Raw genomic sequence first — 50719 nt, 5'->3', positions numbered from 1 at the left:
AAGGGGGAATGTCGCGGTGATAAGTTTAGGTTTAGGGATGTGGGGCGCATAAATACCTCCTTTGAGAAGGTACAAGTATAGATAATTATACTTGATTGAGGGTGTGTGCCACCATGATAGGGGAAGACCCATATGCAACCAGTTTTTTTGTGTGCGTGCTCACAAGAAATCAATAAGATCGGCGCGTGAAAGGCACTGCACAGGTTATACACTATTACACATTGCAAGCGGGGAAGGGGGAGCACATGGCTATTGAGTGGATCGTTGCCTATCTGGCGTTGGGCGGCGTTGTCGGGTTCGTGGCGGGGCTGTTAGGGATTGGCGGCGGCGGCATCATGGTGCCGATTTTAACGGCACTGTTTGCTGCACAGGGTGTGCAAGGTGAGCATCTGGTGCATTTGGCTCTGGGCACCTCAATGGCAGTGATTGTCATTACCGCGATCTCCAGTTTGTGCACCCATCACCAGCATCAGGCGGTGCTATGGCCCGTGATGCTGCGTATTACGCCAGCGATCCTTATCAGCACCTTCGCCGCCACCTGGTTGGTGACGCTGCTGCCTACGCGGGCACTGGCCATCTTCTTTTCCTGTTTTATGGCCTATGTTTCATTGCAGATGGTGCTCAACATCAAACCCAAAGCGCAGCGCCAACTGCCGGGAGTGGCTGGGGTATCGCTGGCGGGTTTGATTATCGGCGGTATTTCTGCACTGGTGGCGATTGGCGGGGGATCACTCACCGTGCCGTTTCTGACCTGGTGTAATGTACGAATTCAGCAGGCGATAGGCACGTCGGCGGCTGTGGGGCTGCCTATCGCGCTGGCGGGGGCGCTGGGTTATATGATTAACGGCTGGTCTACGGCGGGGATGCCTGCCTACACGTTGGGCTATGTCTCAGTGCCTGCCGTGCTGCTGATTTCGGCAGTGAGCTTCTTTACCGCGCCGTTTTGGTGCGCGTTTGGCGCATCGTTTGCCGGTTGCTACCTTGAAAAAGATCTTTGCCGCACTGCTGCTGGTGCTGAGCCTGAAAATGTTGCAAACGGTGTTCACCGCGTGAGCCGATGGGCGCGGCCCGTCATGGGCCGCGCCGTGCTAAACTGGCCTCAACATCAATAAAGTGCCGCTGAAGTGAAGTTGTTGCAGCATTCTGGCTGTATATCTTGCACTCAGAGGGTATACTGGCGCATTACGTATAAATCCACATGTATCGCGTGAATCTGACATGCAAAAGTTTGATACCAAGACCTTCCAGGGCCTGATCCTGACGTTGCAGGATTACTGGGCTCGCCAAGGCTGCACCATTGTCCAACCTGTGGATATGGAAGTCGGCGCTGGCACCTCTCATCCGATGACCTGTCTGCGCGCGCTGGGGCCAGAGCCTATTGCCGCTGCCTATGTGCAGCCGTCGCGTCGTCCTACCGACGGTCGTTACGGGGAAAACCCGAACCGCCTGCAACACTATTATCAGTTTCAGGTCATCATCAAGCCGTCACCAGACAATATTCAGGAACTGTATCTCGGTTCGCTGAAAGCTCTGGGGCTGGACCCGACCATTCATGATATTCGTTTCGTGGAAGATAACTGGGAGAACCCGACGCTGGGTGCCTGGGGGCTAGGCTGGGAAGTGTGGTTGAACGGTATGGAAGTCACGCAGTTTACTTACTTCCAGCAGGTGGGGGGGCTTGAGTGCAAGCCGGTGACCGGCGAGATCACTTATGGTCTGGAACGTCTGGCAATGTACATTCAGGGTGTGGACAGCGTCTATGACCTGGTGTGGAGCGATGGCCCGCTGGGTAAAACCACCTACGGCGACGTGTTCCACCAAAACGAGGTGGAACAATCCACCTATAACTTCGAATACGCCGACGTCGATTTCCTGTTTACCTGCTTCGAGCAGTACGAGAAAGAAGCGCAACAGCTGCTGGCGCTGGAAAAACCGCTGCCGCTGCCTGCCTACGAGCGCATTCTGAAAGCGGCGCACAGCTTTAACCTGCTGGACGCGCGTAAAGCCATTTCCGTTACCGAACGTCAGCGCTATATCCTGCGCATTCGCACGCTGACCAAAGCGGTGGTCGAAGCCTACTACACTTCCCGTGAAGCGCTGGGCTTCCCGATGTGTAACAAGAAAGAGAGCTAACAGCGATGACTGACAAGACTTTTCTGGTGGAAATCGGCACGGAAGAGCTGCCGCCAAAGGCGCTGCGTTCTCTGGCGGAGTCCTTTGCCGCCAACTTCACCGCTGAACTGGATAATGCCGGACTGACACACGGTGACGTGAGCTGGTTTGCCGCACCACGTCGTTTGGCGTTGAAAGTGGCGCAACTGAGCGCCGCACAACCTGATCGTGAAGTCGAAAAACGTGGTCCGGCCATTGCTCAGGCGTATGACGCTGAGGGCAAACCGACCAAAGCGGCTGAAGGCTGGGCGCTCGGCTGCGGTATCACTGTCGATCAGGCAGAACGTTTGACGACCGACAAAGGCGAGTGGCTGCTGTATCGCGCCCTGGTAAAAGGTGGCAGCGCTCAGGGGCTGTTGACGGATATGGTCGCAAACGCGCTGGCGAAACTGCCGATCCCGAAACTGATGTACTGGGGCGACAAAGAGACCCAGTTTGTGCGTCCGGTGCATACGGTAACGATGCTGCTGGGTGATGAACTGATCTCCGGTCAGGTACTGGGCATTGAATCTGCTCGTACCGTGCGCGGCCATCGCTTTATGGGCGAACCCGAATTCACCATCGATAACGCTGACCAATACCCGAGCATCCTGCTGGAGCGCGGCAAGGTTATCGCCGATTATGAAGCGCGTAAGGCGTTGATCAAAGCCGATGCGCAAGCGGCTGCGCGTCAGATTGGTGGTAATGCCGATCTGAGCGAAAGCCTGCTGGAAGAAGTGACCTCACTGGTGGAATGGCCGGTGGTGCTGACCGCGCGCTTTGAAGAGAAATTCCTGGCAGTGCCTGCCGAAGCGCTGGTTTACACCATGAAGGGCGACCAGAAGTATTTCCCGGTGTATGACAACGCCGGAAAGCTGCTGCCGAATTTCACCTTTGTTGCCAACATTGAATCCAAAGATCCGCAACAGATTATTTCGGGTAATGAGAAAGTGGTGCGCCCGCGTCTGGCGGATGCCGAATTCTTCTTCAACACCGACCGTAAAAAACGTCTGGAAGATCATCTGCCGCGTCTGCAAACCGTGTTGTTCCAACAGCAGTTGGGTACGCTGCGCGACAAGACCGATCGCATTCAGGCCTTGGCGGGCTGGGTGGCGGAGAAAATCGGTGCCGACGTTGCTCGCGCGAAACGTGCCGGTTTGCTCTCCAAGTGTGACCTGATGACCAACATGGTGTTCGAATTTACCGACACCCAGGGCGTAATGGGGATGCACTACGCGCGCCACGACGGCGAAGCCGAAGACGTTGCCGTTGCCCTGAACGAACAGTATCAGCCGCGTTTTGCCGGGGATGCACTGCCTGCGTCAGGCGTTGCCTGTGCATTAGCGATTGCCGACAAGATGGACACGCTGGCGGGAATTTTCGGTATCGGTCAACACCCGAAAGGGGATAAAGACCCGTTCGCTCTGCGCCGCGCTGCGTTGGGTGTGCTGCGTATTATCGTTGAGAAACAGTTGCCGCTCGATCTGCAAACTCTGACGGAAGAAGCGGTACGCCTGTATGGCGACAAGCTGAACAACGCGAACGTGGTCGATGACGTGATCGAATTCATGCTGGGTCGTTTCCGCGCCTGGTATCAGGAAGAAGGTCATAGCGTGGACACCATTCAGGCGGTATTGGCCCGTCGCCCGACCCGTCCGGCAGATTTCGATGCCCGCGTGAAAGCGGTGAGTCACTTCCGTTCGCTGGATGCCGCCACTGCGCTGGCCGCGGCCAACAAGCGCGTGTCCAACATCCTGGCGAAATCCACCGATACGCTGAACGCCAACATTGATGCTGCTCTGCTCAAAGAGAAAGAGGAAATTCAACTGGCCACCTACGTAACCGCGCTGGAAAGCAAACTGGCACCCTGGTTCGCTGAAGGGCGCTACCAGGAAGCGTTGGCGGAACTGGCCGAACTGCGTGAGCCGGTTGATAACTTCTTCGATAAGGTGATGGTTAACGCGGAAGATGAAAGCGTGCGCCTGAACCGCCTGACGCTGCTCAACCAACTGCGTAACCTCTTCCTGAAAGTGGCGGATATTTCCGTATTGCAGTAAGTGAACAGCGCGACGCGTAGCATCTAAAAAAATAAGGGCCGTTCATGCAGGAACGGCCCTTTTTTCTACCGGTGTCTTGCTACCGTTCTTCCTTTTCAAACGCCGTTTGCAGTGCCATCACCAGCGTATCGCAACCCGCTTTATCGATGGTTAACGGTGGCGCCAACACCAGTTTCGGTCCGACTGGGCGTACCACCGCGCCGGCATCGCGTGCCGCTTCTGCAATACGGAATGCCAGCCCGTTATCCGGCGCTAACGAGCGCTTGCTCGCTTTGTCCTCTACCAGATCCAGCGCCAGCATCAGCCCTTTGCCCCGCACGTTGCCCACGGAGCGGAAGCGTGACTCAAACGGCAGCAGTTGACCCAGCAAGTATTCCCCCTGATGTGCGGCATTGGCTGGCAGATTCTCCCGCTCAACAATATCCAACACTGCCAACCCGGCGGCACAGGCTAACGGGTGGCCGCCGTAGGTAAAGCCGGTCATCAGTAACCCACGCGCATCGCGGTTGTCCAGATAGGCCGCTTCGATACGCTGATTCAGCACGGTAGCCGACAGCGGCACATATCCGGCAGTGAGCGCTTTGGCAAACACCATGATGTCTGGTTTTACGCCCCAACTGCGTGAACCAAACATCGCCCCGCTGCGGCCAAATCCGGTGACTACTTCGTCGGCGATCAACAGTACGCCGTATTTATCACAGATCTCGCGCACCAGCGGCCAGAAGTTAGCGGGTGGCACAATCACGCCGCCTGCGCCCTGCACGGGTTCAGCGATGAAGGCAGCGACCGTATCCGGTCCGTAATAAAGAATTTCGCGCTCTAACTGCTCAGCCACCCGTTTGCCTAACGTGTCGGGATCGTCGCAGTTCCACGGGTTGCGATACTGCCAGGGCGATTCGATCTGCGTGCAGCCTTCCAGCATTGGGCCATAGTTAAGACGATAAATCGGCAGGCCAGACACCGAGGTGCCACCCATGTGTACGCCGTGATAGGCATTCTTCAGAGAGATAAAGCGCGTGCGTTGCGGCTTGCCTTGCAAAATCCAGTACTGGCGCGCCACCTTGAGGGCGGTTTCCACACCGTCCGAGCCGCCCATGCCGTACAGCACCCGCCTCATATCTTTTTGCTGTGTCATCTTAATGAGGCGATTAGACAGCGCTTCTGCCATCGGGTGGCTGACGCCGTCAAACAGTTGGTAATAAGCCAGTTTATCCATCTGTGTGGCGATGGCGGCTTTCACTTCCGGGCGATTGTGGCCCACGTTTACGCACCACAGCCCGGCGAAGCCATCGAGCATTTTGCGCCCTTTATCATCCCAGATGTAGAGACCGTCGCCTTTTACAATGCGCAGCGGTTCGCGTTCGGCCCAGTCATTCGGGTGTACCATCGGGTGCCAAAAACGGTAATCAGTATGGTTATAGGGTGTTGTCATTGTGAACTCCATGAAATCAGATGACGGTGAGCCGTTGCCGCCGGAGCGGCAACGGACGAATCCGCGTGGCGTTACAGGGTTTCAACCATTTGGCCGATGCGTGAATAGCGCTCGGGACTCAATCGACGCAGGAAGTCCGCACTCATAAACCCGGCAAACGCCACCATCAGCACCAGATAGGGCAGCGATGACACCACCGGCGAGGAGGAGCCGCTCAGTACGTCGAGGTTATTGACCACCAGCGCTAACGTTGCCAGCGTGCCGAAGGCGGAGAGGGCCGGAGCGATAAGGCGGCTCCAGCGTGACACCGGCAGCGAAGGATTCCGCTGGAAGTAGGCGAGAACGGCGAGCGAGACGCTGAATTGCAGCACCAGAATCGACATGCTGCCCAAGGCAGACGCCCAGGAGAACACGTTCGCCATCGGGTCTAACTGCGCCAGGGCGAGCAACGCGGTGGCGCACAGCATAAACGCGCCTTGCACCAGACTGGCAATATAGGGCGTCTGGTGCGTGCGGTGGGTTTTTGCCATTTTCGACCACAGCAAACCGTCACGGATAATGGCAAACAGATAGCGAGACAGCGTGTTATGGAACGCCTGCGTTGCGGCAAACAGGCTGGTGATCAGCAAGACCGACATCACCTGTATAGCCCATGGGCCAAACACCTATTCGGTGACGGTAAACACAAACATCCCTGGATCGTTGGCGGCGAGATCGGCAACGTGAGCAGCCCTCGCATATTGCACAAATGCCCAGCCTGAGAGGGAGAAAAAGCTGGTGATCAGCACCACGGCGAGCAGCGTGGCGCGTGGGATTATCTTGGCCGGTTGCCGACACTCTTCCGAGTAGATCACGGTCGTTTCAAAGCCGACGAAAGAGCAAATGGCGAAGATCATCGCAATGCCCACATCGCCATGAAACACGGTGGAAGGGGTAAATGCGCTGATATCAAAGGCAATAGGCTGGGTAACAATGGCGGCGTCAACCAGCACCACAATGCCGACTTCCATCAGCATCAATACGCCAAGCACTTTGCCGCCCAGCTCGATTTTGGCAATGCCGAGCGCGACGACCGCCGCTTGCATCAGCAGTGAGAACAGCCACCAGGGTGCTGCAATACCGGTGTGCATCTGCACGAACTGCGCGAAGAAGAAGCCAAACATGGCCGTGACGGCAAGCTGAATGGCGGTGTAGGCCAACAGTGCGATGCCGAGCCCGGCGATGCCACTATGGGTGCCCAGCCCTTGTGCGATATAGGCGTAGAAAGCGCCAGCGTTTACCACATAACGGCTCATGGCGATAAAGCCAAAGCTGAAAATAAGCAGCAATGCGCCCGCCAGGACATAAACACAGGGAACGCCTGCGCCGTTGCCTGCCATAAAGGCGACGGGCAAGCCCCCGACGACGCCAGTTAAGGGCGATGCGGCGGCAATAACAAAAAAGATGATCGACCAAAGGCCAAGGCTGCCTTTTTGGAGTTGGTTCCCCTGCGGCAATGCCGTCTGGGGCAGCGCGTGCGCTGATGAAGAGTGCTGTGCCATGTTCCGTTCCCCTACGTGATGGTTCATGGTCAGTCTATGAAGGGCTCTGGCGTGTGCGTTATCGAAATCTGGCAAACTTGAATGTGACGAATAGTCATCATTTTCAGATCAAATGATGAACCGCACGCCGCGTGTGAGAGGGCAGTTCAGCAAACAGGCGTTTGTAGTCGGCGGTAAATTGCGACAGGTGCCAGAAGCCCCACTTGGAGGCAATTTCGCTGATCTGTGCGTACTCTCCTTCCATCACCAGCATGCGTTTCACCCCATTGAGCCGCATGTTTTTCAGGAATATGGCCGGGCTTTGGCCCGTGACGGTTTCAAAACAGTTTTGTAGGGTGCGACGCGACGCGAGGTGTGGGTCAGTTGGTACAGCTCATCCATGGTCAGTGGCCGATCGCGATGGGCGATCAGCGCGTCCTGTGCTTTGGTGACGACACGCTGCGCCTTTTGCAGAGAAGGACGCACGCTGATGGTCTGCGTGCCCACAGCTGTGAAAAAGACAAAGGCAAGCTCGCGGATATCGCTGAGAAATTTCAGCCGCGCCTGCCGTTGCGCAAATTGCAGCGGGTGTTCCATCACGCTGTGCAGCATGGCCAAGATGTGTTCGCGCAGCCGGTTGGCAAGGAGATCGTGATGAATGGCGTAGACCCGCTGCGGCAGTTCATCGGTGATATCCGATAACAGCGCCAAAGGAATGCTCAGTACCAATAGCGAAGAGGTTTCCGGCGTTTGCAGCATCAACTCGCCGCCGTCGTAGGACCAGGTGATGTCCTGCTGTGTCAGGCTGTTTCCCATCCAGCGCGCCTCTCCCGATAGCACATTAAACACCCCGAGGCAGAGCGTGCCCGTTCGGCCCTGGCCGCGTTGAAACACCGACTGTGACAGTTGCTCCTGGTAGAACTGTACGCCGTCCAGCTAGGCCTCTTTCAAACTACCTTCAAACCGCCCGTGAGAGATCTGGTCATAGCGTAATGAACAGTCGGTCAGCAGTTGACTGTGTTGTGCCAGTTCCTGAATGCGCGATGCGCAACGAAAACCGTTTTGCTCACCAAGATGAAGTACGGGTGTCATCTTCTGTCTTTCCTGCGTCGTGCTGGGATATACCCACTGAGCAAGAATCACGCCAGCGTAATAGCAAAAAATGGCAGATTTTATCTCTGCGTTTCGGGTCTGTGAGTGATGTTTTTGCTACATATAGCCGTAAAACAGAGGGAAATAGAGTGATTCCTGCTATGGGCGCGTTTTACGCTGTGGCGTTGCACCGTTATGGGGGCGTTGCTCAATGTTGCAGCAGCGCGCTGTTATCCGGCCATTGCACCCTGAGTATCCCGGTGGCGTGGCAGAAAAACGAGGGTATCGCGCTGATTCGACTATGCTTAGGGATAAGGCAGAGCAATGTGGTCCGCTTCTTCACCGGATAAGACGTGCGATAAGGAGTATGGCATGACGATAACAACGGGGTGGCGCTCGCGCTGGCTATTGCCTGTGCTGGCTTTGGGTATGGTGTTCCAACTGACGGCCTGCGGTGATAGCGAAGCGGATCAGCGCAAGGCGTTTATGACGCTATTGCAAAGCGTGCCATCGCAACCGGGTAGCGTGCCACCTGCACTCAGTGACTATCAGAAAAAACAGTTAGGACCTTTTGCCAACGATTACGCCATCTTAACCACCTTTTCCCAGCAGTTGCGTCAAAGCATGGCGGTGAGCCTCAAACCGTTATTGGAGCACGTTTCTCAGATTCGTGTGCCGCAGGATTATTTGACGCAACGTGACGGCGTGCGTAGCGTCGTCGGCGCGATAAACCTGCTGGGGCAGCAGGTGCAGGCGGCAAAAACCCAGGCAGATTCAGCTCGGCGTAATCTGAGCCAGCCGCAAGAGGTGCAAGTGCTGTATGAGCGCGTTTACTCGCAGGTAGTGTCCAACCGGTGGTAGCATTGGGGAACGTGGTGCCGACCGCCGCCACCTTGGCACAGCAGTTGGCGCAGGTGGGTGACTTCCTTCAGGCTCAGGGCAAGCAGGTTACTTTTGTGGGAAATCAGGTGCAGTTTGAAACGGCACAGCAGGCGGCGCGTTACAACGCGCTGATTACGCCTCTGGCAACACAGCAGCGCGATTTGATGAACGGATTACCACCACTTTTACCGTTGTTGAAACCATCGCTATAGGGCAATAACGCGAGGTGGTGATGACATTTAGTGATATTAGTCACATAATCAAAACAAAATCACGGTATTGTGATGTGATTAACGTCACATTGTGCTGCCGTTGATGATGCGTCGAATTAACCGCATTCGGTGATTTTATGTGAACTCAGTCACTAAAATGTAGCAGTGATGTGGGGATTATGTGTGATGTTTGTCACATATGGCCGTGAGGTTGCGGTATCAAACCGACGTGCTAGAGTCCGCACGATCTCTACCGACGGAAGGCAGTCACACCGTCTCACGATAATGACCACACGCGCTTGCGATCGCGCGTTTGAATAGGTGTGTGTTTTTATGCTCACAGCAGATACAAAGGTCAAAGTTCAGAATTTTGGCCGCTTCCTGAGCAACATGGTAATGCCTAATATCGGGGCGTTTATCGCTTGGGGCCTGATTACTGCCTTGTTTATTCCAACTGGCTGGCTGCCGAATGCTACGCTCGCCAAGCTGGTGGGACCGATGATCACCTATCTGCTGCCGCTGCTTATCGGTTACACCGGCGGCCGCTTGGTGGCGGGCGATCGCGGTGGCGTGGTCGGTGCTATCACCACGATGGGGGTGATCGTCGGTGTCGATATGCCGATGTTCCTCGGTGCGATGATCGTCGGCCCGTTGGGCGGATGGGCCATCAAACGTTTTGACCGCGCTGTTGATGGTAAAATCAAAAGCGGTTTTGAAATGCTGGTCAACAACTTCTCGGCTGGTATTATCGGCATGTTGTTGGCTATAATGGTGTTTTTGGTTATTGGTCCGCTCGTAGAAGGGTTATCGAAAATCCTGGCGGCGGGCGTAAACCTGATGGTGCAGACCAACCTGCTGCCGTTGGCCTCCATTTTTGTCGAACCGGCCAAAATTCTGTTCCTGAATAACCCAATTAACCACGGTATCTTCTCGCCGCTGGGTATCCAACAGGCGACGGAAACCGGTAAGTCTATTTTCTTCCTGATTGAAGCCAACCCTGGCCCGGGCATGGGTGTGCTGATGGCCTACATGTTCTTTGGCCGTGGTAATGCGAAATAGTCCGCACCGGGCCCTGCCATCATCCACTTCCTGGGCGGTATCCACGAAATCTATTTCCCGTATGTTCTGATGAACCCGCGTCTGCTGATTGCGGTGATTCTCGGCAGCATGACCGGCGTGTTCACGCTGAACTTGCTGGGCGGTGGTCTGGTTTCTCCGGCTTCTCTGGGCTCTATTCTGGACGTGTTGGCAATGACGCCAAAAGGGGCTTATTTTGCCAATATCGTGGCGATTGCTGCTGCGTTTGCCGTCTCCTTTGTGCTGTCAGCGATTCTGCTGAAAAGCACCAAGATAAAGGAGGGTGACGATCTCGATGAAGCCACACGCCGTGTGCAAGAGATGAAAGCAGCCTCCAAGGGGGGGTCAGTGCCCAGTGGCATCAGCCGCGATCTGAGCACCGTGCGCAAAATCATTGTGGCCTGTGATGCTGGCATGGGTTCCAGTGCTATGGGGGCTGGCGTATTGCGCAAGAAAGTGCAGGATGCCGGGCTTACGCAAATTTCTGTGACCAATAGCGCCATCAACAGCTTGCCTGAGGATGTCGATCTAGTGATTACGCATCGTGATTTGACCGAACGCGCCCTGCGCCACAAGCACAGCATATTTCGCTGACCAACTTCCTCGACAGCCAGTTGTACAGCGATCTGGTGAGTCGTCTGGCCGCCGCTCAGCCTGCGGGTGGCAGCGTTGCCGCCGCACCGGTTGTTGAGCCGCAAGCCGCCACCTTGTTCCAACTGGGCGCTGCTAAAGTATTCCTGAACTTGCAGGCGAGCGATAAAGAGCAGGCGATTCGCTTTGCCGGTGAGCAACTGGTGAAAGGTGGCTACGTTGAGCCGGAATATGTGGATGCGATGTTGGTGCGTGAAAAATTGACCTCGACGTATCTGGGCGAATCCATCGCTGTGCCGCATGGCACCATTGAAGCCAAAGATCGCGTGCTGAAAACCGGCATCGTCTTCTGCCAATATCCGCAGGGGGTTCGCTTTGGTGATGATGAGGATGACGTCGCAAAATTGGTGATCGGTATCGCGGCGCGTAATAACGAACATATTGCGGTGATCACCCGCCTGACCAATGCGCTGGACGATGACACCGTGATTGCCCGTTTGGCGCAGACCCAGGATGTGCAGGAAGTGCTAGACCTGCTCTCCGAGAAAAAGAGTGCCTGATGCATCGGCAGCGCCGCCTTCGGGAGGCCTCTTTTTTTGCCATTGTTTTTAAAGGTTAACGCATGATGAAAGCTTTACATTTTGGTGCCGGAAATATCGGACGCGGGTTTATCGGAAAACTGCTGGCAGACGCCAATATCGAACTCACCTTTGCAGATGTGAACCAGCCGTTGCTGGATGCCATCAACAACCGTAAGCAGTATCAGGTGAAAGTGGTCGGCGAGCAGGCACAGTTGGAAACGGTCAGCAACGTCAGTGCGGTGCACAGCGCAAGCCCGGAAGCAGTGGCGTTGCTTGCCGAGGCCGATGTGGTGACGACGGCGGTAGGGCCGCAAATTCTGGAAAAAATTGCGGGTGCCATTGCTCAGGGTTTGGTGAAGCGCCATGCGCAAAGCAACACGCAATTAAAGCAACACGTGTGGAAGCATCTGCCGGAGAACGAGCAGGCATGGGTCAACGAGCACTTGGGTTTTGTTGATTCGGCGGTAGACCGCATTGTTCCACCGGTGGAAGCGAGCCAGGACGACCCTTTGGTCGTGACGGTAGAAACTTTCAGTGAATGGATTGTCGACCAAACCCAATTCGTCGGGCCTTTACCGCAGATCGCAGGCATGGAATTAACCGACAATCTGATGGCATTCGTTGAACGTAAGCTGTTTACACTCAAGACTGGCCATGCAGTTACCGCGTATCTTGGCCAGCAGGCTCATCATCAGACGATCCGCGATGCCATTCTGGATACCGAGGTGCGCGCTGTAGTGCGTGGGGCGATGGAAGAGAGCGGAGCCGTGCTGATTAAGCGTTACGGCTTTGATGCCGAGAAGCATGCTGCCTACATCAACAAGATTTTAAGCCGCTTCGAAAATTCGAAAACCCTTATCTGCATGACGATGTTGAGCGGGTTGGGCGTCAGCAGCTGCGTAAACTTAGCGCAGGCGATCGCCTGATCAAACCGCTGCTGGGCACGCTGGAGTATCAATTGCCCAATGACAACCTGATTATCGGTATCGCTGCGGTTATGCATTACCGCAGCGAGCAGGACCCGCAGGCGCAGGAACTGGCGGCGTTGTTGAATAACCTGGGGCCGCAGGCTGCGTTGGCGCAAATTTCTGGTCTGGATGTGCAGAGTAAGGTTGTGGAGCAAGCATTGAGTGTGTATAACGCCATGCAATAATTCGCGCCGTTCGGCAGGGACGTTATGATGGAAGAAACTCAAGCCTTTGAGAATCGCGTGCTGGAATCCCTCAATGCGGCGAAAACCGTGCGCAGCTTTATGCTGAAAGCGGTTGAGCGGTTGAGCTGTTGGTTGAAGCCGTGAGTATTCTCATGCTGCAAATCTTTCGTAAAGACGATTATGCGGTGAAATACGCGGTAGAGCCGTTAATGACTGGCAGTGGTCCGTTAGGGAATCTCTCGGTGCGTTTAAAGCTGATTTATGATCTGAGTATGATCAGCCGTAAAGAGTATGAAGATGCCGAGTTGGTGATGGCGTTATGGGAAGAGTTATTCCACGACGAAAACGACTATCGTTTTACCGATGATGAGATTCTCGGGCCGATTACCGAACTGCACTGTGTCACCGCGTTGCCGCATCCTCATGAACGGCTAATGGGGGGAGAGCCTGCCGATCCCTTGCTGATCCCGATGCAACAGCAGCGTTATCAGCAGGTGGTGCGTTCCACGCTGGTGCTTTCTCTGGCGGCATTAATCTCGCAGATTAGCCTTAAAAAAGCCTTTTAGATTGCGGTTCAGAACGTCGACGGGCGGTGCGCTATCAAAAGCGCACCGCCCGTTTTTTACGACGCGGAATCTTATATCAACCTTATCTCAGGTCGGTTGTTGCTTACCGCGACTATTTACCGCTGATAGTCTAGCTGTGCCGGGCGTTCGCCATAGCCGAGGGCGGGAATAGCCCCGTCAGCGGCTTGTGTAAGGCGAAATACCGATACCGCTTCCGTCAACACCTGCGTTTGCTCTTCCAGTGAGTTAGCGGCGGCGGCGGATTGCTCTACCAAAGCGGCGTTCTGCTGCGTGGTGCCATCCATTTCCGCAATCGCCTGACTAACCTGAGCAATACCACGGCTCTGCTCTTCAGACGCGGTGGCGATTTCACCCATAATATCGTGCACCTGCGTTACTGATTTCACGATGTTATCCATCGTCTTGCCTGCGTTGGTGACCAGATTGGCACCCTGGCTGATTTGCGTGACGGACTCACTGATGAGCCCTTCGATCTCTTTGGCGGCTTGTGAGCTGCGCTGTGCCAGATTGCGCACTTCCCCGGCGCGCGCCGCTTCGACCGCTGCGTTCAGCGCCAGAATGTTGGTCTGGAAGGCAATGCTGTTGATAACCGACGTGATTTCGGCAATGCGCTTGGAGCTTTGTTCGATATCCACCATGGTTTGCACCACATGGCCTACCTGTTCGCCACCCTGTTTAGCGGTTTGCGAGGCATTAACTACAACTACCAGCTTGTTGGCATGGTTGGCGTTATCCGCATTTTGCTTCACGGTGGCGGTCAGTTGCTCCATGCTGGCAGCCGTTTGCTGCTCGGTGCGAGAAGAGAGATCGGTGTTACCGGCGACGATCTCGCTGGCAGCGGTAGAGATTTGACCGACGCCAACGCGGATATCATCAATCATTTGGTGCAGATTACCGTTCATTTTTGCCATGGCGTTCAATAACTGGCCCAGTTCATCACGGCGCGAGGTCGACATGTTCATGGTCAGATCCCCCGTGGCAATGCGCTCAGCGATGGTGAGCATATGGTTGAGCGGCGCGGTGATTTGTCGCGAAATAAACCAGGAGATCAACAGCCCAGCCAGCAGGGTGATCAGGGCCGTTACGGTCAACTGGATTTCTGAGGTGCGCACGTTGTGGTCGGTTTGCTGTAGCTGTGCGTGCAGCAGTTCGGTGATGCGATCGCTCAGCGTTACGGCGATGTCGTTCATCTGCGTGACGCTGTCCATCTCCTTCTGGTAAGCCGGCATGTAAGAGAGCACCTGCTCCTCATAATGGTTCATGGTGCTCATAACCGGGTCCAGCGTTTCCCGCTGTTCGACGGAAAGGCTCTGACTCAGGAAGGTCTGCTGTCTGCGCTTCATTGATGGAGTCGGTCAGCGTTTCTTCTGCTGCCTTGGTGCGTTCCAGCAGCAAATTGTCCAGATGGAAGCGCACTGTCATCAGCTTGGTTTTGAAATCAGCCAGCAGTAGTTCTGTGATTGGCTATCGCCCGTCGCGCGCAGCTGGTCGTCAAGCTTGCTCATCGCCTGATCGGTACCGTCCAGTCTCCAGCTTTTTCTGACGTTATCTTTGGTGGTAACAGCATCCAGATAGTTTTGGCGCTGCTGCTTGTAACTATTGATCGTGGTCGTGATGCTATCGAGCGTTTTGCTATCCTGAGCAGACCAGCTTAGCGTCTTGGCTTGGGCGACCAGCGTATTGATGTTGTCGATATGAATACTGTTTTGTTTGATGTCGTTCAGATCGTAATTGGCACCAAAGCGGGCACGATAATATTTAGCCTGATTAACCTCGGTATTAATCTGATTACTCAAATTAACTTTTTGAATACTCTCTTGTAACGACTCAATGTAGCTAATTCCTCGGCCCGCAATCAGTGCGGTTAACAGCAATACCAAAAAGAACCCCAGCCCTAATTTCTTACCGACGTTGATATTTTCAAACTTGATAGCCATTCTGTTTTCCACTGTGTGTAAAGCCAAACAATGGCGTCTATCCGGGGAGCGCACAAGCTTACGCTGTGCGATGGGGTGTCAGACTGAAGGTACGAGACAAGCTCCGTGTCAGCGTGTGGCTATGTACTGTATTGCACCGTAAAACCGTATTCACCTTCCCATGGTAAAAATCCGGATGGGATAGACGGCCTACTTCAGAGAGCAGGGACTGCCATCTGATACGGTGTTAATCGCCATAATCCGGGTACAAGGCATCGTGTGCCGCAAAGGAGGCAGCACAAAACACAGCATGATTTAGGCGAGTTAACCCCGGCAGCATAAATGAAAAATGCGCCTTTAAAAAATTTTTAATTGTTTAAATGTAAGAAAGATGAATCGAGTCCGCGGGTAAAAAGCAAAAAAAACCGAAATAACAAAATGTTATTTCGGTTTTATGCGTTTTATGTCGTCAGGACAAATTATTTGGCAGCAGCAAAACGGGCAGCAGCTTCATCCCAGTTCACCACGTTCCAGAACGCTTTGATGTAATCCGGGCGACGGTTTTGATATTTCAGGTAGTAAGCGTGTTCCCACACGTCAAGCGCGACGATCGGGTAACCGGAAGCGCCAGAAATGGCTTCGCCCATCAGCGGGCTATCCTGGTTAGCGGTAGAAACCACGGCCAGTTTGCCGTCTTCTTTCAATACCAGCCATGCCCATCCTGAACCGAAACGGGTTGCAGCAGCTTGCTCAAATTTTTCTTTGAATGCATCAACGCTGCCGAAATCGCGTTCGATAGCCGCTTTCAGATCGCCGCCCAGCGTGGTGCCCAGTTTCAGGCCTTTCCAGAACAGGCTGTGGTTAGCGTGGCCGCCAGCGTTGTTACGCAGTACCGCTTTTTTCTCGGCCGGTACTTTATCCAGTTTGGCGATCAGCTCTTCTGCGGACAGGCTAGCGAATTCCGGCAGACTTTCCAGCGCTGCGTTAGCATTATTGACGTAAGCTTGGTGGTGCTTAGAGTGATGGATTTCCATCGTTTGTTTGTCGAAATGCGGTTCCAGCGCGTCATAAGCGTAAGGCAGGGATGGCAGTGAATAACTCATATTTATCATCTCCATAGTTGTACTACTAAATAATCGCGAGCGTGCTTGGTCTTGGTTGTGGCGCGCGCGTGATAGTCAGGTACGGCACGCCTCAAGCGGTAATGGTTAACAAACAACCGTTTGTTAGCGTCGCGTAATCATGAGGTTCATTATAGTTAATTAAATGATCTTGAAAACGATTATTCGCGTCGCCATCGCACGGAGTTCGCACGTTTACCCCTGGAAAACAAACGGTTATATCATTGTTGCCTAAGCTAAAAACAGATTAATCTATCTGTACTGGCCTCATGCGCTGTCGAGCAGGCGCTGCGGATGGGTATAAACGGTCGCCCGGCCTGGGCGGCAAAAGCCCGCCAGCGTCAGGTTGCAACGCTCAGCCACATCAATGGCGAGCGACGTTGCCGCTGAGACGGCAAACAGGATCTCGACGCCACACATCGCGGCTTTTTGCACCATCTCATAGCTGGCACGGCTGGAAACCAACACGGCACCCGAGTGCCAGGGGCGCGTAGCACGTACGCCCAGCAGTTTATCGAGCGCCACGTGACGGCCAACATCTTCGCAGCCGCCCAAAATGGTCCCTTCGCCGGAAAGCCAGGCCGCCGCATGGGTAGAACCGGTCAATTGGCCGATGTGCTGCACGTCTTTGAGCTGCCTTAATGCACCGTCCAGGTGATTCAGCGAGAAGGTTTGCATGAAGGGCAGCGGTGCGCCCGGTTTACCGATCTCTTCCAACTGTTCGACACCACATACGCCGCAGCCGGTACGGCCGTTCATGGCGCGGCGACGCTCTTTTAGCCCGGAAAAGCGGCGGCTGGAGAGCTCTATCTGGACTTCAATACCATTACAGACCGGCTGCACGTCCATGCCGTAAATCTCTTGCGGTGACGTGATGATGCCTTCCGACAGGGAAAAACCTAACGCAAAGGCTTCCAGATCTTTTGGCGTAGCCATCATCACCACATGGGAAATGCCGTTGTACACCAGCGCGACGGGCACTTCTTCCGCCAGCCAGTCAGTTTTGGCCTGAGACAAGCTGCCTTGATGGCGTACCGTTCGCTGGCATGCGCCCTCGAGCGCAGGGATCGCTTCTTCCGCGTGTTATCCCCATAAGATATTCATTCTGGAGTAGAAAGCCATTATTTCATCCCACGGGATGCGATGCGAGTTTTATCGTGGAATTTGGCGTTTTGCCTGTGGTTCAGGGCACAAAAAGGGGGGGGGGGAAGTGTGCGTTTCCTCGAAGAGTCGCTAAACAGCGCGGCAGGAAAGCCGATTTGTGTATACGCTTGGTAGACTGTCCTTGATGTTAGCAATTTTTTGCACATTGGCTCTTTTTTCATCGCGGCCTGGCCGCGTAACCCTACGGCGAAGAACAGGAGACCGCAATGGTACATCACATCGCTGAAGACCGGGTCGCGCCCTACACCTATGCTCACCCCCTCAATCTGAAAAAGCGCTATGACAACTTTATTGGTGGCACCTGGGTGCCTCCGGTCAGTGGCGACTATTTCGTTAACCTGACGCCTGTCACCGGGCAACCCCTGTGTGAAGTCGCCAGTTCCGGCATGCGTGATGTCGATCATGCGCTGAATGCTGCCCATAACGCCAAGGCAGAGTGGGGTGCGATGTCGGTACAGGATCGCGCCTTACTGCTGAACCGGATTGCGGATCGCATGGAGGAGAACCTGGAACTGCTGGCGTATGCGGAAGCCTGGGATAACGGGAAACCGATTCGCGAAACCATAGGGGCTGACGTGCCGCTGGCGATCGACCATTTCCGCTACTTTGCCGCCTGTGCCCGCGCGCAGGAAGGGGCGATCAGCGAAATCGACAAGGATACGATCGCTTACCATTTTCACGAACCGCTGGGCGTGGTAGGGTAGATTATTCCATGGAATTTCCCCCTGCTGATGGCTTGCTGGAAAATGGCGCCGGCGCTGGCGGCAGGCAACTGCATCGTGCTTAAACCAGCGAAATTGACGCCGCTGTCCGTGCTGATGCTGATGGAACTGATTCAGGATTTATTGCCGCCGGGCGTGATCAACGTGGTGAATGGCTCTGGCAGTGAGATTGGTGAGTATCTGGCGACGTCGCCGCGCATCGCAAAAGTGGCTTTTACCGGCTCCACCGAAGTCGGGCTGCAAATCATGAGCTATGCGGCGCGCAAAGCGTTGCTGGACGCATTGACGCAGGGCTACTATCTGGAGCCGACCGTGTTGTTCGGAAAAAACAGCATGCGCGTGTTTCAGGAGGAAATTTTTGGCCCGGTTCTCGCGGTCACCACGTTTAAAACCATGGATGATGCGCTGGAGATCGCTAATGATACCCACTATGGATTGGGGGCAGAGGTGTGGAGCCGTAACAGCAACATCGCCTATCGTATGGGACGCGGTATTCAGGCGGGGCGCGTGTGGACCAACATCTACCACGCCTATCCGGCACATGCGGCCTTTGGCGGCTATAAACAGTCAGGCATTGGCTGTGAAAATCACAAGATGATGCTGGAGTACTACCAGCAAACCAAGTGCTTGTTGGTGAGTTACTCCGACAAACCGCTTGGGTTGTTCTGATGGTGTGTCGTTATCGATCTGGTGGTTGCTGACAAGCAGTCCCACTGCCGCCGTCATCCTCGGCGAAAGCCGGGGATCTCTGTGAGAAGAAACTCGTTTCACCTGCACGAGATTCCCACCTTCGCGGGAATGACGGTGGTGGTAGCGATGAGAGTAGTGCTATTTGTCAGTAACCTCAACGCCCGTCTACGACGGGCGTTGTATTTTGTTCTATCACGAAGGAACGTTGTGTGAAGATAATTTCTGTGCGTGAAACACCGCGCTGGGCGGAAGAAGCTACGGCTTATTTTCAGGAGCAGTGGGCATCTGAAGAGACAATGATGTTGTATCAGGATGTGATTGAACGCTCGCTGACGGCACATAATCCGTTGCCACAATGGTACCTGCTGGTTGAAGACGAGCGGATTGTTGGCTGTGCCGGACTGATTACCAATGATTTCATCAGTCGGATGGAGCTTTATCCGTGGCTGTGTGCGCTTTATGTAGAACCTGACTGTCGTTCTCGTGGTCTTGCTCGCTAATTGATGCGTCATGCCGCCGATGAAGCGAAAAAACACGGCTTTTCCAACCTGCATCTGTGTACCGATCTGGTCGGATTCTATGAGCAAACGGGATTTGTCTATGCTGGAGAGGGCTATCATCCGTGGGGGGAATCATCGCGCGTTTACTCATTAGCGTTGTGATGTCAGTCGATCGCCATAACAGCATTTCCAGAAACCCTGCCATTGAGGCATACCCGTAGGGGAGCTACCCTTATGTTGTTAAAAACAAAAGGGGAGCCTCATGTCGGACAAAATAGGCTGGGTCGATAACCTACGCGCCGTCGCCTGCCTGATGGTGGTGTTGATTCATAGCACTACCTATTACATTACGGCGGCAGGTATGCCGGGCGAGCGCCATTGGGATGTGGCAAACTTGCTAAATTCCGCGTGCCGGGTGGGGGTTCCGCTGTTCTTTATGATTTCCGGCTACCTGTTTTTGGGCGAGCGGCGGGCGGATAAAAAGCACATGCTGCGTATTGGCTTCTACCTGCTGTTTTACAGCGCGGTGGCCTTGGCGTATATGGCGCTGCTGACACCTATTCATGCAGGCAACGCGCTACGGCTGTTTTGGCAAAAGTCGGTCTTTTATCATCTGTGGTTTTTCTATGCCATTCTGGTTATCTATCTGCTATCGCCGCTAATACGGGTTCCCCCGGTATCAGGACGTTATCTTGCCGTAGTAGTATTGATTCTAGCCGTTGTCGCCAATCCCAATACGCCTGAACTGACGATAGGGCATACCCCGTTGTTACCCATCAACGTGTATATTGTGGGCGACACGTTTTACTACCTGCTGTATGCGGTGGTGGGGCGCGCTTTGGGGACGTTAACGCCCACGCGTTGGGTCACGCTGGGAGCAGTGCCGTTGTTTGTTGTCTCCGTGCCGCTGATTGCGGTGGGCACCTCGCAGCAGACGTTAGTCAACGACAACTTTACCCAAACATTCTACCTCTATGCCAACCCGTTGGTGTTTATTGCGGCGGTGTGCCTGATGATCCTGTTCAAAGCGGCAGCACTGAGCGCTCCTTTGCCCGGATTTTCGTTTATCTCCCGCCATTCTCTGGCTATTTATGGCTTCCATGCCCTGATTATTCATTTTATTCGTACTCGCGATCTGGCCCTGAAAGGTTGGCCGATACTGGATATCTTTTACGTTTTTTTCTGCGCAGTGTTATGCAGAATGCTGCTTTCCCTGTTGGTGCAGCGATGCGACATTCGGCGTTGGGTCAGTTAATGGATATCGTTAATCAACGGGCGCAACTGCTGGTAGAGCATACGAAACGTTTCTCGTTGCTGCGCATAGCGGGCGTGCTGTGCGGCATCGGGCAGGTTAACCTGTTCCAGATGCAGCGGTGGCAACAGGTCGGCCAGCGAGATAGCGGGGTTCACGGCGCTTTGTGCCAGCCGTGCCGCCCCCAGCGCGGGGCCGACATCGCCGCCGGTGCGGTACTCCAGCGTCTGTCCGCTGATATCCGCCAGCATTTGACGCCAGTACGCGCTGCGTGTACCACCGCCAATCAAGGTGATGCTGGAGGGGCGCAGCCCGGTCATGTGCACCACGTCCATACCATCGGCAAGCGCGAACCCAACGCCTTCCAGCACGGCGCGCGCCAGTTCTGCCCGTCCATGCTGGTGGGTTAACCCCCAAAAAGCGCCTTTTGCCTGCGGATTATTGTGCGGGGTGCGCTCGCCTGAAAGGTAGGGGAGGAGCCAGACGGGGGGACGCAGGTGTTGACAGTGGCCTGTGCCGCTTCTTCCAGTAATTGCGGTACGCTTTCGGCATGGGTCAACCGGGCGGCCCAATCCAGACACGATGCCGCGCTCAACATCACCGACATCAAATGCCAGGTGCCCGGCAAGGCATGGCAGAAGCTGTGCACCGCGTGCTGCAGGTTGCTGAGAAAACCATCGCTGACCGCAAAATAGACGCCGGATGTGCCCAGTGACAGCATGGCTTGCCCCGCTTGCCACAGGCCTACCCCGACGGCACCCGCTGCGTTATCGCCGCCACCGGCAACCACCGGGACGCTATTCATGTTCCAGCGCTGTGCCAGTGCGTCAGAAAGGTAGCCAGTTATCTGATTGCCTTCAAACAAGTCAGGCATTGCCTCGCGATCGAGCGAACAGGCGGCTAGCAGCGCATCACTCCAGTCCCGTTTACCGACATCCAGCTACATCGTACCGGCGGCATCCGACATGTCGCTGGCAAATTCACCCGTCATACGCCAGCGCAGGTAGTCTTTGGGTAACAGGACTTTATCAATCTGTCGAAAGCATGCGGGCTCATGTTCCTGAACCCATTTCAGTTTGGGGGCCGTGAAGCCCGGCATCATCAGATTACCGGTAATCTGGCGAGAATCCGGCACCTGTTGTTCCAACCTGTGGCATTGGGTGGCAGTGCGGCCATCGTTCCACAGCATCGCGGGGCGCAACACCCGATGCTGTTTGTCGAGCAAGGTCGCGCCATGCATTTGCCCTGTCAGGCCGATAGCCTTAACGGCATGCAAATCGTGCTGTGTTGCCAGCGCCTGCACCGTGGCATCGGTTGCCGCCTACCATGCTTCAGGAGATTGCTCAGACCAGAGCGGATGGGGGCGGGATACCGTTAACGGTGCGCTTTGCGCGGCAATAACGCTGCCTTCCTCATTCAGCAGAAGGGTCTTTACGCCCGACGTGCCGAGATCGATATCCATATACATAATGTGAGATCCTTGTTTAGATCTGCCGATACCGCTGTAATTCCCACCGCGTTATTCCCACGGATAAGTAGCAACATCCGTGAGAATAGGCGACTTTTAACCGTTACTGATACAGGTAGTTGTTGATCAAATTCTCCAACATCTCCTGATGCCCGCTTTGGTGTTTCGGTGAGAGTTGTTTTGCGTGGACATGTTTCGCCAACTGCTCAAGGGAAAGTTTACCTTGCAGGATTTGCTGCCCGAGTTCACCGTTCCAGCCCGCATAGCGTTTGGCAACCCATTGGTTCAGCTTGTCATCTTCCAGCATCCGGGCTGCAACTTTTAGCGACAACGCTAACGTATCCATGGCACCGATATGGGCGTGGAACAGATCGTAGCGATCGGTGCTTTGGCGACACACTTTGGCGTCAAAATTCAGTCCACCGGTTGTGAAGCCGCCCGCTTTGAGGATCTCATACATGATCAAAGCATTTTCTTCCACGCTGTTCGGGAACTGGTCGGTATCCCAGCCCAACTGCGGGTCGCCACGGTTGGCATCAACCGAACCAAAAATCCCCAGCGCGATGGCAGTGGCTATTTCATGGTGGAATGTGTGTCCTGCCAGCGTAGCGTGGTTTGCTTCAATATTAACCTTGATCTCTTTCTCTAAACCGAATTGTTTCAGGAAATCATAAACGGTCGCCACATCGTAATCGTACTGATGCTTGGTCGGCTCCTGCGGTTTCGGTTCGATAAGCAGCGTGCCCTGAAAACCGATTTTATGCTTATGCTCGACCACCATTTGCATAAAGCGGCCAATCTGTTCCCGTTCCTGACGCAAATCGGTATTGAGCAAGGTTTCATAGCCTTCGCGCCCGCCCTACAGCACGTGGTTTTCTCCCCCGAGCTTCTGAGTGGCGTTCATGGCAGAAAAGACCTGTGTCGCTGCCCAGGCAAAAATTTCCGGATCTGGGTTGGTGGCAGCACCGGCAGCATAACGAGGGTGTGTAAAGCAGTTGGCGGTTCCCCAGAGCAGTTTTACCCCTGTTTGCTGCTGCTTTTCAGCAAATTTGTCGACAATGATTTGGAAATTATACAGATAGTCATTCAATGAATTGCCTTCCGGTGCGATATCCACGTCGTGGAAGCGGTAGTAAGGCACGTTCAATTTTTGGAAAAACTCAAAGGCAATATCGGCTTTTTGTTTTGCCAATTCCAGGGGATCCCCTGCCGCTTGCCAAGGGCGTTCAAAGGAAACGACGCCAAACATATCGGCACTGTTCCAACAGAATGTGTGCCAGTAGGCGACGGCGAAACGCAAATGCTCTGACATCCGTTTCCCCAAAATATCCTGTTCGGGATTGTAATGGCGGAAAGCGAAGGGATTTGTTGTGCCGCGGCCTTCATAACGAACACGTTCAATTTGTTCAAAATAGGTTGGCATGGAGAACTCCTTAAGAAAGTCATTCAGCGGGTAAGCGGTCATTGTTATTCATCTTCGGAGGGGATCGCCGTTTGCTCAATTATGTTATTTCACACTTGTGTTCAGATAATTATTAAGTGTGCAGCCGATCGCAAAAAATAACGGAGAGAAATATTCTGAATATACATTCATGAATAATGAGGGATGGTTGAGGGTGATAACAATAAAATATGATCGACTTCATAAAATTACGATTAAACAAAAAAACATAATTGCTTGGTGAAAATCTGTAATTGAAGCCGCGTCAGTTACCGGCAACACTTTTTCTGCTTGGTAGCGTTTCTTTCCTGCACGTTAAACGTTAAAAAAGAAAGGTACTCATGATGAAAGTTAAACACTTTTTACTGTCAGCCTGTGCCGCACTTGCGTTAATAAGCCATGCCGGATTTGCCAAAGAGGTAAAAATTGGTATGGCAATCGATGACTTGCGTTTGGAACGCTGGCAGAAAGATCGTGATCTCTTTGTTGCCAAGGCGCAAGCGCAGGGGGCGACGGTGTTCGTTCAGTCTTCGAACGGCAATGAGGAAACCCAGATTTCTCAAATAGAAAACATGATAAATCGCGGCGTCGATGTCCTGGTGATTATTCCTTATAACGGCCAGGTGCTTAGCAATGTGATTGCAGAAGCAAAACGCTAAGGTATCAAGGTCTTAGTCTATGACCGCATGATTAATAACGCAGATGTGGATTTTTATATCTCGTTTGATAATGAAAAGGTGGGAGAGTTACAAGCGAAATATCTGATTGACAAAGTGCCACAAGGGAATTATTTCCTGATGGGCGGTTCTCCGGTGGACAATAATGCAAAACTGTTCCGTAAGGGCCAGATGAACATATTAAAACCCTTGATTGACTCTGGAAAAATAAAAGTCGTTGGCGATCAATGGGTCGATGCCTGGTTGCCAGAAAATGCCTTGAAAATTATGGAAAATGTACTAACGGCAAACAATAACAATATTCAGGCTGTCGTCGCCTCCAATGATGCTACAGCGGGCGGTGCGATTCAGGCTTTGGCCGCGCAAGGTGGCGATTTCCGGGCAGGATGCGGATTTGGCGGCGATAAAACGCATTATCGCTGGCACGCAAACCATGACGGTGTACAAACCGATCACCAAGCTGGTAACGGAAGCCACTGATATTGCCGTTGCGTTAGGGGCGGGCAAAGCCCCCAAATCCAATGCCTCGCTGGAGAACGGATTGAAAGCGGTGCCGTCGTATCTGTTAGCGCCGGTGCCGGTTGATAAATCCAACATTGAAACCACCGTGATTGCCGATGGGTTCCATAAAGCCGCCGATCTGAAGTGATTAACTGGCCCCGAGTGTCTTCTGACACCGGGGCTTAGGCTGGCAGCGTTACCGGGTGTGCGGCAGGTGAACGACGGAGGTGAGAATGCCGTTCTTGTTGGAAATGAAAAACATCACCAAGGTGTTTGGCAGCGTAAAGGCGATGGATAGCGTCAGCTTGGCGTTGGAAGCCGGACAAGTATTATCGCTGTGCGGTGAGAATGGTTCGGGTAAATCGACGCTGATGAAAGTGCTTTGCGCCATTTATCCCTTCGGCAGCTATGGCGGAGATATCGTCTTCGCAGGCGTTCCGCTGCACGCCAGCCATATTCGTGATACTGAGCAGAAGGGTATCGCCATCATTCATCAGGAACTGGCGCTGGTCAAAGAGATGAGCGTGTTGGAGAACATCTTCCTGGGTAATGAGTGTACGACACGCGGCATATTGGACAGTGATTCTATGTATTTGCGCTGCCAGACCATGCTGGCGCGCGTCAAGCTTGAGGTCGATCCTCATACCCGACTCGGTGAACTGGGTCTGGGCCAACAGCAACTGGTGGAGATTGCCAAGGCACTTAACAAACAGGTGCGGCTGTTGGTATTGGACGAACCGACTGCCTCACTGACTGAGCGGGAAACCGCGATTTTGCTGGATATCATTCGTGATTTGCGCAATCACGGTATCGCCTGTATCTACATTTCCCACAAGCTAAATGAAGTCAAAGCCATTTCGGACGTCATCTGTGTGATTCGCGATGGCAAGCATATCGGTACCCATCCTGCCGACTCGCTTAGTGAAGAGCAGATCATCGCCATGATGGTGGGGCGGGAACTAACCGAGCTTTACCCTTCTGAAGCGCATGACATTGGCGAGGAGATCCTGCGCGTCGAACACCTGACGGCGTGGCATCCGGTTAACCGTCATATTCGTCGCGTCAATGATGTTTCCTTCGCGCTGCGTCGGGGAGAAATTCTGGGCGTCGCGGGGCTGGTTGGTTCCGGCAGGACCGAAACGGTGCAATGCCTGTTTGGTGCTTACCGTGGACGCCGGCAGGGCACTATTGTGCTTAAGGGGCATCCTGTAGCGATCAACGATTGCCAGCAGGCGATTGCGCTGGGTATCGCGATGGTGCCGGAAGACCGCAAAAAGGATGGCATTGTTCCGGTGATGAGCGTGGCGCAAAACATTACGCTGGCGGCACTAGACCGCTTTTCCGGGCTGTTTTCTTCGCTGGATGACGCGCGCGAACAGGATGTGATTCGCCAGTCGATTGCCCATCTTAAAGTGAAAACGGCCAGCCAGGATTTAGCCATTGACCGCCTGAGCGGCGGGAACCAGCAAAAAGCGGTGTTGGCAAAATGCCTGTTGTTAAACCCCGATATTTTGATTCTCGATGAGCCTACGCGCGGTATCAATATCGGCGCCAAATATGAAATATATAAACTTATTAATCAGTTAGCAAAAGAAGGGATGGCGATTATCGTCATTTCATCCGAGCTGCCGGAGGTGCTGGGACTGAGCGATCGTGTCCTGGTGATGCATGAGGGGCGCGTAAAAGCGGATTTGGTTAATCACGATTTGACACAAGAGCAGGTTATGGAAGCCGCGCTGAGGAGTGAACAACATGTTGAAAACGCCACCGTCTAATGCCTCTGCCGATACCCTGGCACCCAAACAACCGGCACAAGCGGGCGAGGCCGTGCGCTGGTTCAGGCAGGTAAATCTTCAGGTGTTTGTCATGATTGCCGCCATTATTGCGATTATGCTGTTTTTCACCTTGATGACCGATGGCTCCTATCTCAGCGCGCGTAATGTGTCTAACCTGCTGCGCCAGACCGCCATCACCGGCATTCTGGCGGTGGGGATGGTGTTTGTCATTGTCTCTGCCGAAATTGATCTTTCGGTGGGCTCCATGATGGGGTTACTGGGTGGATTGGCCGCCATCTTTGACGTATGGTTGGATGGCCGCTGCCGTTGACAATCGTGGTGACACTGTTTCTGGGGCTGTTATTGGGTGCCTGGAACGGCTGGTGGGTTGCGTACCGTAAAGTGCCCTCATTTATTGTTACCCTGGCAGGAATGCTGGCTTTTCGCGGTATTCTTATCGGCATTACCAACGGTACCACCGTCTCTCCAACCAGTAGCGCCATGGCGCAGATCGGCCAAAGCTATCTGCCTGCGGGTGTAGGATTTACGATTGGAGTGGCGGGGTTACTGACATTTATTGCTTGGCAATGGCGTCGGCGGCAAAAATGGGCCAGTCTGGGGCTCAGCGTAACGCGTCCGGTCAGTGACATTGGGCGGCAGGCTGTTATGGCTGTGCTGGTGCTGGGCGCGATTTACCTGCTGAATGACTATCGTGGTGTGCCAACGCCGGTGCTGATTTTGACGCTGCTGATGCTGAGCGGGATTTTTATGGCAACGCGCACGGCGTTTGGGCGTCGCATTTATGCCATTGGTGGCAATATCGAGGCGGCCCGCTTGTCGGGTATCAATGTTGCACGCAGCAAGCTGGCGGTTTTTGCCATTAACGGGCTGATGGTGGCGGTTGCAGGGTTGATTTTAAGTTCGCGTTTGGGGGCGGGCTCACCTTCTGCGGGCAACATTGCTGAGCTGAATGCCATTGCCGCTTGCGTAATTGGTGGCACCAGTTTGGCCGGTGGTGTTGGCAGCGTAGCCGGGGCGGTCATGGGGGCGTTTATCATGGCCTCGTTAGATAATGGAATGAGCATGCTGGATGTTCCGACTTTTTGGCAGTACATCGTCAAAGGAGGCATTTTGCTGTTGGCGGTGTGGATGGACACGGCCACCAAGCGCAAGGGCTGACCGTCTCTGATGACATGATGTCAGCGGGTCTCAGGAAACTGGCTGCGGTTCGCATTAATCAGCAAAATATTTTTGCTCACCGTGGGGGTGTGCTATTGAAAAGGGCATATCCACGGCTGGAGCAGTGAATATGTTTGAAAAACGCTATCGTATTACGCTGTTGTTTAATGCCAATAAAGTCTACGACCGGCAAGTGGTGGAGGGCGTGGGCGAGTACTTGCAGGCCTCTCAATGCGGTTGGGATATTTTTATTGAAGAGGATTTCCGCTGCCGTATTGATAATGTGAAAGACTGGCTGGGCGATGGCGTGATTGCCGATTTTGACGATCGGAAAATTGTTCAGTCGTTGCAGAATGTCGGCGTGCCATTGGTGGGCGTTGGCGGCTCTTATCACGATCCTGATGACTATCCCCCTGTGCATTACATCGCGACCGATAATCATGCCCTGGTGCAATGTGCGTTTATGCATCTGAAAGAGAAAGGGCTTAATCGCTTTGCCTTTTATGGATTACCGCCTTCGGGTGGCAAAGGGTGGGCGCAGGAGCGCGAGTACGCTTTTCGTCAACTGGTCGCATCGGAGCAATATCAGGGCGTGGTGTATCAGGGGATGGAAACCGCGCCAGACAACTGGCAATACGCACAAAATCGCTTGGCAGACTGGGTGCAAGCCTTACCGCCACAAACCGGCATTATCGCCGTTACGGATGCCCGAGCCCGCCATTTGTTGCAGGTGTGCGAATATTTGAACATCGCGGTGCCGGAAAAACTCTGTGTCATCGGTATCGATAATGAAGAGCTGACACGTTATCTGTCTCGGGTGGCGCTCTCATCTGTTGAGCAGGGCACACGGCAGATGGGCTATCGCGCCGCCAAATTGCTGCATTAGTTGTTACACCATCCGGTAGCACTACCTCTTCAGCGCATTTTGGTTCCTCCCGTGCGGGTGGTAGGGCGTAGTTCCACCGATTACCGTTCGGTGCACGACCCGGCAGTGATTCAGGCCATGCACTATATTCGCTGCTATGCCTGTAAGGGTATCAAAGTCGAGCAGGTGCTGGATGCTGTCGGCATGTCGCGCTCCAATCTGGAAAAACGCTTTAAAGATGAAATGGGGCAGACCATTCACGGTGTCATTCACGCAGAAAAGCTGGAGCGCGCGCGCAACCTGCTGGTGTCAACCTCACTGTCGATCAACGAGATCTCGGTGATGTGCGGTTACCCGTCGCTGCCCTATTTTTATGCGGTGTTCAGGAAAGAGTATGATTTGACGCCGAAAGAGTATCGCGATCGTTTCGGTGAAGATGTGAATCGGTGAAATGCCCGGCCTCGTTCACGATAGCCGGGCTAGCGGTTTTTTAGGCCGGTACGCGCCAGTGATCGTAATAGATATGCTCGATCTGGAAGTTGGTGTCTTCAACATCGCCGGTCAAACGGCAGGCAATGGTGCCTGCGAAGTCGAAGGCAACACCCAACCCTTTGCCGCTGATCAGGTTGCCATCTTCTACCACGTTCTGATCGACATAGATGCCGTCCGTGACATCCTTCCACAGATCGCCAGAACAGACATAGCGTCGGCCTTTTAGCAGTTTGTTGCCGCCCAACACGCGCGCTGCCGCAGAACAGATCGGGCAGATCAGTTTCCCTGCGTCGTCATGACGGCGAATAAACTCGGTGACCAGTGGGTTTGCTGCCAGACTCAGCGTGCCTTGCAAGCCGCCTGGGATCACCACGGCATCGAATAGTTCATCCATGCTTCTTTCCAACAGCGCATCAGCAAACATGCGGATATTGTGGTAGCTGCGCAGTTCCAGCATGTCTTGGCAGGACAGCATTTTCACGCCGATCTTCATACGGTGCAGGATATCTATCACCATAACCGCCTCTACTTCTTCAAAGCCTGGCGCCAGCAGGACGGCAACTTTCTTAGACATAACATCTCCAGCAAATAGGCAAGGGAAACCATAATCCGCCGAGAATAACAAAGATTTATCCTTTAAATGAAGCATTGTTTTATTATTTGGTTTCCCGTCGCGTAAATCGATTTTAGCCGCTGGATTGGCAGTGAAATGGCGGTATAATCGCCTGCTTAGTTTGTTTCCTCTCCGAGCTGTTCTTCATTGCATATTCTCTGTGGTAGAAATTCATAGATACCGTTACATTCAAAGGCGGCATAGCGACATTGACGGTTTTTTACAGAAATCATCACACGGCTCTTCCTGTCGCGGCAAAAAGATGTTTAAATTATAACTCATTTATTTTGCATAAATATGCATTTGTTGAGTGGCGAACAGTATCGGTACATGAGCGTGCCGCCACGCGCATAACGAGCTGATTTTTTCTCATCAATGCATGGCGTAACATATCGTGGTGTGGCTGTTAAGCTTCTCTCCATAAGTCTATCGAGCAGGGGTTTATTTTATGACGACGATTCTCAAGCACCTTCCGGCAGGTCAACGTATTGGCATTGCGTTCTCCGGAGGCCTGGATACCAGTGCAGCATTGCTGTGGATGCGTAAGGGGCGGTTCCTTATGCTTACACCGCAAACCTGGGACAACCGGATGAGGATGACTATGAAGAGATCCCTCGTCGCGCGATGGAGTACGGCGCAGAAAATGCCCGTCTTATTGACTGCCGCAAGCAGCTGGTTGCGGAAGGCATTGTCGCTATTCAGTGCGGTGCTTTCCATAACACCACGGGTGGCCTGACCTACTTTAACACTACCCCGTTGGGCCGTGCGGTAACCGGCACCATGCTGGTCGCGGCAATGAAAGAAGATGGCGTGAATATCTGGGGTGACGGCAGTACTTATAAAGGTAACGATATCGAGCGTTTCTACCGCTATGGTCTGCTGACCAATGCTGAACTGAAAATCTATAAGCCGTGGCTGGATAAGGATTTTATCGATGAACTGAGCGGCCGTCAGGAGATGTCCGAGTTTATGGTACAGTCCGGCTTCAACTATAAGATGTCCGCAGAAAAGGCCTACTCAACCGACTCCAACATGCTGGGCGCAACGCACGAAGCGAAAGATTTGGAATTCCTGAACTCCAGCGTGAAGATCGTTAACCCGATCATGGGCGTCAAGTTCTGGGATGAGAACGTCAAGATTGCGGCAGAAGAAATCACGGTACGTTTTGAACGCGGCTATCTGGTGGCGCTGAACGGCAAAACCTTTGCCGATGATGTGGAACTGATGCTCGAAGCCAACCGCATTGGCGGTCGTCACGGTTTAGGCATGAGCGATCAGATTGAAAACCGTATTATCGAAGCGAAGAGCCGTGGCATCTATGAAGCCCCCGGCATGGCGCTGCCGCACATTGCCTACGAGCGTTTGGTTACCGGTATTCATAACGATGATACCATTGAGCAATATCATGCACACGGTCGTCAGTTGGGCCGTCTGCTGTATCAGGGTCGTTGGTTCGATCCGCAAGCATTGATGCTGCGTGATGGACTACAACGCTGGGTGGCCAGTGCTGTCACCGGTGAAGTGATGCTGGAATTGCTTCGCGGCAATGACTACTCCATCCTGAATACGGTGTCGGATAACCTGACCTACAAGCCGGAACGTCTGACGATGGAAAAAGGCGATTCCGTGTTCTCACCGGATGACCGTATTGGTCAGTTGACGATGCGTAATCTGGATATCATTGATACGCGTGAGAAGCTGTTCAACTACGTCGAAACCGGGTTGCTGTCCTCCTCCGCGACGACGGGTTTGCCGCAAATGGAAAGCGTGGAACAGTTGCAGGACAAGAGCAGCAAATAACGCGCTGCTGGTTGTATTCCTTTTCAAGAGGGCACCTGCGGGTGCCCTTTTTTGTTGCTACACGGTGGTCAACAAATGACCGCTGTCACACTTCCAGTCGAGCGAGCCGTGACTGTCATCACACACAAAACGTTGATTATGTGAGTGATTGCACACTTTATCCCAATAAGTCACTCCCCGGATGCTGAGCGTCGGCTTCCCGTGTGTTTTACCTATAGGGAAATGCTTATTCTCATTTCACGGTCAAGACGCGGCGATGTCGCATTCCAGACTGGCTGCCAAATGAAGAAGGCGCTGCGGGTCGAGCAGTAGGTGAAAGGTATAAGGATTCTGTGTGCCCGCCGAGGAAAACCAGGTTTCCAGCTCGGCGATGAAGTGACGCAGCGTATGTAACGCTTGCCGCAGTTGTTCGTGTTGTGTGGGGTTATTGCCGTATTTGTGGATCCACAAGTGGGGCGCAAAAGCATGGGTAATGTGGCTGTAAGCGCGGGTATACCAGAAGGTGCGCTCCCAGCTAGCGGTGAGCGTGTGTTTAAAGGCGTCAGTGAGCGGCATGGCGGGTAATTTTTTGTCCACCTGAGCGCGCAGGTATTCCGCCAGAAAACGAGATTTCTGTTTTTCCAGGATGATGAGCTGCATTTGCTGCTCACCAACGGCCTCATCATCCGGTGGCATCAGCGGCTGAAAAGACTGAGACCAATTGGCACTGCGGGTATCCATATGCAGCAGTTGCAGCGCCTGCTCAAAGTCATGCGGGGGGCGGCTATGGCGTTGCAGCAGTCGTCCCAGCAGGCTGGGCGTTTTACACATCCAGTCGTGGCTGGAGGTATAGATAGCAAACAGATCGTCAATCTCTTGCTGTGACAGAGGACGCAGGGCGTAGGCTGCGAGCCATTCGATAAACAGCGTTTGCGGTGAAACTGACGGCGCGCGGATCAGTCGCGAGAGTCCGTACAGATTCAGCTCGTTGACTGAGCCCAGCAGCGCATTGTTTGGCAGCCATTCAACTCAGGCGTGCGGTGATCGCCTCAAGCTCGTCGTCCAGCGTTTGGAAGGCCCAGTGAAGACGCTTTTGCAGTTCGTCTAACAAGCAACAGGGGAGCAGCGTCCAGCCGTATTCGATGCCCCACAGATCGAATTCCACCCACTTACGGGAGCCGCTCAGGCGAGTAAGGGTGGGATTGTTGGCAAATCCGGGACGATAGTCCAGCTCCGTCTCTTTTACGGAAGCGCGTACATCATTAGGCAGCACATCCAACGCCATCTTTAACTGCTGGCGGGGCCACGCTTTGTCCTGGTAGTCGCGCAAGCCGCGTAAACGCAGGCCCTGGTAGAGGCGTTGCAGCGCCGATTCCCACTCCTTCTGGTGCACGGTAGGTGTGGAGAGCGAGAGGCGCAGGCCGCGCACAGTGGGCAAATGGCTCAGTATTTCCGGCAGGGTTTCACCGAAAAAAGGTTAAGAAACGCCGCATCGTTTTGTGGGGCTTGGGAAAGAAAGAATTCGGGAAATTTACGGTGCAGGTCGTGACAGTCTGGCGTCGCCTCGCCCTGAAGCCACAGTTGAATGTGGTTCTCTTCGCAATAACGTGCCACGTTTTGCAGATAGTGCAGGGTATTACTACGAGCGAGCAGCAAATGTTCCACCGTGGTGGGTGGACACCGCGGTGAGGGTTTGGCCAACAGCGCGAGCAGTGTTTGCTGATGCAGGATCAGCCCATTGAACTGGAACTTTTTGAGATAGTGCATGATGTCGGTAAACGTCTCCCACTGCCAGATGGCAGGGGTGTTTACCTCAAAAAATAATAGCGGTACCGGGTTACCCATGGCGAATCTCCTGCACGCGTCCTGCTCGCTGATACCAGCATGCGGATAGTAGAACGGGGGGGAAGGGGAGTCAATCGCAGGCGGGCTAATCGCGGTGTAGTCAATGAGAGTAAAAGAAGGGAGATGAAGATGAAGACTTATGCACTGGTTGGCACCGGTGGCCGTTCGGGGATGTACCTGGAAGTGATTGCGACCACCTATCGGCAGTCAGCGCGTATGGTGGCGCTCTGTGATACGAACCAGACGCGTATGGATTATGCCAATCGCAATCTGGAGAAGTGGGGCCATGCTAAGGTGGCGACCTGGAAAGCCGCGGATTTCGAGACGATGATCGCGTAGCACCGTCCTGACATCGTGATCGTCACCAGCGTGGATCGCACGCACGATCGCTACATCATCCGCGCGATGGAGTTGGGCTGTGATGTCATCACGGAAAAGCCAATGACCATTGATGAAGAGCGCGGTCTGGCGATCGTTGATGCGGTTGAACGCACTGGTCGCGATCTGCGGGTGACGTTTAACTATCGCTATGCGCCACATCACAGCAAGCTGCGCGAATTAATCCTCAACGGTACAGTCGGTGATGTCTTCTCGGTGCATTTCGAGTGGCTGCTGAATACGCAACACGGCGCTGATTATTTTCGCCGTTGGCACCGTGACAAACGCAACAGCGGCGGGTTGCTGGTCCATAAATTCACTCACCATTTCGATTTAGTCAATTTCTGGCTCGATTCCGTGCCGGAGTTCGTTTTCGCCCAGGGCGATCTGCGGTTCTACGGTAAGGAAAATGCCGAGCAGCGCGGCGTGAGCGAGTTCTATTCCCGCTGCCATAACCAACCGGCTGCACGCAACGATCCTTTCGCGCTGCACATGGAGGAGCGGGCGATGCTCAAAGAGCTCTACCTGAATGCAGAACATGAGGATGGCTACCTGCGCGATCAAAGCTTGTCCGGCGATGGCATCAGCTTTGAGGATACCCTGGCGGTAATGGTGAAGTACCGCAACAAAACGCTGCTGACCTACTCCCTCAATGCGTATCAGCCATGGGAAGGGTTGAACATCGCCTTCAATGGCAGCAAAGGGCGGCCAGAGATGAAGCTGGTCGAGAACTCCTATGTCAATGGTGGGGGAGAGCGTAAGAACGAGGGCAGCCTGATGGACTGCGATATCACCTGGTATCCGATGTTTGGCACGCCGGAACGCATTGAGGTGGCCTATGGACAAGGAGGACACAGTGGTGGCGATGCACTGATCCTGGAAGAACTGTTCGGCAATTCGGGGCCCGATCAGCTTAAGCGGCGAGCTGACAGCCATGCCGGAGCCATGTCCATTTTGACAGGGGTGTGAGGAAACCTTTCGATGCAACGTAATCAACCAGTATTTATCAACGAATTGCCTATGGGCAGGAAGCTGCTGTCACGGCGAAACAGGGAGCAATAGCAATGGCGAAAGGCGATGTTTATCAGCTCGAGTACCATGAGTATATCGATGAGGATACCAGCGCGCGGGTGACGCGATTGACACCCCCGAACGTTATCTGCCACCGCAATTATTTTTATCAGAAATGCTTTCTCGATGCAGGCCGGTCACTGATTTTTGCGGCGGAATTCGATGGGTCTCGCAACTACTACCTGTTGGAACTGGCTAGCGGCAAAGCGACACAGCTAACGCAAGGTGCAGGTGATAACACTTTTGGCGGGTTCCTATCTCCTGACGAGCAATACCTCTATTACGTGAAGGGAGAACGCGCGCTGATGCGGGTTACCTTGCAGGATTTGTCCGAGGAAACCGTCTATCAGGTGGCGGATGAATGGGTAGGTTATGGCACCTGGGTGGCCAACTCTGCCTGCACCAAGCTGGTGAGGGTGGAAATCCATCGTGATAGCTGGCGGCCCGTCAGTGACTGGACGGTGTTTCAGCAGTTTTATGAAGAAAATCCGCTCTGCCGTGTGATTCGCATCTATTTGCAAACGGGTGAGCGCACCACGCTATTACAAGAGAATCAGTGGTTAGGACACCCGATTTACCGTCCTCATGATGATAATACCGTTGCATTTTGCCATGAAGGGCCACTGGATCGGGTAGAAACCCGCATGTGGCTGATGAACGAAGATGGCAGCCATATTCGCCGAGTCAAATTGCCGGCACCAGGGGAAAGTTATACCCATGAATTTTGGGTACCAGATGACTCTGCCATGATGTATGTCACCTATGTGTAGGACAGCCCGGTGCGCTATTTGTGCCGGGTTGATCCCGATACGGGGGGCGATGAAAAGATTGTTGTCATGCCGCCGTGTTCGCATGTGATGAGCAATGACAATGGGCAGTTGACGGTTGGCGATGGTTCCGGTAAGACCATTGATATTGTTGACAATGACAAGTACGGCGATGCGACGGATCCCTATTTATACCTCTTTGATTTGAAGCACCAACAAACCCACAAAATTGCCAAACACAGTAGTTCATGGGCGGTGCTGGATGGCGATCGTCAGGTTACCCATCCTCACCCGCCTTTCACGCCCGATGAGAAACAGGTGTTGTTCTCCTTGGATAAGGATGGCAAGCCTGCGTTGTATCTGGCCTGTATTCCCGACGCTATTCTCCGCGTTATTCAATGATAAATAAGAGGATTTAGCTATGTTGATGAAACCAGTCACGCTTGCCGCAGCCCTGCTGCTTGCCACATCCGGTATGGCGTACGCGGAAAACGTGGAGTTGAGATTTTCCTGGTGGGGAGGAAACAACCGGCACCAGGCAACGCTCCAGGCGATAAAAGCGTTTGAACAACAGTACCCGAATATCAAGGTTCAGGCGGAATACTCGGGATGGGAGGGCTATTTATCCCGTTTTACCACCCAGATTGCTGGCGGTCAGGAGCCGGATGTCATCCAAACCAACTGGAACTGTCTGCCGATTTTCTCTAAAGATGGGAATGGTTTTTATGATTTGCGCAAAGTGGCTAAAACGCTGGATTTGACGCAGTACGATTCCCAGTCGCTGGCGAGTGTGTCGGTTGCTGGCAAGTTGAACGGTATTCCCGTGGCGGCCACCGCACGTAGCTTCTACTACAACCAGAAGCTGTGGCAAGAGATGGGGGTAGCCTACCCCAACAGTTGAGATGAACTAAAAGCGGCGGGTAAGGCGTTCAACGCCAAGGATGAAAACAGCTACCCGCTGGTGCTGGATTACATGGAGTCGTTAACGCTGCTGCATTCCTATATGGTGCAGAAATACAACATCTCCGCGATCGACGATAAAGCGGGGAAATTCACCTATACGCCAGCCCAGTGGGAAGAGTTCTTCCAACTGTATAAAGATTTGGTCGACAGCCACGTTTTCCCGTCAATGCGTGTGCTGGCCTCCTACGGAAAAGCCAATACCTGGGAGATGAAGCCCTGGATTAGCGGGCAATTGGGGGGATCTACATGTGGAACACCAATGCCACCATGTATGAAGCCAACCTACAGCCTCCTTATAACAAGTTGGATCTTAGCCCTTTCTTTATGCTGTCGGGAGCCAAAGATGCGGGATTGTTCTTCAAACCGACCATGATGCTCAGTATCGGACGCTCCACCAAACATCCTGAAGAGGCCGCTTTGCTGGTCAATTTCCTGATGAATGAGGCGGCGGGTGTCAAGGAGATAGGGTTGGAGCGCGGCGTACCGCTCAGTAACTCGGCATACCAGCAATTGGTACAGGATGGCACCATCAAGGAAAACAATATTGTAGTGGCCGGACTGAAATCGTTCATGGCCTTGCCGCATGCCATTCCGACGTCTCCCCATTTTGATAACCCGCAGTTTGTGGCGCTGTACCATGAAACCATCCAGAAAATCGATCAGGGGAACCTGTCCGTAAAAGACGCGGCATCTTCTTTCGCGAAAAGTGCCGATCGTATCCTGAAACGTGCCACGAAATAACGCACTTTAAGCAAGTAATGAACGCCCCGGCCATGCGTCGGGGAATACGGTTTCATCGGGATAGTCAAGGTACGGAATACGATAATGATTACGTTTAGTGCAACACTGACTTGCCAGTACGATGCGCCCTTTTCTCCATTTAGCGCGGCCGATCTCAACAGTGGCTTGGCATGGCTGAAAGCAAGTGGATTTGACGCCGCGGAGCTGTGTATTGCGGATTATCAGGGGATCGATATTGCACGGATAGCTGATGCGTTAGCTTCGCACGGACTGGGCTGCACCACCATTGCCAGCGGGCAGGCGCGCAAGCGAGAAGGGCTATCGCTGCTGGCACAGGATCCGGAAATTCTGCGCCGTACGCGCCAGCGTATTTTTGAGCATATTGATGCGGCAGTGGTGTTGGGATCTCATGTCACGATTGGTTCGTTGCGCGTGGCGGATACGGGATTGAGCGCAACGCGTTATTGCCAGCTTTTGGCCCAGGGGCTTGCTCCTTGTCTGGACTATGCGCACGCACGCGGCGTGACACTGATCATTGAAGCACTGAATCGCTATGAGGCCGAACACCTTAATAGTGCAGAAGATATGATGCAGTTTCTTGACCTTATTGGCTCACCGCCACAGGTTGGCATTTTGTGGGATGTGTTTCATGGTAACATCGAAGACCGTGACATTACATTGATGGGGTCTCGCTTGCGGCATGTGCATTTTGCTGATTCTAACCGTGCTTTTCCTGGCTATGGTCACTTGCCGTTTGATGATATCTACTGCCAATTGCGGCAGTCTCATTATCAAGGCGCCATTTCGCTAGAGTGTCTTTGCCGACCGTCCACTCAGACGGTGATTAATGAGTCTGGGCCTTTTATTCAGCGTTTGCGTCAATTGTAGCGCACATAAGCATACTAATAGTCTGGTCTTTAAGCTGAGGTATGGTTTAGCATCGGTATTAATTATATCGACTGACGGAGTCTTACGATGAATACGCGTACCATGGCGATATTGCTGACGTTGTCCTTGAGTGGTGCAGTACAGGCTGATGCCACATCATTTTTGGCACAGGAGGGGTTAGCGGGCAAAACGGTTGAACAAATGGTCAACACCATTGACCAATCGACACAATCGCGGCCTATGCCTTATTCTGCATCGATCAATGCGACTCAATTGATGCTGACTCAAGGGGAACAGAAGTATGTTTATCCGCTGAGCGACAAGTTTTATTTGTCGTTTGCACCCTATGTGCAGCAAACACACCCTTGCTTTAATCACAGCTTGTCGGGCTACCAGGGAGAGTTGGCCAACACGGCATTCAACGTCAAAATTACTGACAAGCAGGGCGCTGTCATTGTGCATAAAAACGTGACGAGCTATCAGAATGGTTTTGTAGGGGTCTGGTTGCCGCGCAATACTGAAGGAACCATTGAGGTAACCTATCAGGGACGTGTCGCTCAGGCACCTTTCGCTACTTATGATGACAGTCAAATCTGTATGACCACGCTACGACTGAAGAGCGTCTAAACACACCGCCGATTATTCCACCTCAGCGCGTATGCTGGGGTGGCAATCATCATGCTGTATCGGCTTTGGTGACACAGCGGTTGCTCCTGTATTTTTTCTTCCTTTTCTGTTACACCTGATGATCTTATCACCGCACGGTAAATCTGCAATGTCTCTGTTAATCAAAGCCATTCTTGGCGCTGCCATTGTTGTGCTGATTGGTATTTTGGCTAAGACCAGACACTACTATATTGCGGGGGTGATCCCGCTGTTTCCGACCTTTGCCTTAATTGCCCACTACATAGTGGGGACAGAGCGCTGTACAGAAGCGCTGCGAGCCACCATTCTGTTTGGCATCTGGTCGATCATTCTCTATCTGATTTACCTGATATCGCTCTACTATTTTACTGCATCCATGAAGCTGCCGTTGGCACTGCTATCCGCAGTGGTCTGTTGGAGCGCTTCTGCGTTTGTATTGATCAAAGTCTGGGCGCACTTCTATAACCAGTAGGGCATATCCCGCAGCGATCGGGTTCCTTAAAGATGAGCGCGGATATTACAGAAAGATGGCTTCATTGTTATTACTGTGTCTTCTGCGTGATTTCTTTCTGTTACAGCAAAACGTCGCGTCCTCTGAAGGTGAGGATGAGGCAGTCAGAGCCAGGCTGCGATAATCGTTATTCAGGATCATGGCGCAAATCTTTTCCCACGACACGATATCGTGCTCCTCGGTAGCACATGCCTCTTCATCCGGTATGCACGTCAGAAAGCCGCGCGAACGGTGCCAACGGAGGTACTGAGCGATGTTGACGCGGAATTGATCTGCCATTTTCTGCGGCATTGAGTTCAAGAGAAATGTGGCATGGTTTTGCCATGTCCCTTCGCTGGGTTTGCGGGCGTTATCACACGGGCTAGCACGGCTAAACGTGGCCTGTTGCGGATGGTCTGCCTTACACGGAAAAATTTCTGTGGTTTGTTGTTCGAAAGGCTCCTGTATTTTCATGTTGCTACGTGGTGCACCTGAGCGATACATGAGGTCATACAAGGGGTTGTAAGGCGCTTTTGACAGGCTGTTAAATAACCAGATTCTTGTGACTGCCAATCAAACAGAGGATAGAGCGTATGAATCTGGCTGCTGGTCTCTGATGTAGACAGGAGTTCGTTGCTATCTTCGCCATAGCTTTTTTGTGTCGGTTGACTATCGTTATTGGCGTCCCCATTGGACAGTGTTCCCATGATGAAGGCGAGGTTTTTTCCAGAAGAGAGCCAATTCAGAAACCCAGAGGTAAAATTGCTCTCTGTCATCGCATAATGGTAAAACGGAAAGAGATGTTGATCAGTAATAGTGTCTGCTGGGGGAATTCTCCACCATTCAACGTTACCTTCCCAAGATATCCAGGTGCGTGAGTGATAGGGCTGGTTATTTTCAGTTGTGAGCGGCAGCGCAATTCAATAAAAATGTTCAATTACCTCGCGATATAGCTGTTTCAAGCGTTGTATATGCGAAATAGTTTGCGTATGTTGAGCTTCCTGATCAATAAACAATACTGTGATTTTCTTACCGTGAGCTTTAGCAACCGTAGCGGCGAGGTGTAATAATACTGTTGAACTTTTCCCTCCAGATAAGGAGATACACACTTTTTCATAATCACTGAAAACGATATCAAGGCTTAATAGCGCTGCATCAAAAACGTTGGATATGGAATGTGGCTCTTTCATCTCATTGGCCCTGGTGGTAAAGTTTTTTCTGTGTTGCCGACTGATAGCGATCTGTGACGTTTTTATATTTTGTATGGCTAATGTGAGAAATGAATCTCGTTATCATATTTGTTAAAAATAACATGTTGGCAAAAAGGTCTTTCTTCTCCGGTTTTCTATAACTATTTGATATATTTTGATTTGTTTAGGGTTAATGAATGTGATAACCCTCTATCTGTGTATTTTTATGGTCGTTAATATAAACTTTTTTTGTCATTTTTCGCTCAATTAATTGCAAATTTTTATAGGGAAATAGTCATGGACTTAGCGGTTATTACTGGTTTATTTATTTTCCGTTTAATAATCGTTGTAATTGTCAGCCAGGGAGCAAGGTGCGTGTCTGGCCGAATTTAGTGTTTTCAATGCGCATTTTTACCGTCAAGTATGAGATATATTTTTCTTTCTTGTGTCTTAAATGAGACAGTGACCGAGTAGGAGCAGACAGGTAGAATCGATTTGGTTTTGTTTTTATTGAATTTAAAATGTCTGTATTCTTTGACATTGACTGATCTCTTTCAGGATATCGGTGAAAATCTCGAATTCTTGGGCTGATATGAGCAGGTATTAAAAACAAGAATTATCTGAATTCAGATTTTATTCTTTTGTGATAAAGTGTCACGTTTTGCTGATGTGTTTTGTGCTGCGAGTGAAATTGTTGGCTTTTTGAGTGTCAGGAAAGCGTTGCATTAACGTTGTCCTTGTCACTGAATACCGCTGTGCTGAGGACGAAAAGACGAAAGCTTCCCGGCAAGGGCTCAGTGAGATTAGGGATAATGTTGGCGTTTTTGCTAAAGGGCGGAACGTATTGAATGAAGTGATGTGTGTTTATCGTATGTCATGTACTACTCGGTATAAAAGCGGCTTACCACAACCTCGTGAGATGACGCGCCGTAAATTAGCTTTTTAACCGAGCGGTAAGCACCATCATTATATGTGATTCCATGTTTGTTAAGGGCGAGAGATCATGTAAATGCAGTACGCTATAGTAGCATGTTTATAATAACCATTAGTGAAAGTGTCCCGCTTCACTATCTTGATACTTGAGCTACACTTGTTTTAGGTCACCCCGTAGAGTGGTGCTCTTGTGCAGAGAAGAAGAATATTCAAATCCTTTCCGCTATAGCTGGATGCGATCTGAACCCGTAGATGTTCATTCGCGTCTTTTCATGATATCGGTCTGGTTGCCCTTTGTTGGATTAGGCAACTTTAGGATGATCAACGTTACGCCTGTGCGGCAAGTGAGAAAGTTAAATCTCGCGATGAATACGTAGCGGAGGATTTATGGTAATAAATAACGTCTTGCTCTTTGGTCGAGATTCGTTTTTCTGTAAAACAGTTTCTGACATATTACTGAAAAAAACATTCAATACGTACATGTAAAAAATTATCGTCAATTTTTCACTCAGCTTGTTAGTGATGCTCCATCTCTTATCATCGTGACGGATGATATCCTGGATTGTGAAAGGAAAAGAGAACTCTTCAAGATCAAATGCTATTCGTTGGGTGTGAGAGTCCTGCTTTTCACCGAGGGGTGTGTAGATCTTAGTATTAGTAAAGACCTGTCTGTTGTCGATAAGAGAAACCCCTTCCATCTCTATGAAAATATTATTGATCTATTTTTTGCGGGTTACCGACTCATTGATTCGAAAGTAGTACCGGATAAAAAGGTGACTATACAGAAAGTGCTTAGCCCAAGAGAAAATAACATCTTGTCTATGATGACTGGCGGTGTAAGTGTCAGGAATATATCAAAGTAATTGAAAATTAAAGAAAAAATAATCATGACCTATAAGCGCCGATTTTTCGCAAAATTAGGTGTGAGAAAACTTAGAGACTGTATTATACCTTAATCAGAGTTTCACTATGCCAAGTAATATTGTTTTCTATGATTTGGATTCTTTCTTTGTTCTTGGTGCCAAGGCGCTACTTGATACCTTTGAACCAATTTATATTGCTGCAACACAACAAGATGTTATCGATCTTTTGAAACGGCAGAGCATCGATATTCTCATCATTGATCCTTTGCAGAGAATCTGGATTATATCTGAGGATTTTTTAGCCTCAGTCCATTCTGTTTCAGAAAAAAAAGATTGTTTTCTTAATTGAGAGTAAAAATAAAAGCAATTTTTATATAAATAGGCTTTGTCCGCATTTGGTAATAGAAAAAAACATTGATCCCACCATTTTTGTAAAAATATTAAAATTGCTTAATATCGGTATCTATGCCAATAAAATATGATGTTATTGTTTTTATTCGATTCAATTCTTCAAAGTGAAGACCGGTTTTTAAGATAAGGTAGGAATCTAGCATGTTATATAATTATGAAGACAAACGCTGCCCATTGTTTAAAAAAAATTGAGCAGTAAGACAAATATATTGAAAAGTCATTTGTTACCTCATATGGTGAGTGTGAAAAATACCAAGGGTAAACAGGATTTAATGTCATTTTTTTATGTATCATCTAGATTTATCTCTGTGTATAGAAAAAATGAAGATATTCTTCTTGGGCATCTACACGCCCCCGTTTTCTTTGGTGTTAACTTTTTGTATGACGCCTATTTCCCTGTTTATTTTACTGGAAGCCATGAAACAGTTATTTATCAAAGCGATGTTAATAAACTACAGAAAATAATAAAAGAGAACCACCTGGAGGAGTGTCTTATCTACGTTATGATCGCTAACCTGAACGAATTATACCAAAGGGACTTGATATCCGGGAAACCTGACAGCTATCAGGTGATAAGAAGCATATTATTGCATTATATTGATAAACCTCTGGATTTTAGAATGCAATTTGGCATAGCCTCGATTATTACCAAGCTAACAGGGTTGTCCCGTAGCCATGTCATGATAATACTATCCGAGTTGAAAAAAGGGGGGTATATTGAAATAAAAGAAGGGAAGCTTATCTCAGTTTCCGATTTGCCAGAAAAATTTTGAATGAAAAGGAAAATTATTGTTTTGATTATAGTTGCACCTTGATGTTTTTATAAAATAACTCATTATAATCAATTGGTTGTAATTTTTTATCTTTTTATTTATTTGCTTATAATCATCATGGTGATACTGGGGCATTTTTTGAAAGAATTATCGCTGATTTTGTTCTACCCTCCTACTGAATGATCACCGAAACGCTACGATGGTAAGACAGGATTGTAAGAATAGTTTCATAATGTGATGATGCTGTTTCTCTATTTTTATTTACCTGTCATTTCCTGTATTCATTATTTTCGGAATTACAGGTGAAGTGCATGCTTGTGCGTGATTTCTTTTGCCATTTACTGCAGTTTTTAAGAGTAAATCCTATTTACTCACAGCGCGCCTTCTTGTTTATGTTCGCTCTGGGTGGCCCGATCTTCTCTTCATATGCACAATCTACTCATCAAATTTTCACTGATTCCGAGCACCTTTCTTCTCTACCTACTACGCTATATACGTTGAAAATAGGTGAATCACTACAATCCGTGGCAAAAAATCTGCATGTCAGTATGGAGGTATTGCGAAAATTAAATGAATCACGGAGTTTCTTATATGAATTTGATGATCTTCAACCTGGTGAGAAACTGATTATTCCAGCGTTGCCTTTGGCATCAAGCGGTACAGATTATCATCTGTACTGAGCCTTCCCTGCTAATTCCAGATAATGAACGTTCGCATCAGGTTGCCCAATTAGCCCTCCGGGTTGGCCCTTTTCTCGCTGACGATCCAAGGCGCGATACCGCTATTACTGAACTGCATCGCATTGCTATTGATCAGGCGGGTAGTGGGTTTCAGCATTGGCTAAGTCGTTTTGGTACTGCTCGTGTGCAACTCGATGCGAATAATGCCTCTTTGCTTAAAAAATCGCAGGTTGATTTACTGCTTCCTTTGCGGGACCGGCAGGACAATCTTATTTTCACTCAGGGCAGTATCCTGCCATATCGATAAACGTGTGGAGGCAAACCTGGGTTTAGGCATGCGTCACGTCACGCACAGCGCGGTGGTGGGGGGCAACAGTTTTCTCGACTACGATTTTTCCCATCATCATGTGCGTGCGGGGATTGGCGTAGAGTATTGGCGTGATTTCCTGAAGCTGGGTGTGAACAGTTACCTGCGCCTTAGCAATTGGAAAGCGCCGTATGGTAATGAACGGGAGCGTCCTGCGAATGGGTGGGATATTCACACGGAGGCCTTTTTACCTGATTGGCCCCAACTTGGTGTGAAACTACTGTATGAACAGTTTTATGGCGAGCAGGTGGTACTGTTTGGTAAAGACGATCGCCAGCATAACCCACATGCGATTGGTGCGGGCGTAAGCTATACCCCCTTCCCACTGATGACCTTGAGCGCAGAGCAGCGTAGCAGGAAAGCTGGCAGTAGTGACAGACGTTTTGGCCTGCAATTTCACTATCAGTTTAGTCTGCCTTGGGAGCGGCAGCTTGATCCTGAAGCGGTTCGTTCGACTCGCCATTTGCCGAAGTAGCGTTACGATCTTGTGACGCGTAAAAATCATCTGGTGCTTGAGTACAGCAAGGTGCAACGCCTCTTTTTGAGCATGATCCGGGCGGTAGATGGGTATTCCGGAGAGCAAAAGCCACTCAATGTTGAAGTGAATGCCACCGATAAACTCGCTTGCCTGGAGTGGTCTGCACCGGCGTTGATCGCTGCTGGCGGAAAAATTTTGCCGCGCGGATACCAAAATTATGCAGTGGTGTTACCGAACTATAAGGACAGCGGTCAACCCCAGAACTGCTATCGCGTTTGCGCCGTTGCTGTCGATACCCAGGGACATCGCTCGAATCAGGGGAAATCCTGGGTACGCGTTCATGCGCCCGCAATGGCTATGATGCGTATGTCCTCGGATACTGCCCGCAGCGCGTTTTCGGTGATGCCGGCTTCAGCCGTGGCGAACAATACGAGCAGTATCAACATCGTCCTCAATCTAAAAGACAGTAACGGTAGACCCTTGAGTAACATGACCAGCCATCTTTCCTTCCGGCTACGAAATCAGCAGGGGGAGCCCCCTCCTACTGGTGAAGTGGCTCTCAGTGCAATCAGTGAAAGCGGGGAGGCTGGACGTTATATTGCCACAGTAAGGTGAACGAAAGCGGGCGTGTATTCAGTAACGCCACGGCTTGATGGCGTGGCGATGGCATCATTATCGGCAAGATTTGCGCTTAAGGCCTATGTGACAACTGCCAAGGTCGAGTCTCTGTCTGCGGATAAATCCTTACTGACAGGTGATGGCATTGATTATATTAAGTTTACTGCCTTGATTAGCGATGCGCACGGTAACCCTGTTCCCAATGCCATAGTGCAATGGCGTCATTCATTTGGTCACTTGTCCGCCAGCAAGACACCAACATCTGCGCAGGGTATCGCCAGTGCCAGCTTAAAAAGTGTTGATAAAGGTAAGGTGACGGTTACCGCTGCTATTAACCATTCCAGCGTGAGTGATATCAGCGTCAAAACCATGGGATTTATTGAGGATTCCTGGGATATCGCGAGTGAAGGTGTCAGATATCGCTCGGTACCGGTCAAGGGGTATTCATCATTAGGGTTTGTCGCAAAAGCACCGACCCTTGGCCCTCAGCAATTGGTCTGGTCATCGCGTAGCGATCAGGCTTTAGTCGCGACGCTGACCAACCAAGCGGATGAAAATCGCTATACGGTGAAATTCAGAGGATATCGCCATTCTGGCTGTAAGCTCAGGCCGCTAAATGACGCTATTGGCTGCGCCAAGGTCGGGAATGGTATGGATGCTGAGCTGGTTTTCTCGGCTGACGATAATGCGACCTTGCCGCCAGGGAGTTATGTGGGCGATATCCATTTCTCTGCGAGAAGCGGCTCGGGAGATTTTGAGGTGGAATACCTGCTGCATGTGACGTTGCAGGTTGTCAGGTAGTTGCCTGTCCAGGGCTGTCAGCTCGCTATTACAATTTGCGAGATGAAAAAAAGCCTGAATCTGAATATCGAGTGGAGGCATAAATCATTTGTTTTATAAAGGTTTTATTTAATCTTGTTTTAGATTAACTACACCCTTAAGTACACCGTAAACAGACTCTATGCTGAATAAGCTGCTTAATTTTTAAACGCAGAGCAATCTTCATATGGATTGTACACTTATTGAACAGTTTTCTTTCATGCTCAACGACTAAACTAAATCGTGACACCTTATATAGCTATACCTGCTATTAATTGACGTAGGGCAAGTTGCTATGAGGGCAACCTATCCTTGACCTTATGTTACGCCGCTTTACTGCAAAAATGGTGATAGTAGGTATTTTCCCAAAATCAACGGTCCCTATCAGAATCAGGTGTATTCTGGGGGCAAAATTTCCACCATTTGGAGCCCTAATGAGGCTAACAACCTGACAAACCGATACAGCTAGGCTCAAAGGACAGCATTAAGCAGATGATTGAGTTTTGGGGTATAAAGGAAGACTGACGGGGCATGGTTTCTGCCATACCATGAGCACCATTCTGCATGAAGAAGACTTTGACTCGGTGTGGATTGAAACACAGCTAACACATGTAGATAAGGACGCGTTGCATAGGAGTTACAACTATGAGCAATGTCTTGAAGGGTAGAGAGAGGCTGATACAATGGTATACGGATTATATAGTTAACTCAGATTGCAGCCCTTTAAGGGGTGTAAAAATGCTTGCCTAAGAGAATTTTTAGTTGATACTTATAAGGTGAAATTATTTTAATGGCGGTAGTATGAGCAATTTTAACACCTTAGAGAAAGAAATAAAGAAAACCGTATTAAATTATTTGCTTAATAAAAGTGAATTAAATAAAAATGTTACTGTAATTAATGAGTTAACAATTGACTCTTTTTCAAGACGATTAGATCTTGCAGTTTTAACTAATAAAAAAATAATGGCTTATGAAATAAAAAGCGATGCTGATAGCCTGTACAGGCTATCAAGTCAATTGGAAAAATACCGTCAATACTTTGATAAAACCATCGTTGTTACAACACCTAAACATCTGGATAATATATTAAATTTAGTAAGTGATGACATTAAAGTTTGGGAGGTTATAGAACAAAAAATAACCATAAAAAAAGAGGAAAAGCTTCGAGAATTGAGAGTAAAGCTAATTATCTTGATTTGCTAAGAGTACAAGACATGAGAAAGTTGGCTAGTGCCTTTAATATACAATTAGGTACGGGTGGTAAGAAAGAAATAAAAACGATTTTAACAGATAATCTTAATAAGATTTCGTATGAAAAGTTAAAATCCTTTGTGATAGATATACTGTCTCAGAGATTCAAGTTAACATCGACCAATTTTCTAGAGAACATAAATGTAGGAAATAAAGTAACTATTAACGATTTGGACTTTTTAAGTCATTATTCTAAAATAAAACACACACATGCTCTAGTTCAAGGTAGTGTGTTAGAACAGTTAAAATAGACAGATGCCGAAGAAAGTTATTAATAATAATTAAATCTTCGGCTCGGAAGATTTTTAATCTACCCAATTCTCATCGGTATCAATTTCTTCATGATCATAATGTAACTGAGTATATAAATGAAGATTAATTCTGACCGCAGTAGCTTTTTGTGGTGTGTTTATTCCAAACTTTTCTTGCTTTGATGTTAATTCAATCATCTGCGTGCCCCATAAATGCAAACTCTTCGACCAATACTCCTGCTGCATAATTTCTTTAGCACAGAGATAGTAGAGGTATTCTTTCTCTCCATCTTCTGGAGATTTAGGATCTTTGAATTCGCGTCGGATAAAACGCCAATCATTTTTTAAAGGATAATCTATCCTTGGGGGCGAGAGATTTCCACCACCAGATTATTTTTCAATCCTTGCACTCCCTCGATCAGAATAGATGATTGGGTAAAAAGCAACAGCACTTTTTATTTTGTTGAATAATAATCTTTCATAAATAGAATTCTCCCCTCTATGATAACCTGCAAAGTTAAATGGGAATGATGTGCCTAAAATAGTAATTCGTGCAAATGAAATTATCCCTTTTGTTCTATTTATTAGATTTATAAAAGGCTGATAATAATCATTATATTCACTTCCAATTGTGCCTAAATCATACACAAAAAAGATATCATTTATTTTTAATTTAGTAATGGTATTAATGATTTCAATGTAAGATGTTAGAGCTAGTTTCTTTACTTCAAATACAAATACTAGTCCCCTATCCAAACTAGCTAAATTTGTTAACTGATTTTCAAGTTGTGCTAAGTCATCAAGAAATACGGTTGGAATAGCTTCTGGAATTTCTTTCAAAAAAAAGTACCAGTTTTTATATCCTTCACTTGGTTTTTTTAACTCTACCAGTTGATTAAAAACCTCTCTGGGATAAGTTCCTGTGAGCAGATAGTGTTTATTACCAGACAAATATTCTTTATCAAAATGTGCGATCCACTTCCTGTCTCCAATCGTTTTCTTTATTTTTTTAAAGAATTCTCTAGTATCTGAGAACTCATCCATCCTTTTAATGAAAATATAGGCAAGATCAATTCCTTATCTTTTTCAGGAAGTTGCTATAATGCTTCCATTTCAGAAGGACTCAAAGAAAGAATGGGTGCATATTTAAAATTAAATAACTCATCTAATAAAAACATTCCCCCCCCCCCTCAAATTTTACCAAGACGAATTTTTATAGCTGTAGTAGATACCTCTGCCATATCAGCTAATTTCTTATATTTTTCCTCATCCCTTAGTTCTGTAAATTCTTTAAGTTTTGGTTGAATAAGATGACCCGGCATAAGTATGTCCGCAGCTAAACGATTTGCTTGAACCTCCATGAAATCCGATAGCTTCGAACGGTATAAAATATCATCAGTAATTCCATCACCGATGCGGTCTCGGTGAAGTAGAAAATGAGCTATTTCATGGGCAAGTGTAAAACGTTGACGTTCTTTGACATCATGTCTATTTACCCTAATTACCACATTTCCATCTTCTTCTTTTATTTCACCTGATATTCCAGCAGCTAAAGTAGATCTTTTTACAGTAATCCCTAATGCTTTTGCTATGGCTCCAACTGCAATTGGAAATTGGAAGTTAAAGTTGATGTTTTCTTATTAATGAGGTTTGTTCTTCGGTGAGAGAAACCCATTCATTTGAGTTTGTTAATTTCATTCTACTCCCTCCTGTTTATTATCCTCAAGCATATCTCCAGATGAAAATTCAATCCCACGATAGGTTACTTTTTGTACTACGCTAAAAATTACAGCGTAAAAGTTTCCTTGATCTATCAACTTGAGCAATACACTTTCAGTCACTACTGGCGCTTTTTCTGTAGAAATTTTTGTGGCCGCATCTTGAGCACTATTGATCATTTTCTTATAACCTAAAAATGAGAATAATGCCATTACGATCCCTAGGACAGTTAGGATTACTGCAACAGAAGCTAATAAAATTCCTGTCCATACGGCAAAATTGAGACCATTACTGTTTTCAATTTTATCCTGCATGGATTGAATCTGTTTTTTCTGATCATTAACCAAAGAATTTAATACTAATAGTTTTTGATATTTTAAATATTTGTTTTTATTTACTTTTCCCTCATGTACCTTGTTCTCAGTGTATGTGCTCACTGCTGGGGTTGAGGTGCCAAGCAGTGAACCTCCGTTCGCTGCTGTCTGAGCATTTACAGCGTGCGGCACAAAGCATGTCAGAAGCAAAAGAAGATAAAAATAGGATACTTTATTCATTTAAATGATGAGGTTGAGCCGTCCATTCTCCTACTGTACTACCTGTTTAAGTTAATCGCCACAGCCACTTTGATGGCCTCATCCCTGAGGCCTTCGAACAGGCCTCGTTGAGAGGACGGTACATGACTACTCCTTACAAGAGTAGTCAACCTCTGATTTTCAGATTTTTTCTAATCTTTCTTTGTGTAGTGCAGAAAGAAAACAGACGCTATGTTAAATATGCTGCTTAATCGTTCAACACAGAGCGACCACTGCTCCCAAATTGAATTCTTATTGAGTAGCTCAATCTCATCTTAACGATTATGCTAATGACCTCACGAGGCAAACGTGAGTTCTGCATGTTTCGCATGATAGAGCGTTTCAATGCCGCTATGCTGGGTTCTGCCGGGATCGCGCGAATAAATTGTAAGTATCCCGGTAAACCGAATCATTCACTTTTAGAGATCTTCTGACATACTGATTATGTCCGGCTGAGGAGATCGCCATGCGTAAAGCCCGATTCACCGAACACCAGATCATCGCCGTTTTGAAGTC

At 50.4% G+C, this 50719-nt stretch carries 33 protein-coding genes and 20 pseudogenes; 31 read left to right on the top strand and 22 right to left on the bottom strand.

Going from position 1 to position 50719, the window contains the following annotated elements; genetic code table 11:
• The first annotated feature begins 245 nt into the window (after positions 1–245).
• The 3 genes and pseudogenes from CS369_RS18935 to glyS all read left to right on the top strand — a co-directional run bounded on the left by CS369_RS18935 (position 246) and on the right by glyS (position 4208).
• Positions 246–1053, top strand: a pseudogene (locus CS369_RS18935) (sulfite exporter TauE/SafE family protein).
• A 165-nt stretch (positions 1054–1218) separates the two neighbouring features.
• A complete protein-coding gene (glyQ, locus tag CS369_RS18930) occupies positions 1219–2133 on the top strand; it encodes a glycine--tRNA ligase subunit alpha (RefSeq protein WP_196908277.1) in 915 nt (304 codons plus the stop codon).
• A gap of 5 nt (positions 2134–2138) precedes the next feature.
• Positions 2139–4208 carry a glycine--tRNA ligase subunit beta gene (gene glyS / locus CS369_RS18925; RefSeq protein ID WP_196908276.1) on the top strand — a complete coding sequence of 690 codons (2070 nt, stop codon included), beginning with the start codon at positions 2139–2141 and terminating at the stop codon, positions 4206–4208.
• A 79-nt stretch (positions 4209–4287) separates the two neighbouring features.
• On the opposite strand, the gene CS369_RS18920 is transcribed toward glyS, so the two are convergent.
• The 6 genes from CS369_RS18920 to CS369_RS18900 form a co-directional block, all read right to left on the bottom strand.
• Positions 4288–5640, bottom strand: a complete 1353-nt coding sequence (locus tag CS369_RS18920; protein WP_196908275.1) for an aminotransferase class III-fold pyridoxal phosphate-dependent enzyme — start codon at positions 5638–5640, stop codon at positions 4288–4290.
• Positions 5641–5711: 71 nt separating this feature from the next.
• A complete protein-coding gene (locus CS369_RS24045) occupies positions 5712–6305 on the bottom strand; it encodes an amino acid permease (RefSeq protein WP_280514828.1) in 594 nt (197 codons plus the stop codon).
• Positions 6306–7181: an APC family permease gene (locus tag CS369_RS24040; protein WP_244665102.1), complete on the bottom strand. Its 876-nt coding sequence runs from the start codon at positions 7179–7181 to the stop codon at positions 6306–6308. It lies immediately after the preceding gene.
• Between the two features lie 103 nt (positions 7182–7284).
• Positions 7285–7467, bottom strand: a complete 183-nt coding sequence (locus tag CS369_RS18910; RefSeq protein ID WP_374191085.1) for a helix-turn-helix domain-containing protein — start codon at positions 7465–7467, stop codon at positions 7285–7287.
• Positions 7464–8054 (bottom strand): hypothetical protein, encoded by a 591-nt coding sequence (locus tag CS369_RS18905; protein WP_196908274.1) that lies wholly within the window; start codon positions 8052–8054, stop codon positions 7464–7466. The genes CS369_RS18910 and CS369_RS18905 overlap by 4 nt, the downstream gene beginning before the upstream one ends.
• A gap of 42 nt (positions 8055–8096) precedes the next feature.
• Positions 8097–8252 carry a hypothetical protein gene (locus CS369_RS18900; protein ID WP_196908273.1) on the bottom strand — a complete coding sequence of 52 codons (156 nt, stop codon included), beginning with the start codon at positions 8250–8252 and terminating at the stop codon, positions 8097–8099.
• 149 nt (positions 8253–8401) lie between these two features.
• On the opposite strand from CS369_RS18900, the gene CS369_RS18895 reads away from it, so the two are divergent.
• The 5 genes and pseudogenes from CS369_RS18895 to CS369_RS18875 all read left to right on the top strand — a co-directional run bounded on the left by CS369_RS18895 (position 8402) and on the right by CS369_RS18875 (position 13314).
• Positions 8402–8602, top strand: coding sequence for a hypothetical protein (locus CS369_RS18895; protein ID WP_196908272.1), 201 nt, complete (start codon positions 8402–8404; stop codon positions 8600–8602).
• A gap of 22 nt (positions 8603–8624) precedes the next feature.
• Positions 8625–9346: pseudogene (locus tag CS369_RS18890) on the top strand (DUF3053 domain-containing protein).
• Positions 9347–9679: 333 nt separating this feature from the next.
• Positions 9680–11574: pseudogene (locus CS369_RS18885) on the top strand (PTS mannitol transporter subunit IICBA).
• Between the two features lie 65 nt (positions 11575–11639).
• Positions 11640–12748: pseudogene (locus CS369_RS18880) on the top strand (mannitol-1-phosphate 5-dehydrogenase).
• Between the two features lie 24 nt (positions 12749–12772).
• Positions 12773–13314: pseudogene (locus CS369_RS18875) on the top strand (MltR family transcriptional regulator).
• A gap of 116 nt (positions 13315–13430) precedes the next feature.
• On the opposite strand, the pseudogene CS369_RS18870 reads toward CS369_RS18875, so the two are convergent.
• The 5 genes and pseudogenes from CS369_RS18870 to fdhD form a co-directional block, all read right to left on the bottom strand.
• A pseudogene (locus CS369_RS18870) lies at positions 13431–14402 on the bottom strand (methyl-accepting chemotaxis protein); the annotation flags it as partial.
• Positions 14403–14583: 181 nt separating this feature from the next.
• The gene (locus CS369_RS24035) at positions 14584–14757 is read right to left on the bottom strand and encodes a hypothetical protein (RefSeq protein ID WP_244665101.1); all 174 of its coding nucleotides are present in this window, start codon (positions 14755–14757) and stop codon (positions 14584–14586) included.
• A complete protein-coding gene (locus tag CS369_RS18865) occupies positions 14757–15272 on the bottom strand; it encodes a hypothetical protein (RefSeq protein ID WP_196908270.1) in 516 nt (171 codons plus the stop codon). Before CS369_RS18865 ends, CS369_RS24035 begins: the two co-directional genes overlap by 1 nt.
• A 458-nt stretch (positions 15273–15730) precedes the next feature.
• Positions 15731–16354 carry a superoxide dismutase [Mn] gene (sodA, locus tag CS369_RS18860; protein WP_196908269.1) on the bottom strand — a complete coding sequence of 208 codons (624 nt, stop codon included), beginning with the start codon at positions 16352–16354 and terminating at the stop codon, positions 15731–15733.
• Positions 16355–16639: 285 nt separating this feature from the next.
• Positions 16640–17440, bottom strand: coding sequence for a formate dehydrogenase accessory sulfurtransferase FdhD (gene fdhD / locus CS369_RS18855; RefSeq protein WP_196908279.1), 801 nt, complete (start codon positions 17438–17440; stop codon positions 16640–16642).
• Positions 17441–17742: 302 nt separating this feature from the next.
• On the opposite strand from fdhD, the pseudogene CS369_RS18850 reads away from it, so the two are divergent.
• The 3 genes and pseudogenes from CS369_RS18850 to CS369_RS18840 all read left to right on the top strand — a co-directional run bounded on the left by CS369_RS18850 (position 17743) and on the right by CS369_RS18840 (position 20703).
• Positions 17743–18927, top strand: a pseudogene (locus CS369_RS18850) (aldehyde dehydrogenase family protein).
• A 230-nt stretch (positions 18928–19157) separates the two neighbouring features.
• Positions 19158–19610: pseudogene (locus tag CS369_RS18845) on the top strand (GNAT family N-acetyltransferase).
• 100 nt (positions 19611–19710) lie between these two features.
• Positions 19711–20703 (top strand): acyltransferase, encoded by a 993-nt coding sequence (locus CS369_RS18840; protein WP_196908268.1) that lies wholly within the window; start codon positions 19711–19713, stop codon positions 20701–20703.
• Here CS369_RS18840 and xylB read toward each other — a convergent pair.
• Positions 20700–22168, bottom strand: a pseudogene (xylB, locus tag CS369_RS18835) (xylulokinase). The gene CS369_RS18840 and the pseudogene xylB sit on opposite strands and share 4 nt — an antisense overlap.
• Positions 22169–22271: 103 nt before the next feature.
• Positions 22272–23591 (bottom strand): annotated as a pseudogene (gene xylA, locus CS369_RS18830) (xylose isomerase).
• A gap of 362 nt (positions 23592–23953) precedes the next feature.
• Here xylA and xylF point away from each other — a divergent pair.
• The 4 genes and pseudogenes from xylF to xylR all read left to right on the top strand — a co-directional run bounded on the left by xylF (position 23954) and on the right by xylR (position 29056).
• Positions 23954–24935 (top strand): annotated as a pseudogene (xylF, locus tag CS369_RS18825) (D-xylose ABC transporter substrate-binding protein).
• 85 nt (positions 24936–25020) lie between these two features.
• Positions 25021–26562 (top strand): xylose ABC transporter ATP-binding protein, encoded by a 1542-nt coding sequence (locus CS369_RS18820; RefSeq protein WP_196908267.1) that lies wholly within the window; start codon positions 25021–25023, stop codon positions 26560–26562.
• Positions 26540–27741, top strand: a pseudogene (gene xylH / locus CS369_RS18815) (xylose ABC transporter permease XylH). Before CS369_RS18820 ends, xylH begins: the two are co-directional and overlap by 23 nt.
• 130 nt (positions 27742–27871) lie before the next feature.
• A pseudogene (gene xylR / locus CS369_RS18810) lies at positions 27872–29056 on the top strand (D-xylose utilization transcriptional activator XylR).
• Between the two features lie 40 nt (positions 29057–29096).
• Here the strand turns inward: xylR and CS369_RS18805 are convergent.
• On the bottom strand, positions 29097–29672 hold the full coding sequence (locus tag CS369_RS18805; protein WP_196908266.1) for a DJ-1/PfpI family protein: 576 nt from the start codon (positions 29670–29672) through the stop codon (positions 29097–29099).
• A gap of 487 nt (positions 29673–30159) precedes the next feature.
• Between CS369_RS18805 and argG the strand changes: the two are divergent.
• Positions 30160–31511: pseudogene (gene argG / locus CS369_RS18800) on the top strand (argininosuccinate synthase).
• Positions 31512–31754: 243 nt separating this feature from the next.
• Here the strand turns inward: argG and CS369_RS18795 are convergent.
• The 3 genes from CS369_RS18795 to CS369_RS18785 form a co-directional block, all read right to left on the bottom strand.
• Complete coding sequence (locus tag CS369_RS18795; protein ID WP_196908265.1) at positions 31755–32321, bottom strand: hypothetical protein; 567 nt, start codon at positions 32319–32321, stop codon at positions 31755–31757.
• 193 nt (positions 32322–32514) lie between these two features.
• The gene (locus tag CS369_RS18790; RefSeq protein WP_196908264.1) at positions 32515–32928 is read right to left on the bottom strand and encodes a hypothetical protein; all 414 of its coding nucleotides are present in this window, start codon (positions 32926–32928) and stop codon (positions 32515–32517) included.
• A 5-nt stretch (positions 32929–32933) separates the two neighbouring features.
• Entirely contained in the window at positions 32934–33335 is a 402-nt protein-coding gene (locus CS369_RS18785) for a hypothetical protein (RefSeq protein WP_196908263.1), read from the bottom strand.
• Between the two features lie 129 nt (positions 33336–33464).
• Here CS369_RS18785 and CS369_RS18780 point away from each other — a divergent pair.
• The 6 genes and pseudogenes from CS369_RS18780 (at position 33465) to CS369_RS18755 (ending at position 39260) form a co-directional block, all read left to right on the top strand.
• Positions 33465–34775: pseudogene (locus CS369_RS18780) on the top strand (Gfo/Idh/MocA family protein).
• Positions 34776–34777: 2 nt separating this feature from the next.
• Positions 34778–35953 (top strand): annotated as a pseudogene (locus CS369_RS18775) (oligogalacturonate lyase family protein).
• A gap of 25 nt (positions 35954–35978) precedes the next feature.
• Positions 35979–37255 (top strand): annotated as a pseudogene (locus CS369_RS18770) (ABC transporter substrate-binding protein).
• An 84-nt stretch (positions 37256–37339) separates the two neighbouring features.
• Entirely contained in the window at positions 37340–38143 is an 804-nt protein-coding gene (locus tag CS369_RS18765; protein ID WP_196908262.1) for a sugar phosphate isomerase/epimerase, read from the top strand.
• Positions 38144–38230: 87 nt separating this feature from the next.
• Positions 38231–38770, top strand: a complete 540-nt coding sequence (gene cueP / locus CS369_RS18760; protein WP_196908261.1) for a copper-binding periplasmic metallochaperone CueP — start codon at positions 38231–38233, stop codon at positions 38768–38770.
• Positions 38771–38918: 148 nt separating this feature from the next.
• A complete protein-coding gene (locus tag CS369_RS18755; RefSeq protein WP_196908260.1) occupies positions 38919–39260 on the top strand; it encodes a GlpM family protein in 342 nt (113 codons plus the stop codon).
• 45 nt (positions 39261–39305) lie between these two features.
• Here CS369_RS18755 and CS369_RS18750 read toward each other — a convergent pair whose 3' ends face one another.
• Entirely contained in the window at positions 39306–39752 is a 447-nt protein-coding gene (locus CS369_RS18750; protein ID WP_196908259.1) for a hypothetical protein, read from the bottom strand.
• A gap of 446 nt (positions 39753–40198) precedes the next feature.
• A complete protein-coding gene (locus tag CS369_RS18745) occupies positions 40199–40468 on the bottom strand; it encodes a phosphoadenosine phosphosulfate reductase family protein (RefSeq protein WP_196908258.1) in 270 nt (89 codons plus the stop codon).
• A gap of 1902 nt (positions 40469–42370) precedes the next feature.
• On the opposite strand from CS369_RS18745, the gene CS369_RS18740 reads away from it, so the two are divergent.
• The 9 genes and pseudogenes from CS369_RS18740 to CS369_RS24025 all read left to right on the top strand — a co-directional run bounded on the left by CS369_RS18740 (position 42371) and on the right by CS369_RS24025 (position 47912).
• Complete coding sequence (locus tag CS369_RS18740; RefSeq protein ID WP_196908257.1) at positions 42371–42613, top strand: hypothetical protein; 243 nt, start codon at positions 42371–42373, stop codon at positions 42611–42613.
• 304 nt (positions 42614–42917) lie between these two features.
• Positions 42918–43448, top strand: a complete 531-nt coding sequence (locus CS369_RS18735) for a helix-turn-helix domain-containing protein (RefSeq protein WP_196908256.1) — start codon at positions 42918–42920, stop codon at positions 43446–43448.
• A 311-nt stretch (positions 43449–43759) separates the two neighbouring features.
• Positions 43760–44128, top strand: coding sequence for a LysM peptidoglycan-binding domain-containing protein (locus tag CS369_RS18730; protein ID WP_196908255.1), 369 nt, complete (start codon positions 43760–43762; stop codon positions 44126–44128).
• A gap of 112 nt (positions 44129–44240) precedes the next feature.
• A pseudogene (locus CS369_RS18720) lies at positions 44241–44970 on the top strand (inverse autotransporter beta domain-containing protein).
• A gap of 12 nt (positions 44971–44982) precedes the next feature.
• Positions 44983–45588 (top strand): Ig-like domain-containing protein, encoded by a 606-nt coding sequence (locus CS369_RS18715; RefSeq protein ID WP_196908253.1) that lies wholly within the window; start codon positions 44983–44985, stop codon positions 45586–45588.
• Positions 45589–45600: 12 nt separating this feature from the next.
• Positions 45601–46392, top strand: a complete 792-nt coding sequence (locus tag CS369_RS18710) for an Ig-like domain-containing protein (RefSeq protein ID WP_196908252.1) — start codon at positions 45601–45603, stop codon at positions 46390–46392.
• Between the two features lie 471 nt (positions 46393–46863).
• Positions 46864–47160, top strand: a pseudogene (locus CS369_RS25325) (integrase); the annotation flags it as partial.
• 51 nt (positions 47161–47211) lie between these two features.
• Positions 47212–47613: a sce7726 family protein gene (locus CS369_RS24030; protein ID WP_244665100.1), complete on the top strand. Its 402-nt coding sequence runs from the start codon at positions 47212–47214 to the stop codon at positions 47611–47613.
• Between the two features lie 11 nt (positions 47614–47624).
• Positions 47625–47912, top strand: coding sequence for a hypothetical protein (locus CS369_RS24025; protein WP_244665099.1), 288 nt, complete (start codon positions 47625–47627; stop codon positions 47910–47912).
• Positions 47913–47966: 54 nt separating this feature from the next.
• Here CS369_RS24025 and CS369_RS18700 read toward each other — a convergent pair.
• The 3 genes and pseudogenes from CS369_RS18700 to CS369_RS18690 all read right to left on the bottom strand — a co-directional run bounded on the left by CS369_RS18700 (position 47967) and on the right by CS369_RS18690 (position 50185).
• Positions 47967–48956 (bottom strand): annotated as a pseudogene (locus tag CS369_RS18700) (protein beta).
• Between the two features lie 146 nt (positions 48957–49102).
• Positions 49103–49441, bottom strand: coding sequence for an ImmA/IrrE family metallo-endopeptidase (locus CS369_RS18695; RefSeq protein ID WP_244665103.1), 339 nt, complete (start codon positions 49439–49441; stop codon positions 49103–49105).
• A 165-nt stretch (positions 49442–49606) separates the two neighbouring features.
• Entirely contained in the window at positions 49607–50185 is a 579-nt protein-coding gene (locus CS369_RS18690) for a hypothetical protein (protein ID WP_196908251.1), read from the bottom strand.
• Positions 50186–50719 lie beyond the last annotated feature (534 nt).

The organism is Candidatus Symbiopectobacterium sp. 'North America', assembly GCF_015762685.1.
GTDB lineage: Bacteria > Pseudomonadota > Gammaproteobacteria > Enterobacterales > Enterobacteriaceae > Symbiopectobacterium.
This window is presented reverse-complemented; position numbering and strand designations above follow the sequence as displayed.

Excerpts from the sequence above, each read along its gene's own strand:
- CS369_RS24025 (WP_244665099.1), top strand. The coding sequence starts at position 47,625 with ATGAGAAAGTTGGCTAGTGCCTTTAATATACAATTAGGTACGGGTGGT.
- CS369_RS18865 (WP_196908270.1), bottom strand. The coding sequence starts at position 15,272 with ATGGCTATCAAGTTTGAAAATATCAACGTCGGTAAGAAATTAGGGCTG.
- CS369_RS18750 (WP_196908259.1), bottom strand. The coding sequence starts at position 39,752 with ATGAAAATACAGGAGCCTTTCGAACAACAAACCACAGAAATTTTTCCG.
- CS369_RS18755 (WP_196908260.1), top strand. The coding sequence starts at position 38,919 with ATGTCTCTGTTAATCAAAGCCATTCTTGGCGCTGCCATTGTTGTGCTG.
- CS369_RS18690 (WP_196908251.1), bottom strand. The coding sequence starts at position 50,185 with ATGAATAAAGTATCCTATTTTTATCTTCTTTTGCTTCTGACATGCTTT.
- glyS (WP_196908276.1), top strand. The coding sequence starts at position 2,139 with ATGACTGACAAGACTTTTCTGGTGGAAATCGGCACGGAAGAGCTGCCG.
- glyQ (WP_196908277.1), top strand. The coding sequence starts at position 1,219 with ATGCAAAAGTTTGATACCAAGACCTTCCAGGGCCTGATCCTGACGTTG.
- CS369_RS18820 (WP_196908267.1), top strand. The coding sequence starts at position 25,021 with ATGCCGTTCTTGTTGGAAATGAAAAACATCACCAAGGTGTTTGGCAGC.
- sodA (WP_196908269.1), bottom strand. The coding sequence starts at position 16,354 with ATGAGTTATTCACTGCCATCCCTGCCTTACGCTTATGACGCGCTGGAA.
- cueP (WP_196908261.1), top strand. The coding sequence starts at position 38,231 with ATGAATACGCGTACCATGGCGATATTGCTGACGTTGTCCTTGAGTGGT.
- CS369_RS24030 (WP_244665100.1), top strand. The coding sequence starts at position 47,212 with ATGAGCAATTTTAACACCTTAGAGAAAGAAATAAAGAAAACCGTATTA.
- CS369_RS24035 (WP_244665101.1), bottom strand. The coding sequence starts at position 14,757 with ATGACAGTGCGCTTCCATCTGGACAATTTGCTGCTGGAACGCACCAAG.
- CS369_RS18920 (WP_196908275.1), bottom strand. The coding sequence starts at position 5,640 with ATGACAACACCCTATAACCATACTGATTACCGTTTTTGGCACCCGATG.
- CS369_RS18765 (WP_196908262.1), top strand. The coding sequence starts at position 37,340 with ATGATTACGTTTAGTGCAACACTGACTTGCCAGTACGATGCGCCCTTT.
- CS369_RS18900 (WP_196908273.1), bottom strand. The coding sequence starts at position 8,252 with ATGACACCCGTACTTCATCTTGGTGAGCAAAACGGTTTTCGTTGCGCA.
- CS369_RS18745 (WP_196908258.1), bottom strand. The coding sequence starts at position 40,468 with ATGAAAGAGCCACATTCCATATCCAACGTTTTTGATGCAGCGCTATTA.
- CS369_RS18840 (WP_196908268.1), top strand. The coding sequence starts at position 19,711 with ATGTCGGACAAAATAGGCTGGGTCGATAACCTACGCGCCGTCGCCTGC.
- CS369_RS18730 (WP_196908255.1), top strand. The coding sequence starts at position 43,760 with ATGCTTGTGCGTGATTTCTTTTGCCATTTACTGCAGTTTTTAAGAGTA.
- CS369_RS18795 (WP_196908265.1), bottom strand. The coding sequence starts at position 32,321 with ATGTGTAAAACGCCCAGCCTGCTGGGACGACTGCTGCAACGCCATAGC.
- CS369_RS18740 (WP_196908257.1), top strand. The coding sequence starts at position 42,371 with ATGCCAAGTAATATTGTTTTCTATGATTTGGATTCTTTCTTTGTTCTT.
- CS369_RS18805 (WP_196908266.1), bottom strand. The coding sequence starts at position 29,672 with ATGTCTAAGAAAGTTGCCGTCCTGCTGGCGCCAGGCTTTGAAGAAGTA.
- CS369_RS24040 (WP_244665102.1), bottom strand. The coding sequence starts at position 7,181 with ATGGCACAGCACTCTTCATCAGCGCACGCGCTGCCCCAGACGGCATTG.
- CS369_RS18785 (WP_196908263.1), bottom strand. The coding sequence starts at position 33,335 with ATGGGTAACCCGGTACCGCTATTATTTTTTGAGGTAAACACCCCTGCC.